Here is a 49,937-nt window from a genome sequence, read left to right on the forward strand (position 1 = left end):
TCGAAGAAAAAAACAGCAAATCAGGCTATTTTTTCACAACATCTGCGATACGATGTGCCAGTGTCGTAACCTGTTCCTCATCTTCACCTTCTACCATCACACGGATTAGTGGCTCCGTGCCCGATTTGCGTAACAGTACCCGACCACGACCATCTAACTCAGCTTCAACTTCTTTAACAACTTCGAGTACTCGTTCTGATTGCAAAGGATCGTTATCACCACTAAAACGAACATTGACCAGCACTTGGGGCAACAATTTCATGCCACTACATAGATCATGCAGACTCATATTGTTGCGCACCATAGCACTCAATACCTGCAAACCAGCAACGATACCATCACCTGTTGTGGTTTTATCCAGTAATATGACATGGCCTGAATTTTCTGCGCCTAAACGCCAGCCTTTTTCTTGCAACGTCTCCAGTACATAGCGGTCACCGACTTTGGCACGTTCAAATGGAATACCAAGCTGTTTCAACGCCAACTCCAATCCCATATTGCTCATCAACGTTCCCACTGCTCCACCGCGCAGTTGCCCTTGTCGCAATGCTTCACGTGCGATGATGTAAAGTATCTGGTCTCCATCCACTTTCTGACCTAAATGATCAACCATGATTATCCGATCACCATCGCCATCAAATGCCAAACCGACATTTGCCTGCTCTTCCAAAACCCGTTTCTGTAATAGCCGGACATCTGTCGCACCGCATTCTTCATTGATATTGATGCCATTGGGCTCACAACCAATGGTTATCACATCGGCGCCCAACTCTCTGAGAACATTCGGTGCGATATGGTAGGTAGCACCATTAGCACAATCCAATACAATTTTTAATCCATTTAGACTTTGTTCACTAGGGAATGTGCCTTTACAGAATTCGATATAACGGCCTGCCGCATCAACGATACGATTAGCACGCCCTAATTCAGCGGATTCTACGCAAGTCAGCGGCTTCTCCATTTCGGCTTCAATGGCTTCTTCCACATCATCAGGAAGTTTAGTGCCATCAATGGAAAAGAATTTAATACCGTTGTCGTAGTAAGGATTATGGGAAGCAGAAATAACGATTCCCGCTTCAGCGCGGAAAGTACGAGTCAGGTATGCTACGGCTGGCGTCGGCATCGGGCCAGTAAACGATGCTGATAGTCCCGCGGCTGCCAATCCCGCTTCCAAAGCAGATTCCAACATGTAGCCGGAAATGCGGGTATCTTTACCAATAATAATTTTGCGAGAACCATGACGCGCCAGTACCTTACCCGCGGCCCAACCAAGTTTTAAAACAAAATCAGGGGTAATCGGACTATTACCGACTTTGCCACGGATTCCATCAGTACCAAAATATTTACGGCTACTCATAAATTTCTTTCTTCCTTTGCTGAACGTATTCTTTGTTCACAATCTGTGTCTTGCTGATAATTTTTCCGGGAGGTCTCTACTGACGAACAATCGTCTTCTCTGACAAGGTTGCCTGAACAATCTGCATTGCCTGCACCGTTTCTTTTACATCATGCACGCGAATAATATGAGCTCCCTGCATAGCCGCAATGACAGCACAAGCAACACTTCCCGTTACTCTCTCCTGTGGTGGAACATGAAGTAACTGACCAATCATAGACTTACGTGACATACCAGCCAGAATCGGCAAGCCAAGATGGTGGAGCTCTTTCAAATGAGCCAATAGTTGATAATTATGTGATAAATTCTTACCAAAACCGAATCCCGGATCTATCATCAGCTTGTTTCTTTTAATGCCTGCCGCAACACAGCGTTCAATCTGCTCTTCTAGGTACGTTTTGACTTCTGCCACAACATCTTCGTAGTGGGGCTCTACCTGCATTGTTCGGGGTTGTCCCTGCATGTGCATTAAACAAACTGGTAACTCTGCTTTTACGGCCACCTCTAGTGCACCCGGCTCCTGCAATGAACGGATGTCATTAATGATATGAGCCCCTGCTTTGGCAGCTTCCTGCATTACGATAGCTTTTGACGTATCAACAGAGATCCACACCTTAAAACGCTGTGCCAAAGATTCTATTACAGGTACAACGCGATCTAGTTCTTCCTGTTCACTGACATCATCAGCACCGGGACGCGTCGATTCGCCACCAACATCAATAATAGTGGCTCCTTCTTCAATCATTCTGGCAGCATGTTGTAGTGCCGCATTAAGGGTACGGTGAGTACCACCATCTGAAAAGGAATCAGGGGTAACATTCAGAATTCCCATGACTTGCGGATGGGAAAAGTCAAGAATGCTGCCTCTGGAAGTCAGTTTCATCGCTAGGGGGCCTTAATGTTAAAAACCCCAGGATAAACCTAGGGTTTAGTAAGTACGGTCTGTCAAAACCAGAGGCAACCTTCTATCAATGATCGCCCTTGGTTTGAATAGATTATGCAGTTGGATTACCATCCGCAGGTTTCGTGGCTTGCTGCTGAGACGATGTATTCTGACGATTATTACTGCTATTACCGCCATTATCGTTATCGCCTTCCCAACCCGCCGGTGGACGGACTGTAGTACGGTTCATCAGGTCATCAATCTGAGGCGCATCAATGGTTTCGTACTTCATCAAAGCATCTTTCATTGAATGCAAGATATCCAGATTATCCATCAGAATCTGACGTGCACGCTGATAGTTACGATCAATGATAACTTTCACTTCTTGATCAATTAAACGTGCAGTATCTTCCGACATGTGTTTTGCCTTAGCCACAGAACGGCCAAGGAAAACTTCGCCTTCTTCTTCCGCATACAACAGTGGACCTAGTTTTTCCGAGAAGCCCCATTGTGTCACCATGTTACGGGCAATAGATGTCGCCACTTTAATGTCATTGGAAGCACCCGTAGAAACATTATCTGGACCGTAGATGATCTCTTCTGCAAGACGGCCGCCGTATAAAGTAGAAATCTGACTTTCTAATTTCTGACGGCTGGCACTGATTTGATCACCTTCTGGCAAGAAGAAAGTTACACCCAATGCGCGACCACGGGGAATGATTGTCACTTTATGGACAGGATCATGTTCAGGAACCAGACGGCCAATGATGGCATGTCCTGCTTCGTGGTAAGCGGTGGCTTCTTTCTGCTCTTCTGTCATGACCATTGAACGGCGCTCTGCACCCATCATGATCTTATCTTTTGCCTTCTCAAATTCCACCATAGAGACGACGCGTCTGTTGCCGCGAGCGGCAAACAAAGCTGCTTCGTTCACTAGGTTTGCCAAATCCGCACCAGAGAAACCAGGTGTACCACGGGCAATAATGGAAGCATCAATGTCAGTATTCAATGGAATACGGCGCATATGAACTTTTAGAATCTGTTCACGACCGCGAACATCTGGCAGACCAACGACAACCTGACGGTCGAAACGGCCCGGACGCAACAGAGCAGGGTCCAGAACATCAGGACGGTTAGTTGCAGCGATAACGATAATGCCTTCGTTACCTTCAAAGCCATCCATTTCAACCAGCATCTGGTTCAGCGTCTGTTCACGTTCATCGTGTCCACCACCTAAACCAGCGCCACGTTGGCGCCCTACGGCATCAATTTCGTCGATAAAGATAATACAAGGAGCGGCTTTCTTCGCTTGTTCAAACATGTCACGAACACGAGAAGCACCAACACCAACAAACATTTCAACAAAGTCAGAACCAGAAATGGTGAAGAATGGTACTTTAGCCTCACCTGCAATTGCTTTCGCCAGTAAAGTCTTACCTGTACCCGGAGGCCCTACCATCAGGATACCTCTCGGGATCTTACCACCTAGTTTCTGGAAACGGCCGGGTTCACGCAGGTATTCAACCAATTCACCTACTTCTTCTTTTGCTTCATCACAACCAGCAACATCAGCAAACGTGGTTTTGATCTGATCTTCCGTTAACATACGGGCTTTGCTTTTACCGAAAGACATCGCTCCTTTACCACCGCCACCTTGCATTTGGCGCATAAAGAAGATCCAAACGCCAATCAGCAGTAGCATTGGGAACCATGAAATAAAGAGAGTCGCTAACAGGCCCTGTTGCTCTGGTGGTTCACCAACAACTTTTACCTGTTTGTTGAGCAGCGTATCCAGCAGCTTCTCATCCTGAACTGGCATATACGTGCTATATTTTCCACCGTTGTCTTTCTTAGTGAAATCAATGTCACGACCCGAAATACGTACTTCACTGATTTGATTATGTGATAACTCACTGATGAAGTTCGAGTAATCCACCCTACGACCACTGGAATCGCCGGGACCAAAACTCTGGAACAATAACATCAAGACAACTGCGATGACTAACCAGAGAATCAGGTTTTTCGCCATGTCACTCAAGGGATTAACCTCATATTACAACTGTGTTAACAAATAGCAGCAGAGTACTACACTTTCCGCCCTGTCGCTACAATGTATACTTCACGTGATCGTGCCCGCGAAGCGTCTGGTTTACGAATTTTGACTTTCGTAAAAAGGGAGCGTATTTCCCTCAGGTACTCATCAAAGCCCTCTCCCTGAAACACTTTGACGATAAAACTACCCCCAGGGGCCAGCACATCACGACACATATCCAACGCTAACTCAACCAGATACATGGATCGAGGAATATCGACCGCGGGGGTTCCACTCATATTGGGAGCCATATCCGACATGACGACCTGGACTTTATTATCACCAACTCTCTCAAACAATGTTTTCAATACAACCTCATCACGGAAGTCCCCCTGTAGGAAATCAACTCCGACAATGGGATCCATCGGCAAAAGATCACAGGCAATTACCCGACCACGATCACCAATCTGACTGACTACGTACTGAGACCACCCACCTGGGGCAGCGCCTAAATCAACAACGGTCATGCCCAGTTTAAAGATTTTGTCGCTTTGCTGTATCTCATCAAGTTTAAACCAAGCGCGGGAGCGAAGCCCTTTTTTCTGCGCCTGAAGAACATATTTATCACTAAAATGTTCCTGTAACCAGCGACTTGAGCTTGCTGAGCGTTTTTTATTGGCCATTGTTCTTTCCAACTATACTAATAAAGAGCCCTATTTTTGCATTCTCTTATCAAACCACACCACACACTTATGGTGATAGATAGGAGATGGCGGTAGAATATGTCGTTTTCAATCCCAACTAAGCAAAAAAACGATGACTCTTAACAAGAAACAAGTGCAATACCTGAAAAGTCTCGCTCATTCATTAAAGCCTGTTGTTATGATCGGTAACAACGGACTGACTGAAGGCGTATTGGCCGAAATCGAACAAACCCTTTCGCATCACGAGCTTATCAAAGTCAAGGTTGCAGGCGAAGACCGTGAAATCAAAACTTTGATCGCGGAAGCTATTGTTCGTGAAACTGGCGCATATAATGTGCAAATTATTGGAAAAATGCTAGTTCTCTACCGCCCATCGAAAGAACGCAAGATTAGTTTACCGAAATAATCTCAACATATTTATACAAAAGTGCCATTCTACCATGATAAAAAAGGCCAAATCAGGCCTTTTTATTTCCATCATCAATATATAATCGCTGTTTTCTACGCCCCTCCCCGCTCTACAAGCGGGAAGGTTAATTCAACCTTTAAATTGAATATCAAATATACTCAACGTTCAGAACTTCATATTCCACTTTGCCGCCCGGAGTATCAATCACAGCAACATCATCCACTTCTTTTCCAATTAAACCACGGGCAATAGGCGAGTTAACCGACAGCAGGTTTTCTTTGATATTCGCTTCATCGTCCCCCACAATGCGGTAAGTCTGTTCTTCATCAGAATCAACGTTTAACACCGTTACCGTTGCACCAAAAATGACACGGCCATTGTTGGTCATCTTAGTGATATCGATCACTTGTGCATTAGAAAGTTTAGCTTCAATTTCTTGAATACGGCCTTCACAGAATCCCTGTTGCTCACGAGCAGCGTGATATTCAGCATTTTCTTTCAAGTCACCGTGCTCACGCGCCTCAGCGATTGCAGTAATAATTTGAGGGCGACGTACATTTTTCAAATATTCTAATTCTTCGCGCAATTTATCTGCGCCACGTACCGTCATCGGAATTTGTTTCATTTATCAAACCTCTAAATCAATCCTAAGCCCAGACAACATCTTCCTGATTTTTGCAATAGCATCACTTCTCTTGCAATAACAATATCTTGCAATAGATTACAACACAATGAGCACACCCTATCAGGCGGGCTTCCAGACAATAAAAAGAGTATAAACTACAGAATACTCTGATAGTTCACATACATATTTAAACTGCTAATCTATCATTTTAACGTAGAGTTGATGATGGATCATCGTTTACTTTTTCCTGAATTGCATCTTAGTATTATTGATACAAATATTATCGGAATACATCCACATTTATATGCGAGATCTATGGCTCTTTTAAAGATTATCAGCAGAATAGCTTGTGTGCTCAGTTTGAGCCTGAGTATTTTCAGTGCAAATGCATCTTCAATTGAAGAAAATATTCAATATTTGCCAGCGGGAACTAATTTTTCATTTATCGCCCAGAAAGTCGGCGAAAAAACACCTCTCATTGATTATCATGGACAGCAATTGGCATTACCTGCCAGTACTCAGAAAATTGTGACAGCATTAGCTGCCTTATTGCAGCTTGGCAAAGATTTCCGTTTTGTGACTACATTAGAAAGTGACGCTCATGTTGAAGATGGCAGATTAAAAGGCAATCTTATCGCCCGTTTCGTTGGTGATCCATCGCTAACACGCACACAACTGCGTAATATGGTAGAAAAGTTAAAACAATCTGGTGTACAGCAGATCGAGGGTGATCTCATCATGGATATTTCCATTTTTTCCAGCCACGATAAAGCCCCCGGTTGGGTATGGAATGATATGACACAATGTTTTAGTGCCCCTCCTGCTGCCGCTATTGTGGATAAAAACTGTTTTTCAGTCTTACTCTACAGCGCTGAACAAGCTGATGCATTAGCCACTGTCCATGTTCCTTCGTATTATCCTGTCAATATATTCAGTGAAGTAAAAACACTTGCGAAAGGTTCTCCAGAAGCAAAGTATTGTGAACTTGATGTGACAACAGGAGAATTAAACCGATATACGCTGACTGGCTGTCTGACACAACGTAGTGAACCCTTACCACTGGCATTTGCTATCCAGAATGGAGCAAGCTATGTGGGTGCTATTCTGAAAAATGAACTACATCTTGCTGGAATTGAGTTAAAAGGCCATCTACGACGCCAATCGCTTTCTGAACAACCGGAAAAGATCCTCGCATTGAATCAATCAATACCTTTACATGACCTGCTTAGAATCATGCTAAAAAAGTCAGATAATATGATAGCTGATACCGTTTTTCGCACCCTGGGACATTATTACTTTAACGTTCCCGGCACCTGGCGCTCCGGCTCTGACGCTGTTCGTCAGATCTTAAAACAAAAGGCAGGTATTGATCTTGGTAATAGCGTCTTAGTTGATGGTTCCGGCCTCTCACGTCATGATCTTATCACTCCTTCAACCATGATGGAGATTTTACAATTCATTGCCCAACACAATAACGAACTGGATTTTATCTCCATGCTGCCGCAAGCCGGTTATGATGGCACACTAGCCTATCGTCCCGGCCTGCATGAAGCTGGCGTTAATGGTAAAGTTTTTGCGAAAACAGGATCTTTGCAAGGTGTATATAATCTTGCTGGCTTTATGAAAGCTGCCAGCGGACAGCAGATCGCTTTTGTTCAATTTATTTCGTCTTACTCCGTCTCTCCTGAAGATCAGCGTCAGCGCCGTGTTCCTCTGACTCGTTTTGAAAGCCATTTATATAAATCACTATACAAAAACAATTGACGAAAATGCCTTCTGAGAGAATAAGAAAAAAAGGGCGCTTCAAATACGCCCTTTTCCGTCATTTAGATATCTGGTGTGAGAACTTAGCGTTTGTAAATAAATTCAACGCCTTCGTCATCTTCTTCATCCCAGTTGTCATCCCAATCATCAGTATCAGATGATTGCTGCAACTGTTCCTTATGGTAGTCATCCCACATGAACTCCACTTTCTTCGGTTGAGATCCTTCCTCGGCATCTACTTGGCGAGGCTGAGCCTTGATGAATTCCATGATATCCCAGCAGAGCTCTTTCACTCCCTGACGATTCACCGCTGAAATCATGTAGTAATCGCCTTCCCAACCCAGTTCATCAGCAATTGCCTTCGCTTTCAATTTAGCTTCTTCCGGATCGGTCAGATCAACCTTATTGAATACCAACCAGCGTGGTTTTTCAGCCAGTTTTTCACTGTATTTATGCAGTTCATTGATGATAATACGAGCATTCTCTACTGGATCAGATTCATCAATTGGACAGAGATCAATTAAATGCAACAGTACACGGCAACGCTCCAAGTGTTTCAGAAAACGGATACCCAAACCGGCACCTTCTGATGCACCTTCAATCAAACCTGGGATATCCGCTACGACGAAGCTTTGCTCGTTATCCATACGTACGACACCAAGACTTGGTACTAACGTCGTAAATGGATAATCAGCGACTTTAGGTTTTGCTGCTGAAACAGCGCGGATGAAGGTAGATTTACCCGCATTTGGCATTCCCAACATCCCTACGTCAGCCAACAACATCAGCTCCAACAGTAGCTCACGACTTTCTCCCGGCGTTCCCATGGTTCTTTGGCGAGGAGCGCGGTTAACAGAGGATTTAAAACGGGTGTTACCCAATCCATGAAAACCACCTTTCGCAACCATCAAGCGTTGCTCATGACGTACCATATCGCCCAGAATTTCCCCTGTCGCGATATCACGGATACGAGTCCCTACTGGTATTTTAATGGTAATATCCTGACCACGCTTGCCAGTACAATCGCGGCTTTGCCCATTTTGCCCACGTTCAGCACGGAAGGACTTCTCAAAACGGTAGTCAATTAGTGTATTGAGGTTTTCATCTGCCAGTAGATAAACATCACCGCCATCACCGCCATCACCGCCGTCCGGCCCACCTTTTGGAATATATTTTTCACGACGGAAGCTGACACAGCCATTGCCACCATCTCCCGCTACAACCAGTATCCTGGCTTCATCTACAAATTTCATCATTTTTCTCCGTAGGATAGCCACTATAAAGCTGGATGGCAGATCGTACCCAGAGATGGCATAATCCAAAATATAAAAAGCCCCGCAACACATATTGCAGGGCTTCCGATTCGATCGAAGTTCAAAAAATTTATTCAGCTACGATGCTGATAAATTTACGGTTTTTTGGACCTTTAACTTCGAATTTAACTTTTCCGTCAGCTAATGCAAACAGGGTGTGGTCACGGCCACAACCTACATTGTTGCCTGCGTGGAATTTAGTACCACGTTGACGAACGATGATGCTACCTGCCAAAACAGATTCACCACCAAAACGTTTTACACCCAGACGTTTGCTTTCAGAATCGCGACCGTTACGAGTCGAGCCGCCAGCCTTTTTGTGTGCCATTAATCTGCTCTCCTAATATCTTAAGCGATGCCAGTGATTTTAACATCAGTGAACCACTGACGGTGGCCCTGCTGCTTACGGCTGTGTTTACGACGACGAAACTTAACGATTTTAACTTTCTCGCCACGACCGTGCGCAACAACTTCAGCTTTAACTTTAACGCCTTCAACTACTGGAGCGCCGATTTTGATGTCTTCACCATTAGCGACCATCAGAACCTGGTCAAACTCAACAGTTTCACCTGTTGCGATGTCCAGCTTTTCCAAGCGAATAGTTTGACCTTCGCTTACTCGGTGTTGTTTACCACCACTTTGGAAAACCGCGTACATATAAACTCCGCTTTCCGCACACTCCCTAAAATTCTTTCCAGAGCGCGCTATAAAATATTCACAATAGGGCGCGAATTCTACGCAAAAACCACTTGGAAGACAAGAGCAGAATTAGAGCAGAGGAGAAAAAAGCCGAGTTTTTCGATTGTCATTTATTTGAACGGTTTTTCAAGTACAATCAACCTATCGCGATATCTATTGATACACTAATTAATGAGCACAGTTCTGAATCAGAGTCCGAAGCCAAAACATGAACTTAGAAACTATAATTAAACTTACAGCTGATGATATGGCAGCGGTTAATGAAACAATTCTTAACCAATTAAATTCTGATGTAGCGCTAATCAACCAGCTTGGTTATTACATTATCAGCGGCGGTGGTAAACGTATTCGCCCAATGATCGCAGTGTTGGCTGGTAAGGCACTGCATTATGAGGGAAATAAACATATCAAAATTGCTGCCCTGATCGAATTTATCCATACAGCAACCCTACTCCATGATGACGTCGTAGATGAGTCCGATATGCGCCGCGGTAAAGCAACTGCCAATGCTATGTATGGCAATGCAGCCAGCGTTCTGGTTGGCGATTTTATCTATACCCGCTCGTTTCAGATGATGACAGACCTCAATTCTATGCGAGTGCTGAAATTGATGTCTGACGCCACGAATGTTATCGCTGAAGGTGAAGTAATGCAGTTGATGAACTGTAACGATCCGAACATTTCAGAAGATGACTACATGTGCGTAATTTACAGTAAAACTGCACGCCTGTTTGAAGTAGCTGCGCATTCTGCTGCTATTTTGTCTGGTGCAACTCAGGAGCAAGAAGAAGCACTACGTGATTATGGTCGCTATCTTGGTACTGCATTTCAATTGATTGATGACCTGTTAGACTACGATTCCGATGATAATACACTTGGGAAAAACACCGGAGATGATTTAAACGAAGGTAAACCAACTCTCCCACTTTTACATGCAATGAATCACGGAACACCTGAACAGTCAGCATTGATCCGCGAAGCTATTGAGAAAGGCAATGGCCGCCATTTGCTGGATACTGTGCTTACAACGATGAAACAGTGTGGTTCACTTGATTACACCCGCCAACGGGCGGAGGAAGAAGCGGATAAAGCAATCTCAGCGTTACAAGTACTTGATGAGTCTCCATACAAAGCGGCCCTTGTGGGATTGGCCCACATCGCTGTACAGCGACTTTCCTGAGCCAGACCCAAGATAGTATGCCCTGGGTATAAGTATCCCAGACTATTCAGTCTGGGATACGCCTTTGTTTTCAACTTCTTGAATTCCTATATACTGCACAATGCTGGCAAGTCCTTTACGTAAAATGAACTTAACCATTCGCTCCCTTTCTGGCTTGGTCAATTGATAATAAGCTTCCACCCAAATCATAAACGGATCCTGTCGTTTGTTCCGATAATACTCAACCGAGCTCTCACTAACGGTCAGTACATTCAAAACATCTTCGGGCAAGCTATTGATATGATATTCGAGAGCTTTTCCCTGCACTCCACGCTTACGGCGTTGTTCCCAACCTTCACGTCTTGCCATCAGGTTTACTCCCTGGGGGGACGATGGCAGACCAGCGAGGCCAATGAGTTCCTTTGCAGAATACCATTCTTTTTTCATCTCTCTTTCTCCTCGCTTTGTACCGGAGCAGTAAAGAGGAAGCCAAATTTTAAACATTTAGCTTTTCAAAAGCTGCCTCAGGTAGCTACGATTTTTTCCAAAAAACTTCTTATTCCATCTCGTAGTATCACTTCTGTAATTATCTCCTTTTCTTCATCCGTGAGTAGATTAAACGCACTTACCCAAATGGATAGTGGGTCTTGTTTCTGAACCTGATATTCAGGTGATATTTCATTAAGTTCCAGAGCTGCCAATGTTGTTTCAGGAAAACATGAATAGTGATATTCAATCGCCCTTCCTTGAACACCTGTTCGTTTTTGTCTCAACCACTCTTCACGTTTGGCTCTGGCATTCACTCCTTGTGGTGATCTAGGTAACTCACCTACACCGGTCAACTCCATTGCCGTATACCACTCTTTTTTCATAATGTTTCTCTATTTTTGTAACCAAGTTCAAAAAAGAAGTTATTAAGAAAAAATTAAAAATATTTTTAGAAAAAATAATGTTATTTTATTTTCTTAATAACAGATCCATGTTCGTTATTAATTTCACTCTAACGCTTTAGTTATACCACTAATGTGGCTCTAAATTTAATAGGAAAGGATTAAAAAAATGATTTCTATGAAATCGGATTGGCATCCTGCTGATATTATTGCTGCTTTACGTAAACGTGGAACAACTCTGGCCGCTGTTTCTCGTGAATCAGGACTAAGCTCATCAACTTTGGCGAATACTCTTTCTCGCTCATGGCCCAAGGGAGAATGGATAATAGCAAACTACTTAGGTATTCATCCGTCTGAAATATGGCCAAGCCGTTATTTCAATCCTCATACTGGAGAGTTATTAGAAAGGAAAGTAAGAGAGAAAAAAGAATAATTAGCTACCAATATAATTATTGAAAGAAAAACCGCTAGCTTTTTTAAACTAGCGGTTTTCGTTATCTAATATATTTAAATTAATTCGTATATTAATAAATTAAGAATAAATTAACCATTAATAAATCTTTCGCCTAATTCAATATCTTTTTTCAGAACATCCAGCATATTATCCAATGCTTTCTGTTCAAACTCACTCAATTGACCAATATCTAAACGTTCTTCAACACCATTTTTGCCCAAACGAACAGGTTGTGCAAAGAAACGAGCATATTTGCCGTCACCTTCTACATAGCTGCATTCGATAACATTGCTTTCACCCTGCAAACCACGGATCAAAGAAAGACCCAGACGTGCTGCTGCTTGACCCATAGACAAGGTTGCAGATCCACCACCTGCTTTTGCTTCAACAACTTCAGTACCTGCGTTCTGAATACGTTTCGTCAACGCTTCTACTTCTTCGTCAGTGAAACTGACATCCGGGATCTGAGACAATAATGGCAGAATAGTTACGCCGGAGTGACCGCCGATAACAGGAACGTCCAGCTCTTCTGGTTTCTTATCTTTCAGTTCTGCCACAAACGTATTAGAGCGAATAATATCCAGAGTAGTTACGCCAAACAGACGATTCTTGTCGTAAACGCCCTCTTTTTTCAGAACTTCGGCAGCGATTGCCACAGTGGTATTCACAGGGTTAGTAATAATTCCGATTAATGCTTTTGGACATGTTTTGGCAATTTGTTGAACCAGATTACGGATAATGCCTGCATTAATATTGAACAGATCTGAGCGATCCATACCAGGTTTACGTGCTACACCTGCAGAAATCAATACAACATCCGCTCCTACCAATGCAGGAGTTGCATCTTCACCAGCAAAACCAGTGACCTTCACGGCTGTTGGGATATGGCTCAAATCGGCAGCCACACCTGGGGTCACCGGAGCAATGTCATACAAGGAAAGTTCTGAACCTGAAGGAAGCTGGGTCTTGAGTAGAAGGGCAAGTGCCTGACCAATACCACCGGCTGCACCGAGAACTGCAACTTTCATCCTGATACTCCTTTAAATAAGTGCTGTAAAAAACTTAAACCTGTCTGGTTAAGAGACTCATATTTCCCATACAAAGTATAAGTATGGGATACGCTCTCAGCCTTACTCATCACTACGTATTAAAAACAATCTGTTAACAGACAGATTATCTACCTAATAGCCTAATGATGGAATACTAAAGTTTTTTATTTTAGACAAAATGCTTATCTGTTAATGAGATAATGGACACTTTTTTAGGAATTATTCCTGTTATCTTATTAATTGCTCTGTTGATTAACTTGCCCTTTTCCTTTCCCCTGAATAATGCAATTTTATTAACAATAAATTTACTGGGTTCAATAATGTAATTATGCTCTCTATTGGGTTTTTCTTCTCTTTCTTGCATAAAAATTCACTTTTTGCATAATATTGGCTTCATAGTGGATTCAACGATGGTGAAATATGCGAATTCCTTCGAAACAGGAAGATTTGATCAAAGCTTTCAAAGCATTATTAAAGGAAGAAAAATTCAGTTCTCAAGGCGAAATAGTTGCAGCACTCCAAGAAGAAGGTTTTAAAAACATTAATCAATCTAAAGTTTCCAGAATGCTGACAAAATTTGGTGCTGTCAGAACCCGTAATGCAAAAATGGAAATGGCCTACTGTCTGCCAGCAGAATTAGGTGTTCCTACTGCCACCAGTCCATTGAAAAATTTGGTATTAGATATTGATTATAATCATTCCGTAGTTGTTATTCGTACCAGTCCTGGCGCAGCACAGTTGATCGCGCGTTTATTGGATTCATTAGGAAAAGCAGAAGGGATCCTTGGCAGTATTGCAGGAGATGACACTGTTTTTTCTACACCGACACAAGCCCTCACAACCAAACAGCTCTATGAGGCTATCCTCAACTTGTTTGAGCAAGAACTGTAAATCAATCGTCCATCAAGATCATGTAAAAACACGGTATCACTACATACCATTTTACCAGAGAAAATTTTGCCAGAGGTTCTGTGTGAGAGGATCGCTTGATTATTGCGATCCTCTTAATTTAACGCTTGTGATCAATTAAGCAGCGTGTGCTTTCTTATTCAACGCTGCCAATAATTTCTCATGAATACCACCAAAACCACCATTACTCATGATCAGTATGTGGTCACCCGGCTGTACTGCCTCCACAATCATACGTACCAACGTGTCAATATCTGCACTCCAGCGAGCAGGTTGAACACATTGTTCCACAATTTCAGCAACCTGCCACTGGATATTACCAGGCTGAAACAGAAAAACTTCATCCGCCCGGCCCAGGGAAGGTGCAATATCATTTTTGCTTATACCCAGTTTCATGGTATTTGAACGTGGTTCCAGTACTGCAAAAATGCGCGCCATACTGCCCGCTTTGCTTCTCAGAGCTTCCAGTGTTGCCAAAATTGCGGTTGGATGATGGGCAAAATCATCATAAATCGAAATATCATTCACTTTGCCGAGTAATTCCAGTCGGCGACGAGCATTGATAAAGTCACCTAATACCTGACAAGCATCCTCAGGCTGAATTCCTACATGGTGAGCGGCTGCAATAGCCATTAAGCCATTATGCATATTGTGTTCCCCCACCAATGACCAGTTAACTTCGCCAACCAATTCACCATGATGGTATACTCGATAGGTACTACTGTCCTGAGTGGTTTTTTGGACGTGCCAATCCCCTGTTTCTCCGAGGGATTCCAACTCACTCCAGCATCCCATTCCAAGCACTTGTTTCAGATTTATGTCATTATCGGGCACAAGGATTTTACCTATACCCGGTACGATTCTGACAAGATGGTGAAATTGCTTTTGGATGGCAGCCAGATTTTCGAAAATATCAGCATGATCGAATTCAAGATTATTTATGATCAGCGTACGAGGGCTATAATGAACAAATTTCGAACGTTTATCAAAGAAAGCACTATCGTATTCATCCGCTTCAATCACGAAAAATGGGCTTTCACCAATCTGCGCTGAAACATCAAAATTGCCCGGCACACCACCGACCAGAAATCCCGGTTTATAGCCACAGGCTTCCAGGATCCACGCCAGCATACCCGCAGTTGTTGTTTTACCGTGTGTTCCTGCAACAGCCAAAACCCAACGCTCAGGTAAAACATAATCATGTAACCACTGTGGGCCGGATGTATAAGGAATACCGCGATCCAGCACCGCCTCAACACAAGGATTACCACGTGTCATCGCGTTACCGATGATCACCATATCTGGCACAGGATCGAGTTGTGAAGGATCGTATCCTTGGATCAGTTCAATACCCTGATTTTTCAACAGAGTACTCATAGGAGGATACACATTGTCGTCAGAGCCGGTAACTTCGTGACCTAATGAACGAGCGAGTATCGCCAGCCCTCCCATGAAAGTACCGCAGATGCCAAGAATATGAATACGCATTTATTTCTATCCGATATCATGAAGTGTATCACTATTCTAACCATCAAATCACAGATTAGAAATGCAATAGCCTATCAATCATTTTATTCTTTAGCTAAACTGCCCGCACTTAAGTGCTACCAGAATATGTAGCACGATTTTAAAACCATAACCAAATCAAGGCCTTCGTCATGAAAACATTAGGCGAATTCATCGTCGAGAAACAGCACGACTTTCCTCATGCTACGGGTGAACTGACCGCACTACTTTCTGCCATTAAATTGGGTGCCAAAATCATTCATCGGGACATTAATAAAGCTGGCCTGGTCGATATTTTAGGCACCAGTGGTGTTTCTAATGTTCAGGGTGAAGTTCAGATGAAACTGGACTTGTATGCCAATGAAAAACTCAAAGCGGCATTAAAAGCACGCGGTGAAGTAGCTGGTATTGCTTCCGAAGAAGAAGACGAAATCGTCATCTTTGATGGTGACCGGGCAGAAAATGCGAAGTATGTTGTTTTGATGGATCCACTGGATGGTTCTTCAAATATTGATGTAAACGTTTCCGTTGGGACTATTTTCTCCATTTACCATCGAATTACGCCAGTTGGGCAACCCGTTACCGAAGAAGACTTCCTGCAACCGGGTCATCGTCAGGTTGCAGCGGGTTATGTGGTTTACGGTTCGTCCACTATGTTGGTTTACACCACTGGCTATGGTGTTCATACTTTCACTTACGATCCTTCCCTTGGTGTATTCTGTCTGACCCATGAGAAAGTCCAGTTCCCGGAAAAAGGTAATATGTACTCGATTAACGAAGGGAACTACATCAAATTCCCTCTGGGAGTGAAAAAGTACATTAAGTATTGCCAGGAACAAGACGAAGCAACTCAACGCCCTTATACTACCCGTTATATTGGCTCACTGGTTGCCGACTTCCACCGCAATCTGTTAAAAGGTGGTATCTATATCTACCCAAGTACAGCAAGTCACCCGACTGGCAAACTCCGTCTGCTGTATGAGTGCAACCCAATTGCTTTCCTGGCTGAACAAGCCGGCGGCAAAGCCAGTGATGGCATTAACCGGATTTTAGATATCGTACCAAGCAAGCTGCATCAGCGAGTGCCTTTTTTCGTCGGAACCAAATCTATGGTAGAAAAAGCCGAAAGCTTTATGGCTGAGTTTCCAGATGATCCGGATGAGTAATATAAGTCAACTGGTTGATTAATTGGTTCTAATATAAGAAGAGGTGAGGATTCGCCTCTTTCTATTATTACTCCAACACTATTACTCCAATACAAACAACTACCCAGTTATCTCTGTAATATTTATCAGTATTTTTTGACTTGTCCCAACCTAGTTTTGTTCACTCTTTTTTTCTTTGTTCATGAATGATTTTTGAACAGGGATCCTCTACCACCATTAATCTATAGGAGTACAGGCATAATACAGAAAAATGGAATTACTTTAAGTCTGTTTTGGCTATAATATCCCGCACTCCATTTTGGTTTGAAATTGAAGGAAACCTTTTATGAGCCTGAACAATGTACCGGCGGGTAAAGAACTGCCAGAAGACATCTACGTTATTATTGAGATCCCTGCAAACGCCGACCCAATCAAATATGAAGTAGACAAAGAATCCGGCGCTCTGTTTGTAGACCGTTTCATGGCGACCTCCATGTTCTATCCATGCAACTACGGTTATATCAACAATACCCTGTCTCTTGATGGCGACCCTGTTGACGTACTGGTTCCAACTCCATACCCATTGCAGCCGGGCTCCGTTATTCGCTGCCGTCCAGTTGGTGTTCTGAAAATGACCGACGAATCTGGTGAAGACGCTAAACTGGTTGCTGTTCCTCATTCTAAACTGACTAAAGAATACGACCACATCAAAGATGTAAACGATCTGCCAGAGCTGCTGCGTGCTCAAATTACACATTTCTTTGAACACTACAAAGACTTGGAAAAAGGTAAGTGGGTAAAAGTTGATGGTTGGGAGAATGCCGAAGCTGCTAAAGCAGAAATCCAATCTTCTTTCGAACGCGCTGCGAAAAAATAATCCTGACGGATAACAGCAAGTTTTGATTATAAAAAACCTCTGTACTTTTATTTATTGGTACAGAGATTTTTTTATTTGGTTGTATTGGTTAACCTGTTAAAAATGATATAAAAACAGTAACATCGCTGATTTTTATCTCTCTTCGTGCCGCTTCAGCCAGTCACCGCTTTCTATTCGAGGCACTCCCTCAACTGATAACATGTATAAATAGATCCATGCGCTGCCATAAGGGGTTTTGACCAATTCCCTTTGATATTCCTGAGTATTCTTTTTCAAATCATCCAATTCAGTCAAAATGGATGACGTAATGCGATAAACCTCACATTCAATTGTTCCTTCGCCACGGATCACCGCTGGATAATGTCCCAAATCATAAATTTCATAACCTTCCAACCTGTGCTCCCCCAAAAGTTGAGCATAGGTCATCCAGTGGTGATTACCTTGTTTGCGCCTCAGGCTGCCATAAACAATAACTCGCATCTTTAAAACTCAAACTCATAGAGCAGATCTAAAGCCTGATCAATACCAGATACCGCTTCCAGATACAATCTCGGCATCACACGGTAACGTAACGTCAGAGTTGCCAGAGAGTCAAAAATACCAACACCATATTTGACCTGTAAGTCGTTGGTAATCTTGCCGCTCACAACAACCTGCGATTTGTTACCAATTCCTTGTGTATCCAGAGCCAGATCAGAGACACCAAAGGTTTCACCAATTTTGCCCACTAATCTACCGCTCTGCGCGACACCCAAACCAATCAACACAGAAGTCATCTGGGAGTTATCAGCCCCCCCCTTCTCTAACCCTTCACCACGCAACAGGTAAGATAACGCTTCCTCTTGTGATTTGACTGGCTCAGAGAAAATTTCAATCTTAGGTTTATCTGCCAATCCCCTCACTTTCACACCAGCAATAACATCATTCGCTGTCGATTCGGGGTTGCGGATCGCTTCAATATTCAACATAGGTTGATCTGGTGGACCAGAGAACAAAATAATTCCCTTGCGTACCTGTAAATCCTGCCCATAAGCGCGAAAGCGACCATCCGGAATATCAATTTGACCGTTCAGCCCCAATCCCTGTTGATCCTGAATGACTTTCAGATCTCCTTTCAACTGAGCGTTCAAACCAAATGCACTCAAGCGGACATCATCACCTACGTGAATATTTAAATTACTTTGAATCAAAATGGAAGATTTTTTCTTTTCTATCGGCTGTAGATTTTTATCCAGCATCACTTCGTCAGGAGAAACATCTACCGCAGATTCCGGTAATTCCTGTACGGTAATGCGTGCCCACGGAATATCCACATTGCCATTGAGCTTCAATAATTGAGGCGTCGCTTCAAAAACCAAATCAGGACTCACATCAATTTTTACCATTGGTGGTACTGTCACACGCAGTTTCTCACCATACGCTGTCACTCTGGCATACCATGCGTCCAGATTGTGCCAGTCTGCATTACCATGAAGATTAAGTTGCCCTTGCGGAGTTTTGATCACACCATCCAGATCGGAACGGACACCATCAAAATGAACCGCTACCTGACTTTGGTTGATATCAAACGGCAACCAGTGGCTACTGACCTGAAAAACATCTGCTTTTAATATGCCAAATAACAACGGATTCTTAGCATTACCACCAAGGCGCAAGTTCGCATTTAAATTCCCTTCAGCTTTTTCCCCTTTATCCAGAATCGGTTTCATCAACCTCAGAGAAAGGGACTGGATATCTACATTACCCGCTAATTTACGACGGCCTTCTAAATCATCAATTTGAACATGACCATTCAGTTGTCCATTATCTGCCAGTTTAAATAACCACGTTAAATCCGCCTTACCATTTGTCAAACCAGCACTCAAAGTCAATGCTTCAAAATCAACAGGTAACGTAGTGCCTTCCACAACCTGCCGAATCTGGACGCCGTTTCCTTGCAGAGTCACGTTCGCTTGTGGTAATTGATGCCCTGCTGTCCATTTGACATTGGCACTCCCACTAAAGACGCCTTTAAGTTGGGTTGTTTTATCCAGGAATGGCTGGATCATGGCAAGATCAAAACGCTCAAACACAATATCAGCCCGCCCACTGGGGCCAGCTTCAATCGGTTTCGGAATACAAAGTTGAGCATTCGGGTTCAACCAACAATGAGTACCAACGATCACTTTTTGCTGTAATTTCTGATAATCAATAGCGATCGCCTTACTTAAGCGCCACTCACCAATCGGAGTCTCAAAATAGGTATTGTTGATATTGCCTTTCCAGCGTTCTTGTTTACGGTCAAAACTCCCATTGAGCTCCAGCTTACCTGATACGGGATTCCCATCCACCTGCAATTGTAAGTCATGCTGTTTTTCTGTTCCTTTGGCATTGAGCATCAAGTTACTGATGATCAGATCTGACTGCTTCAATTGACGAATAACAATCGATAACTGCCCTTCAATCTGATCGACAGAACGCACATTTCCTTTAATAACAGCGCTATCCACCCTCAGCATATTCTGCCAGCCCACACGATGTGCATTTAAATCTGCCACAACTTGCGGTGCTTTCAGGTTGCCACGTAGCTTCACATCACCGACAACCACTCCGGACAATCCCGGCAGCAAGCCATTTAATTGTGGGGCATTGATATCGCCATCCAAATTCCATTTTTCATCGGTAAGATATCCTTTAATATCCAGCGTGTTACGACCAAAAATAAAGTTAAATTGGGGAATATCCCATTGTCCGGCCGCATTGCCGGAAACTTTGCCATGTGCTTTGACAGTATTCTGTTTTATATAACCATCAAGGGATATTTCAGGAAGTTGGAGCTGCCAACTGCCTCCATATAAACTGCCACGTACTGCCACCTTGCCATCTATTTTGGCAGGCCATTCCGGCCACTGTTTAGCAGTATCAACGCTATTAAGCGTCAACAACGCATTCCAGCTAATGGCTTTGCTCCAGTCAACTACACCTGTGAGATCCGCATGCCCCTGCAACGCAGATAGACGCAATCGAGTTAATCTGAGTCGTTCTTCATTTCCCTTTGCATCCAGTACCAATAATGCCGATGGAAGTTCTTCACCCTTAATATCAGAACGCAGGAAAAGATCATAACCACTGGCCTTACCATTCAGACGTAATTTGACATCATTTAACTGATATTCAGATTTACCTGCCAATGGCCACTGTAACCGTTTACCTGCCAATGTCAGGCGTACAGGCAGGCCCGCTTTAGCTAATTCGACCTGAGCATCCAAATTAGCATTCACTGGCCCTGAAAGATTCAATGCCAGATTAAGCTGCTGTAATAAAGATCCGTTCAGTTTTGCCTCAACCTGTTGCCCGTTCAGTTCATCCAGCTGAGTATCGCCCTTAACTGACAAATTGACTGGCCACTGTTCGGACAGTTTTGCCGTTCCCTGTATCGTGAAGGAGCCTTCCGGTGCACTTACGCTGAAGGTTTTGATATCTACCTGCTGCCCCTGATTACTGGCTTGCAGTTTCAGATCATTGAGAATGATAGCGGTATCTCCCGTCAGACGAAGTTGACGGCCGTGAATATTTTCTACCGTAATATCAAGGGGAATAGGAACATTAGGCAATTCAGTCAATAGTGGCTTAGAAAACAGTGTCTTTAAAACTTCTCCCAATGATTCCTCTGGTTCAGCTTTCTGCTGAGTTTTCTGTGCAGTATGTCCAGGAGGGGTTCTCGGCAATGCAACCAATAACTTATTGACTCGTATGGGTTTTAAAGTCAGATGTTTTGCCTGCCACTGAGCACCCGCTTTGAACTCGTCTAAATCAATGACTGTATCATCTACTTTGACATAGGTATTCTTTAAAGAAAGCAGATCCAATGAAATAGGATATGGTGTTTTCAGTTCAGTTAATGGCTCTGATTCTGACGGGTTTTCTGATGGCGGAAGTTCTGCCGTATTGACTAAAACAGATACCCCTTCCGTCGTCAGAGCACTGACACAAACATGGCTGTGTTTCAAACAAGAGAGGCGCAACGAAAGGTGTATTTTGTCAGCATTAACATCAACACCCGGTATCTTATATTTTATACCTTGTAATGTTAAATCGCGCCAACCGCCACTGATATCTGCTATCTCCAGTCCCGGAACTAAGCGTGTCGCACTGTTAATCATAAAATGTAGACCAGTTCGTGTACCCACTAATCCCGCAATCGCTATCAACAACAGGCTAACAACCAATAGGAAAGCAATGCTCAGCCTTTTTGCCCACCTCATAGTTCAGCCCCTAAACCGATATAAAATTGAATGCCATGATTATCTTTATCTCTCACGGGGGTTGCCAGGTCGAATTTAATCGGCCCAACGGGGGAAGCCCAACGTATGCCTAAGCCTGCACCTGTTTTAAAATTGCTCTTCTTGATATCATTCACTGCTTCGCCAGTATCCACAAACAATGCACTCCACCAATTACCATAAATATTATATTGATATTCCAGCGAACCAATAACCAACTTTGACGCCCCTGTTAACTTACCATTACTATCTTTAGGGGAAATCTTCTGGTACTTATAACCACGGATACTACGATCTCCTCCGGCGAAGAAACGCAAATCAGGCGGCACTTTCTCGAATTGATTGGTTTCTATCCAACCAAGATCTCCCCGTAAAACAAAACGGTGTTTATCACGAAACGTTCTAATCCAAACGTGGTGAGCCTGTAAGACTAGAAAATCTACATTTGATCGCCAGGTCGTATCGGAAACATCAATTGAATAACGCTGACTGTCTCCCCAATAAGGCATAGTACCGCCACGCTGGCGAATTCGGCTGATATTCGCGCCCGGATAAAGCAACGTTGTTGTATTCGTTACATTAGCTTGAGTAAAGTGGCTGAGGCTCCAGCGCAAATTGATACTGTATCGCCACCCTGTGGAGAGATCCCAGTTACGAGAAAGGTTTAAAGTTGCGGTATCCGAGATGGTATCGTTGATATCTTTACGCTTATAACCTGTTTGCAACTCATAATATTGTTCAAGTGGATTAGCCTTAAGTGGCATTTTATAAGATGCATCAATCAATTGATCACGTCTGGAAATATTGATGCTAGTACTCAAACTGTGCCCACGGGAATTGAGCCACGGCTTTTTCCATTTTGCCTGAATACGAGGACCAACATCTGTTGCATATCCTCCTCCCAACTCAACATAATTGGCAGAACGGGGAACCAAAGAAGCATCCAGTGGCAATATCTTGTCTTTACTATCACGCCCCGCAGTAAAATCAGGCACGACAACCGCTGAGTTGAACCATCCAGTATCTGCCAGACGTCGGTTAAATTCTGCCAGTTCTTCCGAAGAGTAATAATCTCCTTCTTTAAACGGCACAAGATTATTCAGGTAACTTTCTCGGATTTGTGAGCCTTGAAACTTAACAGGACCAAAGCGATAACGCTCTCCGCTATCAAAATCAAAATCCCAGAAGGATTCATACCGTTCCTGGGATACTTCCAATTCACTTTTTTTTAACTCGGCATCAAAATATCCCTTCCTGAGCGCCAGATTATTTAACCCACTCTTAAAGTTTTCATACTCGCCATGATTTAGAATTGTCCCTTTCTTCGGCGTATTTTTTTTGATAAGTGCAGCATAATCCTGGTCGGTTTTAGCTCCCCCCTCTAAATCAACCTTAACTTCAGCAACCCGCACTGGTTCACCTGGTGTGACTTTTGCTGTCAAAACAGGACGGAAAGGTGGAGTATTTTCCTGATAAGTGAATTCAATGGTGGGATCATAATACCCCAATGGCCTTAACCCTTTTCGTATGGCTTTTTCGACACGGGCCCGAAAACGTCCATCGGGAGAAACTTCATCAGTACTGATGTTTGAGAGCTGCACTCTGGCATTTTTATCCAGCTCGCCAGAAAGTCCTTCCACTTTCAATCGTAAATTTGCACTATAAGCCGATGGAGCTGCGATAGACACACAAAAAATAAACATGAAAGGGTATCGTGACACGCGAACTCCTAATATTTATTTAGGGGTAAGATTCAGCAGCATAAAAGAATACTGCCATGGATTAATTCTGGTAAAGTTTGAAAGATATACAAGCAACTCATAACCATAAAATAGATGACAAACGGGAGAGAATCTTGCCAAATTCAGCCAACGAAAGCCAACATGTTTCTGAACAGAATGCATTACCAGGCCGAGAAATACCATTAACTGTATCACCCTATCACTACGTTACACAGCATGCGATAAATAACATACCTGATAATATGGAAATTGCTTATGTAGGCATGGGTTGCTTCTGGGGTGTCGAACGTCTTTTCTGGCAGCAGGAAGGCGTGTATACCACATCTGTTGGTTACAGTGGAGGCACCACGCCAAATCCGACCTATGAGGAAGTCTGTTCAGGGTTAACCGGGCATACCGAAATCGTCAAAATTGTATTTGACCCGAACAAAATCACCTATGGGCAGTTATTGAAGTTGTTCTGGGAAAACCATGATCCTGCACAAGGTATGCGTCAACAAGGTGATATCGGTACACAATATCGCTCAGCCCTTTACACGATTTCTCCTGAACAATATGCGCAGGCACTCTCAAGTCGCGAGCAATACCAGCAAGCAATGGATGATAATGACGATAAGCGCACAATTACCACAGAGATCCGGCAAGCCGGGCCATTCTATTTTGCAGAAGATTATCACCAGCAATATCTGATGAAAAATCCAGAAGGGTATTGTGGATTAGGAGGCACAGGCATCTGTTTTCCACCTCCGTCCAGAAACTAGCTGATTTAATAAACTCAAGTTATAATTATCGGACTAAATTCATTTGTCTTACGGCAATGTGCCGTAAGATATTATTTGTGTAATTTTTCATATCTTCCTCCAGTGTTATTCAAATAAAAAACCTACCCTGCCACTGGAGATAAGACACGGATACTTTATGTTAAACAGTTTATTAGTCATACTTTTGCTTTGTGCGATTAGCGCATTTTTTTCGTTATCTGAAATTTCTCTCGCCGCTTCAAGAAGAATAAAATTAAAACTGATGGCTAACGAGGGAAATATCAATGCAGCTCATGTTCTCAAATTACAAGAAACGCCGGGCATGTTTTTTACTGTCGTACAGATTGGCCTGAATGCAGTAGCCATCCTCGCAGGTGTTGTCGGAGAATCTGCCTTTTCTCCTGCCATTAAATCATTACTACTCAAATTTATGCCTTATGAATGGGCAGAACAACTTGGCTTTATTTGTTCTTTCACTATCGTAACCAGCTTCTTTATTTTACTTGCTGACTTGACCCCTAAACGCCTTGGAATGATTAAACCCGAAGCTGTTGCAATCAGAATTGTAAATCCAATGCGTTTTTGTTTGGCAGTATGTCGTCCATTAGTCTGGTTGTTCAATGGGCTCGCTGACTGCATATTCAAAGTCTTCAAAATCCCGATGGCACGCAATGAAGATATCACCTCTGATGATATTTATGCTGTGGTTGAAGCAGGGGCCGTCGCTGGAGTATTACGTAAACAAGAACATGAGTTGATCGAAAATGTTTTCGAACTGGAGTCCCGTACTGTTCCTTCTGCCATGACGTCCCGTGAAAGCGTGGTTTATTTTGATAAAAATGAAGACGAAAACAGTATCAAAGAAAAGATCTCTACCCATCCACACTCAAAGTTCCTCGTCTGCGATGGTGATATTGATCATGTCCTTGGTTATGTAGACTCCAAAGATTTACTGAACCGTGTTCTGAATGGGCAGAACCTCAGCTTAAAAAATGGCGTTCAAATCCGCAATGCTCTGATGATCCCTGATACTCTCTCGTTGTCTGACACCCTGGAAAGTTTCAAAGCTGCCGGAGAGGATTTTGCCATCATTCTCAATGAATACGCACTGGTGATGGGTGTGATAACTTTGAATGATGTCATGACAACTTTAATGGGAGATCTGATTGGTCAGGGTCAGGAAGAACAGATTGTTGTCCGCGATGAAAATTCATGGTTAGTAGAAGGTGGCACACCTATTGAGGATGTGCTGCGAGTTCTGGATATCGATGATTTCCCGGATTCCAACAATTATGAAACGATTGCCGGGTTTATGATGTTCCGTTTGCGGAAGATCCCAAAACGCACAGATTATGTGAAATTTGAAGGTTACAAATTTGAAGTAGTCGATATTGATAACTACAAAATTGATCAATTACTGGTAACCAAAATTGTGGATACACCATCTCCTTCCAGTTCAGGCCCTACTGAGCAGGCAGTATCTGAGTAATAAACTCAAAGAAAAACTGTCATTAGAAAAACTCTCCTTACAAAAAAACGGCCGAAAGGAAAGGCCGTTTATTATACCAATTTATGTTGCGTCAATCATGATATATAAGCATATAAAGCCATTAAGTTAGCTGTCAAAAAGCTATCCCATTTCAGCCTGTAGGAGCAACACGTGCTGGTTAACTTCACTCATTACATGGAAATGACGTTTATCTTTTATCCTTGGAGGTAAAATTTTCCCATAATTAAATTCAAAAGCACCCATATCCTTAATATACAACCGCCCACGGAATAGGGTTTTTACGTAGAGAGCAATTTTTAGTGGATTATAGTGGCGAAAGATTTTCATCTTTTTTTATTCCTCCGTGCTTCTTACGATACTATTTTTTTACTGCATTTTTTTGTTGCATTGTTGTTTACTGCATTGCGTGATCAAACACATCACTGCTGTGTACGATGTATAGACTCTATATCCGACAATTTGTTCCCCAACATTGAAGATTCAATCACTACTTTTACGTAACATGATGAAAAAAGAGAGCATTATGTTATATTGTCTGAAGATTACCTTATATTTTATTTTGAATGTTAACAAATTGTTGTATTTTGTAAGGACAGACCCGCCAACACGCGCTATGCTGAATATGATGCACCTTGATAACATGCCATATCATGCCAAATAAGGAATAAACATGCTAAAAAACATAATATTACCTTTAATATTGGGCTTAGCTTCAATATCTGCGTTTGCCCACAATATTACTGTCGAAAAACCCGTTCCTGTTGTCATCGTAACAGATAAAGGTGAACTACTTCTCAATGACAATAAGTTTAGCTATCAGAAATGGAACAGTGCAGAACTTCCAGGGAAAGTAAGAACTATCCAGCATATTGCCGGGCGCAGCTCAGCCAAAGAGATGAATGATCCCCTCATTCAGGCCTTGAAAGCGGCTGATCTCCCGAAAGATCAATATCAAACCACCAGTATTGTAAATACCGATGATGCTATTTTTGGCACCAGTGCTTTCGTCCGCAGCAGTCTTGAAGACAGTAAAAAAGAGTTTCCGTGGTCACAATTTATTGTTGATAGTCATGGTGTTGCCAAAAAAGCATGGGAGCTGGAACCCAAAAGTTCAGCAATCATTGTGTTGGATAAGAATGGTAATGTGAAATTTGTCAAAGATGGCAAATTAAGTCATGAAGAGATCACACACGTTCTTGCTTTGATCAAAGAAGAACTGAAAAATTAATTATCTTTTTATTTTTCTATCATATTGAACTAGTGATAATGGTTTCGTGGCAGGAACCATTATCACTTTTAGCTATTATGATAAAGACAATTGGTGTTAAAACGGTGGTGTTAAAACGGTAATATTAAAATTGAGCTACGATTCGTATTACTCATTAAAAAATCGTCACTCTGAACCCCGGATTCAAAAAAGATTCACGCGGTACATAACTTAGTGTTTTACCGGCCCAATCTGTTACATGTGCACCCGCAGCGATTGCAACAGCATGACCCGCGGCAGTATCCCAAATATTTGTTGGCCCGAAACGGGGATAAAGCTGTGCTTTCCCTTCAGCAACCATACAAAATTTAAGTGAAGATCCGACTGATAGCGTCTGATGCGTACCTAATTGAGTAAGATAATCTTTCAGTTCATCATCCATATGCGAACGACTAACTACAACAGTGGGCGGTATTGCAGCAACAATTTTAATGGGAAATTTCTGCCCATTCGTTTCTTTCCACGCCTGACGTTCCTGCCCTGAATAAAGAACATCATGTGCGGGCACATAAACCACCCCCATTACGGGTACACCATCCTCAATCAGTGCAATATTAACGGTGAATTCACCATTTCGGTTAATAAACTCTTTTGTTCCATCCAGCGGATCCACCAGCCAATAACGCTGCCAGTTTTTTCGTTCATCCCATGTTGGCGGATCTTCTTCTGACAGCAACGGAATATCAGGCGAAATACGCGTCAAACCCGCTTTAATGATCTTATGGGCGGCAAAATCCGCCGCGGTAACAGGTGAATCATCCGTTTTATGTTTTACTTGTAACGGTTGCTCATCATGATAAACCGCCATGATTGCTGTTCCTGCTTCCCGTGCCAATTGGCAGATCTGTTGTAACATCTTACACCTCTGCATTTTCTAAAATAAAATAGCCGGCTAGCCAGTAGCCAGCTATTTTATTGATCAGAATTACAGAATCTCAAGTAATTCGACTTCAAAGATCAATGTACTGTAAGGAGGAATAGAAGCACCGGCACCACGCTCACCATAAGCCAGATTATGCGGAATATAGAGTTCCCACTTGGAACCAACAGGCATCAGAGTCAGCGCTTCAATCCAACCTGGGATCACACCACTGACAGGGAATTCTGCTGGTGTTCCACGTTGTACAGAGCTATCAAACACAGTGCCATCAATCAGACGGCCAGTATAGTGAACACGGACACGATCATTGCGGGCAGGGATTGTGCCATTACCCTGAGTCAGAACAGAGAATTGCAAACCAGATTCTGTGCTGTTTATACCTTCACGCTGTGCGTTTTCTGCCAGGAACTTTTTGCCTTCTTCTGCCATCGCCTGCTGGCGTTCACGACGAACGCTATCAGCACGTTCATGTACTTCACGCAGAGCACGATGCAGTTCTTCCACAGGAAGTGCCGGAGCACGGTCTTCCAATGCATCACACAAACCTGCCAACAGCGCTTCTGGCTCCAATCCCTGCAAACCAGATTCCTGCAATTGTTGCCCAACCTGCAATCCAATACCGTAGCTTGCCCGCGCCTCAATAGATTCAAAAGAAGGTTTTGTCATGAAATTACCTGTTATTAAATGGATAAAGGTTCAAGCATAACAGCCCTGTCTGGATGGGTAAACGCGTGAAGGGATTTAAAAGGAAGTTTTGCTCTTGTAAAATATTTTTTGAATTATAATCAACAAAAAACGCCAGCATTGCCAGCGTTTTTTGTGTTCACATGTTCTGTCGCTAATCAGAGATTAAGCTTCTGGAACGATGTTAACGTTCAACTGTGCGAATACATCGCTGTGTACCTGAAAGTGAACTTCGTGTTCACCAACAGTACGCAGAACGCCGTTAGGCAGGCGAACTTCGCTCTTAGATACAGCAACACCAGCCGCAGTAATTGCGTCAGCGATGTCACGAGTACCGATAGAACCGAACAATTTACCTTCGTCACCCGCTTTAGAAGCGATAGTGACAGAACCCAGTGCGTTGATTTGCTCTGCACGAGCTTGCGCTGCTGCCAGAATGTCAGCCAGTTTAGCTTCCAGTTCAGCACGGCGAGCTTCGAAGAATTCGATGTTTTTCTTAGTTGCAGGAACAGCTTTGCCCTGTGGAACTAAGAAGTTACGGGCATAACCCGCTTTAACGCTAACTTGGTCACCCAGGCTACCCAGGTTTGCTACTTTATCAAGCAGAATAACTTGCATTACCTTATCCTCTCAAAGTCGTGAATGGACTGTGCCTATTACTGATGACGATCAGTGTAAGGCAACAAAGACAGGTAGCGCGCACGCTTGATAGCACGAGCGAGCTGGCGCTGATATTTTGCACGAGTGCCGGTGATGCGGCTAGGTACAATTTTACCACTTTCGGTAATGTAGTTTTTCAGCGTAGCAATGTCTTTATAATCAATCTCTTGTACGCCTTCCGCTGTGAAACGGCAGAACTTGCGACGACGGAAATAACGTGCCATTTGGCTAGTCTCCAGAATCTATCAATTCAATCTGCTCGGCATGAAGAACCAGTTTGTTAAGACCATTGCGCCCTTGGTGGGAGTTAATGAATCCTGAAACGGTTATTCGACTACCGACCGTTATACTGTGAGTATATTCCTGTAACAACTGTCCACTGGCAATAACGGGCATTCTGCACCATGATTGCCTGTTTAATCCGGCTTCCTGTTGCTGTGAACGGTGTTCAAGCACAAACTGACAATGCGGAATACCGGATGGACTAACTCTTCGTATCGGTGCTTTGCACACTGTGCCAGAAAGCACCAAACGATTGGTTGTCACGATGATTACTCTTCAGAATCCCCAGCTTCATCAACATCATCAACCAGGTCTTCTTCCAAGACCAGGTCACGGCTGCGACGTTCGTCTTTAGCCTTAACCATTGGTGATGGTTCAGTTATTGCGTGCTTAACGCGCATAACCATGCTGCGGATAACGGCATCGTTGAAGCGGAAGTTAGTTTCCAGCTCATCAATCGCTTCTTGTGGCGCTTCAACGTTCATCAGAACGTAGTGAGCCTTGTGCAGTTTGTTGATTGGATAAGCCAGTTGACGACGGCCCCAGTCTTCCAGACGGTGAATCTGACCTTGCGCGTTAGTGATAGTCGCACTGTAACGCTCGATCATGCCCGGAACCTGTTCGCTTTGATCAGGATGGACCATAAAAACGATTTCGTAATGACGCATTATCATTGCTCCTTACGGATTATTCAGCCTCCTGTCAGGGTCAGCCGTGGCCCATGGAGGCAAGGAACGTGTTGAGTACGGCTGAAAAATTGACGCGTCACTATACCCGCACAATAAAAAAAACTCAAGCAACTATTGGGCGCCTCTTTGGCGCACAATCTCAAACAGGCAGATTCCTGTTGCTACCGATACATTCAGAGAAGAGACTGAACCCACCATTGGAATGCTAATCAGTTCATCGCAATGTTCACGGGTCAATCGACGCATACCTTCACCTTCAGCCCCCATAATCAGAGCCATCGGGCCTGTCAGTTTGCTCTGATATAAAGCATGCGTGGCTTCCCCCGCAGTTCCCACAATCCAAACATTATTTTCTTGTAGTAAACGCAGAGTACGGGCAAGGTTCGTGACACGGATCAGCGGAACACTTTCTGCCGCACCACAGGCAACTTTTTTTGCGGTTGCGTTCAACTGAGCAGAACGATCACGAGGGACAATAACTGCATTAACTCCTGCCGCATCGGCAGTCCGCAGACAAGCTCCCAAATTATGCGGATCGGTGACACCATCCAGCACCAACAAGAAAGGATGTTCCCATTGAGCTAACAGATCAGGTAAGTCATTCTCCTGATATTGTCGTCCAGGCTTAACCTTAGCAATAATACCCTGGTGTACCGCGTTCTCTGTCTGCACATCCAACCATTGACGGTTAGCCAGTTGAACTGAAACACCGATATTTTCCAATTCCTGTAACAGCGGAGTTAAACGACGATCTTCGCGCCCTTTCAATACATAAACTTCCATAAAACGCTGTGGATCACGTTCCAATAAGGCTTTAACGGCATGAATACCGTAGATAATTTCACTCATGACTGGATGATACCTAAAAAAATAGAAGGCGGCAGAAACCGCCCCTGATTATCTGTAGTTGTTAGCTTTTTGGCTGTCAGCTATTTTCTCGCGTTTTTTTCGCGCGTTTTGCTTTCAATTTTGCCGTGATCTTTTTGGTTTTGTCTGAAACTTTTTTCTTCTTACCTGATTTATTGTTTGGTTTGTCTTGTTCCGTTTTTTTCTTCTTACGGAACTCACTGTCTTGACGGAAAACACGATCTGACTCGAAATTGGCTGATTTTTTATAATCTCGCCCTTTTTTGGCACTTTTACGTTCAGAAACGCCTTTTTTCTCTTTATCTCTTGCAGTCTTACCTTTATTACGAGCCTTGCGGGTGCTAGAAAGCAGAATAAAATCAATCTTGCGCTCATCCATGTGCACCGCTTCTACACGAATTTCCACTTCATCACCGAGTCGGTAAGTCTGCCCGGAAGATTCACCTATCAGACGCTGGCCGACATTATCATATCGGTAATAGTCATTATCTAATGTTGAAACATGCACCAAACCATCAATGAAAAGATCATGCAGTCTGACGAAGAAACCAAAACCAGTTACACTGGTAATCAGACCAGTGAAAATATTACCTACCTGATCTTGCATGAAATCACATTTTAGCCAATCTGCCACATCTCTTGTCGCTTCATCAGCCCGACGTTCAGTCATCGAACAGTGGTCACCCAATTGTAGCATCTGCTCCATATCATTGTGCCAGCCACCCGTTGGTGTCCAATGCTGCTCAACAGTGCCATCCTCTTGTGCCAGCAGGTATTTAATCGCACGATGCAATGCCAAATCAGGATAACGGCGGATTGGCGATGTAAAATGTGCATAAGAACGCAGAGCAAGACCAAAATGCCCACGGTTTTCCGGATCGTAAATGGCCTGTTTCATAGAGCGCAATAACATCGTCTGCAATAGTTCATGATCAGGTCGTTCAGCAACTATTTTCATCAATTGAGCATAGTCTTTTGGCTCTGGTGTCATACCTCCCAATAGACTCAGCCCCAATTCATTAAAGACTGAGCGTAAATTCAGAATACTTTCTTCTTTCGGTCGGTCATGAATACGATACAAAACAGGTTCACGCTGCTTTTCAACAAAACGGGCTGCCGCAATATTTGCCAGGATCATGCACTCTTCAATGAGTTTGTGAGCATCGTTACGTACTACCGGCTCAATCCGTTCAATACGACGTTCTGCATTGAAGATAAACTTTGCTTCTTCAGATTCAAACGAAATAGCACCACGCTCATCACGCGACTTATCCAATGCCTGATAAAGTTCATGTAAATGCTCAATATGCTTTACTAATGGTTTATAATGCTCACGCAGCTCTTGATCGCCCTGCAAGATTTTCCATACTTTGGTGTAAGTTAAACGAGCATGAGAATTCATTACAGCTTCGTAAAACTTGTATGAAGAGAGTCTCCCTTGGGCGGAAACTGTCATTTCGCATACCATACACAGGCGATCAACTTCCGGGTTAAGTGAACACAATCCATTCGACAGAACTTCCGGCAACATCGGCACAACTTGCGATGGAAAATAAACTGAGTTACCACGGCTGCGTGCTTCGGTATCCAAAGGAGTTTGTGGGCGCACATAATAACTGACGTCTGCAATCGCTACCCATAACCGCCAGCCACCGCCCCGTTTTCTTTCGCAATAAACCGCGTCATCGAAATCACGAGCATCTTCACCATCAATAGTAACCAATGGTAATTCTCGTAAATCAACTCGCCCTTGTTTAGCCAATTCGGGTACATTCTCATCCAGATCAGCGACCTGTTTTTCCACCATTGGCGGCCAATTATAGGGAATTTCATGGGTTCGAAGAGCAATATCAACCGCCATGCTTGTTCCCATCGTTTCACCGAGTACCTCAACAATTTTGCCAATCGCTTTAGTACGGCGAGTCGGGCGATTCGTCAATTCCACAACGACGACATTACCCATTCTTGCTCCACAGATCTCCTCTTTAGGGATCAAGATATCGAAGCACAAACGGCTATCATCAGGTACAACAAACCCCATACCAGCATCAATAAAATACCGCCCAACAATTTGGCTGTTCTTTGGCTCCAACACTCTTACAACTCGAACTTCAACCCGACCTTTACGATCCGGACGCAAAGGTTGTGCCAGTACAACATCGCCATGGATCGCCATTTTCATCTGCTCTGCCGACAAATAAAAATCTTCTTTGTGGCCTTCCACTCGCAGAAAACCGTAGCCATCACGATGACCAATCACTATACCCTTCAATAAGTCCAATCTTTCTGGTAACGCATAACATTGGCGGCGAGTGAAAACTAATTGTCCATCACGTTCCATTGCCCGCAAACGACGGCGCAATGCTTCCTGTGCATCTGCGCTGGTTAACTGAAGTTCCTGTGCTAGTTCCTGACGACTTACCGGAGTGGTGTGTTTAGAAAGGATATCCAAGATATATTCCCGACTTGGGATAGGAGATTCGTATTTTTCAGCCTCTCGTTCCTGAAAAGGATCTTTTGACATCGCAATTCCTCTGTTGTCATCAGTAAGCTGTTTATCCCCATATTTCATTTCTTGTTTCATTTTGTCAGCAACAATTTATAAAGGGGACGATTGTCTTCGACCATATCGGCCAAAGTATATTGATTCAATTCTGCCAAAAAATTTTCTACTGCTCGATTCAATACTGATTTTAAACGACAAGCAGGTGTAATATGGCAACTACTACAATTAACTAATCCAAGTGGTTCTAATGCACGAACCACATCACCGATTTTAATCTCGCTGGCAGCCTTACCCAGACTAATGCCGCCATTTTTCCCCCTAACAGCATTAACTAGCCCCAAGTTACTCAGTTGATTAATTATTTTTACCATATGATTACGTGAGACACCGTAAACTTCCGTTACTTCAGTAATGTTTGTCATCTGGCCTTCTGGTAAAGAAGCCATATAAATCAGGGCACGTAAGCCATAATCGGTAAAACTGGTTAACTGCACACTTACCTCTGGGTGGCTGAATATAACGGGGGGTTATTGATAACCAAACAAACAGATATTATTGGTTTATCATTAGCTGGTCACATTATGTGGGTATTTTAAAAATTAAGCAAAACGAGTGGCTCTCTTTTCCTTCTATCTCCTCAAAACACAAAATCAGATAGTAAACATAACTTTTTGTGGCGAGTGATAAAATTCGAAGCTATACGATTTTGCAAGAGAAAAAATCAAGGGCAATCATTACAAGAAGCTGATGAGCGTCTTAGCTCACCAGCAGATTATCTAAATATCAATTTATTTCACTTTATCAAACACTTCGGCTTGTCTGCCGAAAAATCAATCCAGGGATTGGTCCCAAGCAATTCTGAATGAGATACGCCAGGATCAACAATCTATTTTTTCTCGCAGCTACTGCTAAACACAAAATGGCTGCTGGAAAAGGGATCATTAACTTGAAGAAGAACAAGGCAACAGGAATAAGTAGGTAGGCATTGTGGACTTGCCAGTGACTTAAACCGGGCATAAAGCCCGGTTGTAAATACTTTAAAGATTTAAAATCATCAATTAAGCATCAAATGGATCACGCAGGATCATGGTTTCAGAACGATCTGGGCCTGTAGAAATAATATCAACAGGAACACCGGTTAGCTCTTCAACACGTTTGATATAATTCAATGCTGCTGCTGGTAACTGGCTGTGTTCTTTAACACCGAAAGTGCTTTCATCCCAACCTGGCAGAGTTTCATATACCGCTTCCAAACCTTCCCAGTTTTCTGCGGCCAAAGGAGTCGTCTCAATAACAGTACCATCAGACTTACGATAGCCAACGCAGATTTTCACTTCTTTCAGGCCATCCAGTACGTCCAGTTTAGTCATACAGAAACCAGACAGAGAATTAATTTGGATCGCGCGACGAATAGCAACAATATCCAACCAGCCAGTACGGCGGCTACGCCCTGTGGTTGCACCGAATTCTTGACCTTTCTGGCGCAGATATTCACCGGTCTCATCAAACAGTTCAGTTGGGAATGGGCCAGCGCCAACACGGGTAGAGTAAGCTTTAATGATACCCAGTACGTAATCAACGTAACGTGGTCCCAGACCTGAACCAGTTGCAACACCACCCGCGGTAGTATTGGAAGAAGTTACATAAGGATAAGTACCGTGGTCGATATCCAGCAATGTACCCTGCGCACCTTCGAACATTACCAATTCACCTTTCTGAGTTGCTTTGTAAAGCAGGTCAGAAACGTCAACTACCATGCCAGTCAGAATATCCGCAACTGCCAGAATATCATCCAGCGTTTTCTGATAATCAACAGCAGGTTCGTTGTAATAGTTAACCAATTGGAAATTATGGTAATCAATGATTTCTTTCAGCTTAACTGCGAAAGTTTCTTTATCGAACAGATCGCCCACACGCAGGCCACGACGAGCCACTTTATCTTCGTATGCAGGCCCGATACCACGGCCAGTTGTACCGATAGCCTTAGCACCGCGTGCCTTTTCGCGAGCATTATCCAATGCAACATGATAAGGCAGGATCAACGGACAAGCTTCGGAAATAAGCAAGCGCTCACGTACAGGAACCCCACGTGATTCAAGCTCCTTCATCTCTTTCATTAAAGCATCTGGTGCTAAAACGACCCCATTTGCGATAATGCTAATGACATTTTCACGTAAGATCCCAGATGGGATTAAGTGGAGAACGGTTTTTTCACCGTTGATGACTAGTGTATGGCCTGCATTATGGCCGCCCTGATAACGAACCACATATTTAGCCCGTTCAGTCAGCAAGTCGACGATTTTACCCTTGCCCTCGTCACCCCATTGGGTGCCCAATACGACAACGTTCTTACCCATTTCAAAAGTTCACTCGGTTGCTTAAAAATGGATTCTAACATCTCATTTAGCACCTTTCAGTATTTTTTCTCACTTCTGTTATTTCGTTTCGTCATATTAATGGGCTGCTAAGTAAATATTGGTGATGATGGCAAACAAAAAACTAGCATGAAAAAGCCACTGTAAGTTTTCTTACAGTGGCTCAGATGAGATTTCTTTTTTCAATTCAGGCGAATATAAAACAATTCACCTATCAGAACTCATTAGTGATCAACACGGTTAACATGATCACGCTGTTTAGTCGGCTCTTTCATATAACGGAAGAAATCAGTATCCGGACTGAGAACCATGATATTCCCCTCATTCTTGAAACTTTTCTCATAAGCACGCAAGCTACGGATAAAAGCGTAGAAATCAGGATCTTTATTGAAAGCATCAGCAAACAGTTTAGTGGCTTCTGCATCGCCTTCACCACGTAAAACCAGTGCCTGACTATATGCCGCTGCTTTAATCTCAGTAGCAGATTTGTCAGCCGCTGCACGGACCTTCTCAGCTTCTTCCATACCCTGCGAACGATGGCGACGAGCTACCGCTTCACGTTCTGCACGCATACGCTGGTAGATTGCACCAGAAACTTCATCAGGCAAGTTGATTTGCTTGATACGGACATCCACAACTTCAATTCCTAACGCAGCCATACTGTTCGGGTTGAAAGCGGGTTGTTCACCTTTAGTTTCTTTCTTCACACGGGCAGCAGCAGAGACGATTGCACTGTCTGCGGAAGAATCATCGTCACTTGTACCCAGGTTCAGAGCATTACGCACATCCGTCGTCAAACGACCACGGGAGTCTGTCACAATACCACGAACATCCAGACGACCAATTTCAGAACGCAGGCGGTCACTGAATTTACGTTTTAACAGCACTTCAGCTTGAGAAATCGAACCATTCCCCGTTGCCAGATAATAGCTACTGAAATCTTTAATCCGCCATTTCAGATAAGAGTCAACAATCAGGTCCTTATTTTCACTTGTCAGAAAGCGATCAGCCTTGATATCCATCGTCTGGATACGAGCATCAAGTGTTTTGACAGTTTCAATAAATGGAATTTTAAAATGCAGGCCGGGCTGATAAACCATTGGCTTATTTTCAGCATCACGCACCACTTTACCAAAGCGCAGCATAATACCACGCTGACCTTCATATACGATAAATATCGATGAATACAGCACAACCAATACGGCGGCAATAGCAAAGACGAACGACTTACGCATGATTATGGTCTCCCTTGTCTTGTCGTATCACCACGCAGGTTGTTTGAATCATCATAGCCAGAACTGCCATAACCAGAGTTGCTATAACTAGATGGCCCGTGTGTTGGTGTAGAATGTGTCGAGCTGCGTTGCTCCGATGTTACCTTTACTTCTGATGGCTTAACCTTTGCGGCTTCAGTTTGACTACGCAGAACCTGATCCAGTGGCAATACCAGCATGTTGTTGCTCTTTTCATTTGCAATCACTTTACGGGTATTACTTAGAATACGCTCCATTGTCTCAATATAAAGGCGCTCACGGGTAATTTCCGGTGCAGCTTTATATTCTGGCAGGATTTTAGCGAAACTTGCCACTTCACCCTGTGCATTCAATACGACACTGACTTTATAGGCTTTAGCTTCTTCGATAATACGTTGAGCGTCACCCTTGGCAATCGGTAAGACAGAGTTTTTATAGGCTTCTGCTTCACGAATCGTTTTCTGCTCTTCTTCGCGGGCTGCGATAACGTCATCAAACGCCGCTTTCACCTCTTCAGGTGGACGCGCAGTCTGGAAGTTAACATCCAACAAAGTGATCCCCATATTGTACGGACGAATGGTTTCTTCCAGTACCTTTTGGGTATCGTTACGCACAATAGTACGATCCGCAGTCAGGATTTTTTCCATTGTGTATTTGCCGACAACCCCGCGCACAGCACTGTCGGTCGCTTGACGCAGACTGTTATCAGGATTAGTGACATTGAAAAGATAAGCGGCAGGGTCAGTAACACGATACTGAACGTTCATTTCAGCACGTACTACGTTTTCATCCGATGTCAACATGACACCCGATGTTGCCAATTCACGAACAGATTCAACGTTAACAGCACGAACCCTGTCGATAAATGTCATCTTCCAGTTCAAGCCGGGCTGCACGATATGGCTAAATTTACCCAATCGGGTAACAACGCCACGTTCTGTTTCTTTAATGGTATAGAAACCACTTACAACCCAAACAGCAACTGCAGCAGCAACAGCGAGACCAATAAGACGCCCACCAAATTTAAAGTTCTGTCCAGAACCATTTCCACCTTTGTTTCCACCGAGACCACCGAGTTTTTCACTCAGTTTACGGAACAGATCGTCGAGATCAGTTGCCCCACGGTTTCGACCACCTTTATTGTTGCCGCCGGAGTTGCCGCCATTATTATTGCTGCTTCCCCACGGGTCGCGGTCCTGTCCGTTATTACCGGGCTGATTCCACGCCATGTTTTAGCTCCACTTTTAATTTTTCACTGGTTTTTCAGAGGTGACTGCTCTCCACCCTGACGGGTGAGGCTTCCCACTTCACAGGCCATTGCCTGTCCCTGACAGGTCTGACAGCGGCCTCCATGGGCAGAAACGATAACTTTCATCGTTTCGTAAGCAACCAATATTTTTGGGTGATACTTTTGACAGTGCTGATTTCGTCACTGCAATTCTGGCACAGTCATTTCATCACCACCATTCCATCACCGCTACTCCATGACTTTAAGCACCTTGAAATGGCAGACAAAATGATACCTTGTTTGTCGTCCTGCGCCAATCAATCAGACAACATAGTCTGGTAAATTTGGCTCATGTTTGCACAGACGACGCCAATCAACCATTGGCATCCTGACTTCAAGCCCCAACTGGCCATCTTCTTCCATCCACTCACGTTCAATCGCCTGAAGCTGGTAAAAACGACTACGTAAACGCCCTGCTTCTGGTGGAAGATGCAATTCATAATGCGCAATTTCCCCTGAAAGACGCTCAGTCAGCGCCTGTAATAACAGAGGGATACCTTCTCCAGTCTGAGCAGAAAGCCAGACTCTCACCGGACGATTTTCCTCATCACGGTCAATACGGGGAACAAAATCAGCCAACATATCGATTTTGTTCATCACCAGTAGGGAAGGGATCTCATGCGCCTCAATCTCTTCCAGGACACTATCAACAGCAAGGATATTTTCATCCAAACGATTATCTGACGCATCAACAACATGAAGCAGCAATCTTGCCTGCCGGGTTTCTTGCAAAGTAGCCTTAAACGCTGCAACCAAATCATGAGGCAAATGACGAATGAAACCAACGGTATCAGCCAAGACAACCGGACCGACATCATTCACATTGATCCGACGCAATGTAGGGTCGAGAGTAGCAAAAAGCTGATCAGCAGCATATACCTCAGCTGAGGTTATTCTATTGAATAAACTTGATTTCCCTGCGTTGGTATAACCGACGAGGGAAACAGTAGGAATATCCGCTTTATTACGTGCCTGACGCCCCTGTTCGCGTTGCTTTTCTACTTTATTGAGACGCCCCAGAATCTGCTTGATCTTGTCACGCAGCATACGGCGGTCTGATTCCAGCTGAGTTTCTCCCGGACCACGTAAACCAATCCCCCCTTTCTGGCGTTCAAGGTGAGTCCAACCCCGAACTAAACGGGTGGATAAATGACGCAATTGTGCAAGTTCTACCTGTAACTTACCTTCATGCGTTCTTGCCCGCTGGGCAAAAATATCCAGAATCACACCCGTGCGATCAACAACACGGCATTGACACAGGCGTTCAAGATTACGTTCCTGAGCAGGACTGAGTGTATGATTAAACAACACCACATCTGCGCCACTGTTTTTGACTGCTTCAGCAATTTCTTCTGCTTTGCCTTCCCCGACAAAATATTTCGGATGCGGAGCCTTACGGCTACCTGTCACTATCTGCACAGGAGAAACACCTGCGGAAGTCACCAATGATTCGAATTCACCGAGATTTTCCGTATCTTTTTCCTGTGAGAAAAAAACATGCACCAGAACAGCTAGTTCTCCGCCTTCATAACGATCAAACAACGGTGCAACCCCTCAGGCTGAGTAAAATCCATAGGAAAAACATAGGTAAAGTCTCCCTACCTATGTTTTTATTTACATCAGGCACTATCACTGATTTATTCAGCGATATCATTTTCCTGCTGTGCCGCCGAGCTAGTATTAGCCTGATAATTTCCTACACTGGCTCCCACATTTGCATTGCTACCATGGTGAGACACTGGGCGAGAAGGCACAACAGTAGAGATGGCGTGTTTATAAACCATCTGACTGACTGTGTTTTTCAGCAAAATGACAAATTGGTCAAAAGATTCAATTTGACCCTGCAATTTGATGCCGTTGACTAAATAAATAGAAACCGGGACCCTTTCACGTCGTAATGCGTTCAGGAATGGATCTTGCAAAGATTGCCCCTTAGCCATTCTATATTTTCCTTATTTTGTTGTTTTTAACTAAGAACCCATTGGTTCGAAAAATTAACTACTCAAAAATGACACTTTGTACTGATCAATTGTACACAATCAATAAATTTATGTACTAATAACCTGCATGACTGTATTTAGTGCTTGTTCAGGTTGATCACTGTCCAACCAAGTCACATTGTCCCAACTCCTGAGCCATGTGATCTGACGCTTCGCTAGCTGGCGAGTCGCACAGATACCACGATAAACCATCTCATCATGAGAGATTTCGCCTGCGAGATAAGACCACATCTGACGATAACCAACACAACGAATGGAAGGTAAATCTGTATGCAAATCGTTACGAGCATAAAGCGCTTTAACTTCATCTTCAAACCCTGATTTGATCATTTGTTCAAAACGGGCAGCAATGCGCTGATGCAGAACTTCACGGCTTGCAGGCGCAATCGCAAACTGATGAACACGATAAGGCAATACTTCTCCAGACGTTTCAGTCAATGTAGTTAGAGTTTTACCCGAAATCCGAAAAACTTCCAGTGCACGAGTAAGACGTTGTGGATCATTTGGGTGAATTCTTGCGGCAGCGACCGGATCAATCTCCTGCAACTGCCGATGCAATGCGTCCCACCCCTCTTCCGCTGCTTGCTGCTCAATCTGTGCCCGCACGTTAGGATTTGCAGAAGGCAATGGCGATAATCCTTCTAGTAATGCTTTGAAATATAGCATGGTTCCGCCAACCAAGAGTGGAATTCTCCCGGCGGCCGTAATTTCTGCCATGTGTTTCACCGCATCACGACGAAAATCAGCAGCAGAATAAACTTCGGCAGGATCCAAAACATCAATCAAACGATGAGGTGCCTGTACCTGTTCTTCTGTGGAAGGTTTCGCTGTACCAATATCCATGCCACGATAAATCAATGCAGAATCAACGCTAATCAGTTCAACCGGAAGATGATGACGTAAAGCGATTGATAATGCCGTTTTTCCTGAGGCAGTTGGCCCCATGATAAAAATGGCTGTAGGCAATTGTTGAGTTTTTAAATCACTCATGATTAAAAAGTGCCACCACTGCTTGTAAGTCAATAAATTGTAATAATCCCTCAGGCGGAGATTCCACCAACTGAGGGCAAAGACGTTCGACATCAGCTAAAAGCTGAACAGCCTGCGCAACATTCCACGTTTCGTGTTCGCTCCCCAAATGACGGGAAAGCCAGATCGCCACCTGTTCTACAGAGGCCGATGGCTGCTCTATCAGATAACCCAACAAGGTCGGAAAAAGTTTTGGCAGGTTCTGTTGGCGCAGAGGCAACGATACCGCATGAATGGTTACTTTTCCATGCGCGACAGTAGATTCAATACCAAAAGTCTTTAATAGTTCACTATTCTGCTTTAAGACGCGCATTTCTGCCGGATCGAGAGACAGTTTCAATGGGATAAGCAGTGGTTGTGATTTTAGCCCTTGTTCTCCCGGAGTTAACTGTGCCTGCCTCAGCCAACGCTCCGCAACAGGTAAAGACAACAATCCAATGCCTGACACCGACTCAAACAAAGCATAGTGAGAATCATAGATACTTAATACCTTGCCGAAACTATAACTACTACTTTTCCCCTGTACGGCAGTTAAATGAGTTGGTGTTAATGTTGTTTTTTCCGTGTCAGGCGTTGGGTTTCCAGAACCCCGTTTCTCAGGCGTTGCCTTTTCAGGAAATAATGGTTGTTTTTCCTCCGACGCAAACTGCATCAGTTTCTGATACAACTCCCCCTGTTTTTTCTGATAATTTTCCCCATGATAAGGCTGCCGGTTAGAGCCATGTTCTGAACACTGGCCTGAAGATGAATTTTTGAGTGGTTCTTGCCTTTGCTTATCATGCTGCCCGGACGAAGATGAAGATAGAGAACGGGAAGATGATGGTGTATTTGAAGGCGACTCTGCCGATAATGTCTTTGGTTGTCGGTGAAAATGGTTTTCTCCCGCAGAAGGCCGATTTTCCGGTATCCAATTAGCGGTATTCTCCTGACAATCAAGTCCTGGTTCAGTGCCATTGCTCCGCTGTTTCAATACTGCTGCTACGCCCTGATAAATAAAATCGTGCACCAAACGCGCCTGATGAAAACGTACTTCATGTTTAGCCGGATGCACATTGACATCGACCTGATGCGGGTCGATCTCCAAGTACAGAACATAAGCAGGTTGCTGCTCTCCTTGTAGCAGATCTTGGTAAGCCTGACGAATAGCGTGATTAATCAGCCGATCCCGCATCATACGTCCATTAACATAGCAATACTGAGTATCACCAGCCACAGCGGTATTCATAGGATCAACCACCCAACCTTTGATAGATAAAGAATCGTGCTGCCATGATAGTGCAAGAGCCTGCTGCACAAATGCCGCGCCACAAATTGTTGCCAATCGACGTTCATGCTGAGATGCTTCTTTGGCCGGGCGATACTGACGAACCAATTTTCCATTGTGATTCAAATTGATCGCCACATCCAGCCGGGCAAGTGCGATTCTACGCATGACTTCATCAATATGACTGAACTCCGTTTTTTCCGTTCTCAGAAATTTTCGACGGGCAGGCGTGTTATAAAACAGGTCTAAAACCTCAACCGTCGTTCCAACAGGGTGAGAAGCTGGTTTTACCGTTACTTCCATATCACGGCCTTCAGCATAAGACTGCCATGCTTCGGCCTGATTTTCAGGACGAGATGTTAGCGTCAGCCGTGAAACGGAACTGATACTGGCTAGCGCCTCCCCTCGGAATCCCATACTGACAATGGCTTCCAGATCATCAAGAGATGCTATTTTACTGGTAGCATGCCGAGCCAATGCCAACGTGAGGTCTTGCCTGCTAATACCACAGCCGTTATCACGAATACGGATCAATTTTATGCCACCGCGCTCAATATCAATGTCAATGCGGGTAGCGCCAGCATCAAGGCTATTTTCCACTAACTCCTTCACCACCGATGCAGGGCGTTCAACCACTTCACCAGCAGCAATCTGATTTGCCAATTGTGGGGGTAATATCCTGATAGCCATCATTCGACCTTATTCACTGTTTCTTACGTGTTAATTCTTACATGTTAATTCTACGTATAGTTTCTTGCTCACGGTTTAAAATTACTTTGGTGCTGTTTGCAACGGATTAGTCTGAAAATAGTGACGTAACCCCAGATGGATGGCTTGCGCCAATTTTTCTTGATACTGATCAGAACTCAGCAACCCTTCTTCTGACGAGTTACTGATAAAACCCGTTTCTACCAAGATGGAAGGAATATCCGGTGAACGCAGAACCCCCAAACTGGCATGCTCTGGTGTGCGTTTATGCAAAGAACCAACCTGAGTTAACTGATGCAAAACCTGAACAGCAACGTCATAACCTACCCGTTGTGAATGCCCGAATTGCAGATCCAGCACAGCCTGACTCAAAAAAGGATCAGTACCATTGGCAAGAGCATCTCCCGCACCACCTAACAATTCAGATTGTTTCTCATGCTGCTCCAGCCAATTCCCCAATTCACTGTTCGCACGACGATTGGACAATACCCAAACAGAAGCTCCTTTGGCACTACGATTGGGTGCAGCATCCGCATGAATGGAAACCAGCATATTGGCTTTGTGTTTACGGGCGACCTCCGATCGTCCTGCTACCGAAATAAAATAATCACCATTCCGTGTCAGGACAGGTTTGAACATGGGATCATTGCGCAGGAGTACTTCCAGTTTACGCGCTACACTGATGGTAACATTCTTTTCCCGCAATCCTCGCTGCCCGATTGCCCCCGGATCTTGCCCTCCATGCCCGGCATCAATGGCAATAACAATTGGATATTTTCCTTTAGTTGCCTTAGTTAGCTGTTTTTTCACTACTTGTTCACCATGAGCAAATTGTTCACCATGAGCAGACGCAGTTTTAGCAGCTTGTTTTGTCAGCATTGTACCAGAAGTTGGCTTATTTGTTAGTAATTGCTTACCTTCATTTGATACTGGATTTTTCCTGAATGCAGGTTTTTCTTTCAATGTTGATGAAGGACTCGCAGTACCCTCTACTTTCAGAGTAAAGATAATCTGGTACTGATGGCCTGATTGCTTCACAACGGAAGTTGCTGTTGCCTTCTGTGCCAACTCCAGCACAATTCGCTTATGAAGTAAATCAGGTGGCTGACTGGTTCGGACTACTTTTACTAAATTTTGTTTTGCCTGACCCTGGCCTGATAAATGCATTGGCAACCCTGTGAAATTAGCAGATTGAAGAATATCCACCACCAGTCTTTCAGGGCTATGCAGAGGGAAAAAACGATACTCAGGATGCCCGCCTGTGAACCCCAACGTCACAGTCGCTTCAGATGGACTATTGCTCACATGCACATTTGACAGCGTAGACGCCATTGCTGTTGTCATAACCAGTTGGCTTAATATCACAAACAACATACACACCATCAGCCAATGGGGTTGCCATTTTTGTATCGTCTTCACGGAGAAGAAGGCATTCATCATGGTCAGGGATTCCTTCATAAGGATTTCAGATTATCCAGTAAATTTTCACCATATTCAGATAACGCCACAAAACGCGCTTGTCGACCTTCCTTGTTATAGGTCAAATGCAACTCAATATCAGCTTCAGGCAAAAAACCTGCCCCCTGCTGCGGCCATTCCACTAAACAAATGGCATCCTGATGAAAATAATCCCGAATCCCCATAAATTCCAATTCTTCTGGATCAGCCAGACGGTACAAATCAAAATGATAAACAGAACGTGGTTGCAAGGTATAAGGTTCCACCAACGTATAAGTAGGGCTTTTTACATGTCCCTGATGACCGAGAGCTTGCAGGAAACCACGACTGAATGTCGTTTTTCCTGCACCAAGATCACCATATAAATAAATAACATAACCGCGTTCGCAAGCTGCCGCCACTGCATTGCCCAGTGCAACCGTAGCATTTTCATTTGGAAGTGATAAAACGAGTTCTTTCATCGAAAATTATCTATTGTATTTATTAAATTGAAGGATATTGAAATATACACATCCTCTTTCAAGTCGAGACCTGAAATCCATAAGGTATATAAAAAGGCATATCAGCCAAATAATATTAGTTTAATCAATAACCATAACATAACTTAGCTATTATCATTTAGCATCTTCTGTGCTGACACCAAGCCGGATACCACATTTTTTATCTTCAATCTATCCTGTGTTACTCTACGCTCCTTTTATAGCAGTAAATTAATATGTAATGGCAACCCCTCTCGATCTGAGTCTTCTGGCAACAAACATCAAGCAATGGGGGCTTTCCCTCGGTTTCCAGCAAGTTGGCATCTGTGACACTGATTTATCCACAGAAGAGCCGAGATTACAGGAATGGCTCGATAAGCAATACCACGGTGAAATGGACTGGATGGCACGTCACGGTATGATGCGAGCACGCACCCATGAATTACTGCCCGGCACTTTGCGGGTTATTAGTGTACGCATGAATTACCTGCCCACCAAAGCGGCTTTTGCCAGTACATTGAATGACCCTGAACTGGGCTATGTTAGCCGTTATTCACTGGGTAGAGATTACCATAAGCTGCTACGCCAACGGCTTAAAAAGCTAGGTGAACAAATACAGGACTATTGCAGCTTCCATGAATACCAAGGGACTCTGAATTTTCGTCCCTTCGTCGATTCAGCTCCCATTATGGAACGCCCATTGGCAGCAAAAGCCGGACTTGGTTGGGTTGGCAAACACTCACTTATATTAAACAGGGAATCGGGTTCTTGGTTCTTTCTGGGAGAATTACTGATTAACCTTCCCTTACCTATCGATACTCCTCAAGAAGAACAATGCGGGCGTTGTGTCGCCTGTATGACTACCTGCCCGACAGGAGCAATTGTAGAACCTTATACGATTGATGCACGCCGCTGTATTTCGTACCTGACGATTGAACTCGACGGATCTATCCCAGAAGAATTTCGTCCATTGATGGGAAACCGGATTTATGGTTGTGACGATTGCCAACTTATTTGTCCCTGGAATCGTTTCTCACAATTAACGGATGAAGATGATTTCAGCCCTCGTGCCGTACTGCATACGCCTAAGTTACTCGATTTATTCAGTTGGAGCGAAGAAAAGTTCCTGCGCATAACGGAAGGCTCGGCCATACGACGTATCGGTTATCTACGTTGGCTGCGCAATATTTCAGTTGCGTTAGGTAACGCACCTTATCGGGATGAAATTGTACTAATTCTAGAAAAAAGAATCGGCTTGAGTGATGTATTAGATGAACATATTCACTGGGCCATTGCTCAACAGATATCTCGTCGGAGCGCTAATGCAATTGAAGTCCAAACGTCGCAACAGAAACGATTAATACGGGCAATTACTAAAGGGTTACCCAGAGATGCTTAATATACAATCAGCTTAATTTCTTATTAAAAAAACCGTCTGTTTCCTTGTGAATAAAATAAAAACGCTTTGTTGATCAAGGCGCAAAGAAAGGATAAATATTAATTCAATATTTTTGAATAATAGCTAATTATTCTAATTTATCAATTAGTTAATTAATGGATATTATTTTAAATAATGGGTTACAAAGCTTAAATGTCATCGTATTGCCTGTGGATAACTCTGTGTAACAATCAAAGCAATGCCGGACAACTCAATAGGGTAGTTACGTTAAATACTGTGGATAAAAAATAGAGATTGCACTTCGTTGGAAAAGTATTAGGTATTGGCAATAAAAACGGAATCCACTTCCCCATTCTAGACACTACTGGAGAAATTTTCCTCTGCCTACCCAAAAATGAGGCGGCATTATGGACTTGTTGAGGCAGGATGGCAAGCGCTTTATCAATAAATTATTTTTGGCCAAATTCTGACAAGTTATACTGATACGGAATAAGAAGTGCCAACACTCAATGCTGGCACTTTTTTCTACCGAATATTTCATTATCAACTATTACCATTCATTATTATTATCCGGTAAATTTAACGTAACAATAGGATGAACAAACATAGCAACAGGATAAAAATGACTTTAAAGCGTTTTTATCCTTTCAACCAGTTCCCTTGATGACTCCCAGTCGTATTGACTGTAAAGACGCCCCAACGTTTGATAAGGAGCTCCGGCATAAAACAGTTCATACTGATGGTGTCTTGAAGCACACTCTGAACCTACCGCATCCCACACCAACTTCATCAACCTGACCCTTTCGACAGGTGAAGCAATGGATGAATACTGTGTTTTTTCAATAACACTTAAAATTTCATCATCCTCTAAATCAGCCGCACTTGATGGCAACATCAAAACGCCTCCCCCCGCCAGTTTTCTGATTGTCTCCAATACATTTGGATACATTGACTGCGAGATCACCCGATACGTATAAAGCATGGTCTTATCAGGCAAATAAAATCCATTATGAACTTTTGGGCAATGAAGCACACTCTTAAACAACCCTTCAATATTCATGGCATAGCAGGCGAGCTGTGCGAGTGATTCCTTCACAGCAGGATACTCGCAGACACCATTGGTTTCAGCCATCGCCTGCGCTAATCCCGCTAAAAAGTGCAGTTTTACTGCATAACGGGCCAGGCTTTGGATATCCATCAAAATTTCCGTAGCCGTTGACTCCATCTGCTTAGTGCACATATCGATATCTTCAAAGATAAATACTCTTTCCCAAGGCACCAGAACATCATCGAAATAGAGCATTGAATCATTTTCATCAAACCGGGATGACAAGGGATAATCTGTGGGATTAGCACCAAACTCATAGGAGCGTCTGGATATAATTTTTATGCCTTTCGTATTGAGTGGCATAGCAAAAGAGAGCGCATAGCGTTCATCAACAACTTTTTTCAGCGGCTTAGTAGTACCGACCAATACTTCATCAGCCAATACAGCGCCCGTAGCAAGCATTTTAGCACCTCGGACAATAATGCCCTCGGCATTCTTTTCCACTACACCAAGAGCATGATAGATATTCTTATCATGTCCACCAGGTGTCTTTGAACGATCACCTTGCGGATTAATCAGGGCATAAGCCAGATAAAGATCATTCTTACTCGCATAGGCAAAATATTTTCGCAAAGCATCAGCGCGTTCTTGAGAGTAAGATTCGAATAACTCAATATGTGTCAGCATTCCGGCTAACGCCGATGACGTGTAATCGGGGCTTCTGCCAAGCCAGCCCACCGTCTGCTTAGCCCATTCATATGCTGCATAACCGCGCGCAATTAGCTGTTCAGGGGTAGAAGGCAACTGCCAGTATAAACTCAACTGCTCGCCAGCTTCTGTTGTGAAAGTCATCTTATCCGCATACTGAATTTTATAATCATACAAATTCGCTACAGATCTAATCGCATTCCTGAATGCCGGGTGATCTACATGATCTGTGATCTTTTCGCCATTGATAAAAATAGTGCGTCCATCACGTAAATCCTCCATATATTGCTTTCCGGTTCTTACCATCTTTTCTATGCTCCTATCGATAACGACGATTTTTAAAGGTCAAGAAAAGAAATCTTTTTATTCAGCACTGGAGATCCAATATACAAGGATAATTGTCCTCAATTGGGAATAATATGACTACGATACATCTCATCAAAATATCGCAGAAAACAACAGCCTATTAGCCGTACCGACACTGGTCGTGATTACCCTTTCCAGCACAAAAAAAGAATATACTTTTCAAGGCAATGAGATATATTCATGTGGATTAACCAGAAAAGCGATATCAAATTACGATGTCATCATAATAATGAATAACAAGCGAATTAGCTTAATTAGTGGGTATTATAGTTTTATGACACTGTTTTATCTATTATATGAATTTACCCTCCATTATATTTATTATTCAAGAATATAAAACATTACTCTAACTCTTCACGAATTTCTTATTGTGAGATAACTCATTACTTTTCATTTGTCTTTACTGTATATTTATATCGTTTAGCTATAAGCTAATACACAAATGACATATTGGATAATCAAGGTCACGTATTCAATCCGTTGATTTGTGTTAAACATAGTATTCACGTTCAATGAAAGTCCCGATGACTTTATCATGCATTTTCGGTGACTTAGAATAACTCAACGTTTTACGATTGAGTCGCTTAAGTCGGTTGCGCAACGTCAAATTCTCCCGCTCAATACGTTGAGTGAAGGTT

At 43.4% G+C, this 49,937-nt stretch carries 49 protein-coding genes; 11 read left to right on the forward strand and 38 right to left on the reverse strand.

The features are described from left to right. Positions 1–25 precede the first annotated feature (25 nt). The 4 genes from glmM to rlmE all read right to left on the reverse strand — a co-directional run bounded on the left by glmM (position 26) and on the right by rlmE (position 4,994). Positions 26–1,357 (reverse strand): phosphoglucosamine mutase, encoded by a 1,332-nt coding sequence (gene glmM / locus Xind_RS06150; RefSeq protein ID WP_047684410.1) that lies wholly within the window; start codon positions 1,355–1,357, stop codon positions 26–28. A gap of 76 nt (positions 1,358–1,433) precedes the next feature. Next, on the reverse strand, positions 1,434–2,279 hold the full coding sequence (gene folP, locus Xind_RS06155; protein ID WP_187649672.1) for a dihydropteroate synthase: 846 nt from the start codon (positions 2,277–2,279) through the stop codon (positions 1,434–1,436). 112 nt (positions 2,280–2,391) lie between these two features. Then, positions 2,392–4,317, reverse strand: coding sequence for an ATP-dependent zinc metalloprotease FtsH (gene ftsH / locus Xind_RS06160; RefSeq protein ID WP_187649673.1), 1,926 nt, complete (start codon positions 4,315–4,317; stop codon positions 2,392–2,394). 47 nt (positions 4,318–4,364) lie between these two features. Beyond that, complete coding sequence (rlmE, locus tag Xind_RS06165) at positions 4,365–4,994, reverse strand: 23S rRNA (uridine(2552)-2'-O)-methyltransferase RlmE (protein ID WP_047684401.1); 630 nt, start codon at positions 4,992–4,994, stop codon at positions 4,365–4,367. 133 nt (positions 4,995–5,127) lie between these two features. Here rlmE and yhbY point away from each other — a divergent pair, with 133 nt between their 5' ends. Next, entirely contained in the window at positions 5,128–5,421 is a 294-nt protein-coding gene (gene yhbY, locus Xind_RS06170; protein WP_047684398.1) for a ribosome assembly RNA-binding protein YhbY, read from the forward strand. Between the two features lie 151 nt (positions 5,422–5,572). On the opposite strand, the gene greA is transcribed toward yhbY, so the two are convergent. Then, complete coding sequence (greA, locus tag Xind_RS06175; protein WP_038261474.1) at positions 5,573–6,049, reverse strand: transcription elongation factor GreA; 477 nt, start codon at positions 6,047–6,049, stop codon at positions 5,573–5,575. A 315-nt stretch (positions 6,050–6,364) separates the two neighbouring features. On the opposite strand from greA, the gene dacB reads away from it, so the two are divergent. After that, a complete protein-coding gene (gene dacB / locus Xind_RS06180; protein ID WP_187649674.1) occupies positions 6,365–7,813 on the forward strand; it encodes a serine-type D-Ala-D-Ala carboxypeptidase in 1,449 nt (482 codons plus the stop codon). Positions 7,814–7,896: 83 nt separating this feature from the next. Here the strand turns inward: dacB and cgtA are convergent, their stop codons facing one another. From cgtA to rplU, 3 genes are all read right to left on the reverse strand, one after another. Beyond that, a complete protein-coding gene (gene cgtA / locus Xind_RS06185) occupies positions 7,897–9,066 on the reverse strand; it encodes an Obg family GTPase CgtA (RefSeq protein ID WP_187649683.1) in 1,170 nt (389 codons plus the stop codon). A gap of 130 nt (positions 9,067–9,196) precedes the next feature. After that, entirely contained in the window at positions 9,197–9,454 is a 258-nt protein-coding gene (rpmA, locus tag Xind_RS06190; protein ID WP_038261469.1) for a 50S ribosomal protein L27, read from the reverse strand. Positions 9,455–9,474: 20 nt separating this feature from the next. Continuing rightward, the gene (gene rplU / locus Xind_RS06195; protein ID WP_045968299.1) at positions 9,475–9,783 is read right to left on the reverse strand and encodes a 50S ribosomal protein L21; all 309 of its coding nucleotides are present in this window, start codon (positions 9,781–9,783) and stop codon (positions 9,475–9,477) included. A gap of 250 nt (positions 9,784–10,033) precedes the next feature. Between rplU and ispB the strand changes: the two genes are divergently transcribed. Further along, positions 10,034–11,005, forward strand: a complete 972-nt coding sequence (gene ispB, locus Xind_RS06200) for an octaprenyl diphosphate synthase (RefSeq protein ID WP_047684391.1) — start codon at positions 10,034–10,036, stop codon at positions 11,003–11,005. A gap of 42 nt (positions 11,006–11,047) precedes the next feature. Here ispB and Xind_RS06205 read toward each other — a convergent pair whose 3' ends face one another. Further along, positions 11,048–11,431 (reverse strand): DNA-binding protein, encoded by a 384-nt coding sequence (locus Xind_RS06205; protein WP_047684388.1) that lies wholly within the window; start codon positions 11,429–11,431, stop codon positions 11,048–11,050. A 77-nt stretch (positions 11,432–11,508) separates the two neighbouring features. Beyond that, positions 11,509–11,856, reverse strand: a complete 348-nt coding sequence (locus Xind_RS06210; RefSeq protein ID WP_047684385.1) for a DNA-binding protein — start codon at positions 11,854–11,856, stop codon at positions 11,509–11,511. A 187-nt stretch (positions 11,857–12,043) separates the two neighbouring features. Here Xind_RS06210 and Xind_RS06215 point away from each other — a divergent pair, with 187 nt between their 5' ends. Beyond that, a complete protein-coding gene (locus Xind_RS06215; protein ID WP_047684383.1) occupies positions 12,044–12,307 on the forward strand; it encodes a helix-turn-helix domain-containing protein in 264 nt (87 codons plus the stop codon). 110 nt (positions 12,308–12,417) lie between these two features. Here Xind_RS06215 and mdh read toward each other — a convergent pair whose 3' ends face one another. Next, positions 12,418–13,356 (reverse strand): malate dehydrogenase, encoded by a 939-nt coding sequence (gene mdh, locus Xind_RS06220; protein ID WP_047684380.1) that lies wholly within the window; start codon positions 13,354–13,356, stop codon positions 12,418–12,420. 190 nt (positions 13,357–13,546) lie between these two features. After that, positions 13,547–13,741, reverse strand: coding sequence for a hypothetical protein (locus Xind_RS06225; protein WP_047684377.1), 195 nt, complete (start codon positions 13,739–13,741; stop codon positions 13,547–13,549). 56 nt (positions 13,742–13,797) lie between these two features. Between Xind_RS06225 and argR the strand changes: the two genes are divergently transcribed. Beyond that, positions 13,798–14,268 (forward strand): transcriptional regulator ArgR, encoded by a 471-nt coding sequence (gene argR, locus Xind_RS06230; protein WP_047684374.1) that lies wholly within the window; start codon positions 13,798–13,800, stop codon positions 14,266–14,268. A 135-nt stretch (positions 14,269–14,403) separates the two neighbouring features. Here argR and mpl read toward each other — a convergent pair whose 3' ends face one another. After that, complete coding sequence (gene mpl, locus Xind_RS06235) at positions 14,404–15,774, reverse strand: UDP-N-acetylmuramate:L-alanyl-gamma-D-glutamyl-meso-diaminopimelate ligase (RefSeq protein WP_187649675.1); 1,371 nt, start codon at positions 15,772–15,774, stop codon at positions 14,404–14,406. 170 nt (positions 15,775–15,944) lie between these two features. On the opposite strand from mpl, the gene fbp reads away from it, so the two are divergent. Beyond that, positions 15,945–16,958, forward strand: a complete 1,014-nt coding sequence (gene fbp / locus Xind_RS06240) for a class 1 fructose-bisphosphatase (RefSeq protein ID WP_047684370.1) — start codon at positions 15,945–15,947, stop codon at positions 16,956–16,958. Positions 16,959–17,283: 325 nt separating this feature from the next. Further along, entirely contained in the window at positions 17,284–17,814 is a 531-nt protein-coding gene (gene ppa / locus Xind_RS06245) for an inorganic diphosphatase (RefSeq protein ID WP_047684367.1), read from the forward strand. Between the two features lie 132 nt (positions 17,815–17,946). On the opposite strand, the gene Xind_RS06250 is transcribed toward ppa, so the two are convergent. The 3 genes from Xind_RS06250 to tamA are packed head-to-tail and all read right to left on the reverse strand — an operon-like array spanning position 17,947 to position 23,797. Then, entirely contained in the window at positions 17,947–18,294 is a 348-nt protein-coding gene (locus tag Xind_RS06250; protein ID WP_038261434.1) for a gamma-glutamylcyclotransferase family protein, read from the reverse strand. A gap of 2 nt (positions 18,295–18,296) precedes the next feature. Next, the gene (tamB, locus tag Xind_RS06255; protein WP_187649676.1) at positions 18,297–22,058 is read right to left on the reverse strand and encodes an autotransporter assembly complex protein TamB; all 3,762 of its coding nucleotides are present in this window, start codon (positions 22,056–22,058) and stop codon (positions 18,297–18,299) included. Next, entirely contained in the window at positions 22,055–23,797 is a 1,743-nt protein-coding gene (tamA, locus tag Xind_RS06260) for an autotransporter assembly complex protein TamA (protein WP_047684361.1), read from the reverse strand. The genes tamB and tamA overlap by 4 nt, the downstream gene beginning before the upstream one ends. A 134-nt stretch (positions 23,798–23,931) precedes the next feature. Between tamA and msrA the strand changes: the two genes are divergently transcribed. Then, entirely contained in the window at positions 23,932–24,579 is a 648-nt protein-coding gene (msrA, locus tag Xind_RS06265) for a peptide-methionine (S)-S-oxide reductase MsrA (RefSeq protein WP_047684547.1), read from the forward strand. Between the two features lie 157 nt (positions 24,580–24,736). Further along, a complete protein-coding gene (gene paeA / locus Xind_RS06270; protein WP_047684358.1) occupies positions 24,737–26,068 on the forward strand; it encodes a polyamine export protein PaeA in 1,332 nt (443 codons plus the stop codon). A 141-nt stretch (positions 26,069–26,209) separates the two neighbouring features. On the opposite strand, the gene Xind_RS06275 is transcribed toward paeA, so the two are convergent. After that, complete coding sequence (locus Xind_RS06275) at positions 26,210–26,416, reverse strand: DUF1107 domain-containing protein (protein ID WP_038261417.1); 207 nt, start codon at positions 26,414–26,416, stop codon at positions 26,210–26,212. 343 nt (positions 26,417–26,759) lie between these two features. Between Xind_RS06275 and Xind_RS06280 the strand changes: the two genes are divergently transcribed. Beyond that, positions 26,760–27,317 (forward strand): YtfJ family protein, encoded by a 558-nt coding sequence (locus tag Xind_RS06280; protein WP_187649677.1) that lies wholly within the window; start codon positions 26,760–26,762, stop codon positions 27,315–27,317. Between the two features lie 154 nt (positions 27,318–27,471). On the opposite strand, the gene cysQ is transcribed toward Xind_RS06280, so the two are convergent. The 19 genes from cysQ to tsaE form a co-directional block, all read right to left on the reverse strand. Continuing rightward, positions 27,472–28,212 carry a 3'(2'),5'-bisphosphate nucleotidase CysQ gene (gene cysQ / locus Xind_RS06285; RefSeq protein ID WP_047684353.1) on the reverse strand — a complete coding sequence of 247 codons (741 nt, stop codon included), beginning with the start codon at positions 28,210–28,212 and terminating at the stop codon, positions 27,472–27,474. 69 nt (positions 28,213–28,281) lie between these two features. Then, on the reverse strand, positions 28,282–28,902 hold the full coding sequence (locus Xind_RS06290) for a BamJ family beta-barrel-assembly machinery protein (RefSeq protein WP_047684351.1): 621 nt from the start codon (positions 28,900–28,902) through the stop codon (positions 28,282–28,284). A 183-nt stretch (positions 28,903–29,085) separates the two neighbouring features. Then, entirely contained in the window at positions 29,086–29,538 is a 453-nt protein-coding gene (rplI, locus tag Xind_RS06295) for a 50S ribosomal protein L9 (protein ID WP_047684348.1), read from the reverse strand. Between the two features lie 38 nt (positions 29,539–29,576). After that, entirely contained in the window at positions 29,577–29,804 is a 228-nt protein-coding gene (gene rpsR / locus Xind_RS06300) for a 30S ribosomal protein S18 (RefSeq protein WP_000135199.1), read from the reverse strand. Between the two features lie 4 nt (positions 29,805–29,808). Then, positions 29,809–30,126 carry a primosomal replication protein N gene (gene priB, locus Xind_RS06305; RefSeq protein WP_072032548.1) on the reverse strand — a complete coding sequence of 106 codons (318 nt, stop codon included), beginning with the start codon at positions 30,124–30,126 and terminating at the stop codon, positions 29,809–29,811. Between the two features lie 5 nt (positions 30,127–30,131). Next, complete coding sequence (gene rpsF, locus Xind_RS06310) at positions 30,132–30,530, reverse strand: 30S ribosomal protein S6 (protein WP_038261402.1); 399 nt, start codon at positions 30,528–30,530, stop codon at positions 30,132–30,134. Positions 30,531–30,662: 132 nt separating this feature from the next. After that, positions 30,663–31,400, reverse strand: a complete 738-nt coding sequence (rlmB, locus tag Xind_RS06315; RefSeq protein WP_047684341.1) for a 23S rRNA (guanosine(2251)-2'-O)-methyltransferase RlmB — start codon at positions 31,398–31,400, stop codon at positions 30,663–30,665. Positions 31,401–31,476: 76 nt separating this feature from the next. Continuing rightward, positions 31,477–33,942, reverse strand: coding sequence for a ribonuclease R (rnr, locus tag Xind_RS06320; RefSeq protein ID WP_047684545.1), 2,466 nt, complete (start codon positions 33,940–33,942; stop codon positions 31,477–31,479). Positions 33,943–33,998: 56 nt separating this feature from the next. Beyond that, a complete protein-coding gene (nsrR, locus tag Xind_RS06325) occupies positions 33,999–34,418 on the reverse strand; it encodes a nitric oxide-sensing transcriptional repressor NsrR (RefSeq protein ID WP_047684338.1) in 420 nt (139 codons plus the stop codon). 564 nt (positions 34,419–34,982) lie between these two features. Next, positions 34,983–36,281: an adenylosuccinate synthase gene (locus Xind_RS06330; protein WP_047684335.1), complete on the reverse strand. Its 1,299-nt coding sequence runs from the start codon at positions 36,279–36,281 to the stop codon at positions 34,983–34,985. Positions 36,282–36,523: 242 nt separating this feature from the next. After that, positions 36,524–37,534 (reverse strand): protease modulator HflC, encoded by a 1,011-nt coding sequence (hflC, locus tag Xind_RS06335; RefSeq protein ID WP_047684333.1) that lies wholly within the window; start codon positions 37,532–37,534, stop codon positions 36,524–36,526. A 2-nt stretch (positions 37,535–37,536) separates the two neighbouring features. Then, entirely contained in the window at positions 37,537–38,781 is a 1,245-nt protein-coding gene (hflK, locus tag Xind_RS06340) for an FtsH protease activity modulator HflK (protein WP_047684330.1), read from the reverse strand. Between the two features lie 23 nt (positions 38,782–38,804). Further along, entirely contained in the window at positions 38,805–38,927 is a 123-nt protein-coding gene (locus Xind_RS22230) for a hypothetical protein (protein ID WP_255347682.1), read from the reverse strand. A 174-nt stretch (positions 38,928–39,101) separates the two neighbouring features. Then, positions 39,102–40,382, reverse strand: a complete 1,281-nt coding sequence (gene hflX, locus Xind_RS06345; protein WP_047684327.1) for a ribosome rescue GTPase HflX — start codon at positions 40,380–40,382, stop codon at positions 39,102–39,104. Positions 40,383–40,477: 95 nt separating this feature from the next. Further along, positions 40,478–40,780 (reverse strand): RNA chaperone Hfq, encoded by a 303-nt coding sequence (gene hfq / locus Xind_RS06350; protein ID WP_047684324.1) that lies wholly within the window; start codon positions 40,778–40,780, stop codon positions 40,478–40,480. 108 nt (positions 40,781–40,888) lie between these two features. Beyond that, positions 40,889–41,830: a tRNA (adenosine(37)-N6)-dimethylallyltransferase MiaA gene (gene miaA / locus Xind_RS06355; RefSeq protein ID WP_187649678.1), complete on the reverse strand. Its 942-nt coding sequence runs from the start codon at positions 41,828–41,830 to the stop codon at positions 40,889–40,891. Then, entirely contained in the window at positions 41,823–43,823 is a 2,001-nt protein-coding gene (gene mutL / locus Xind_RS06360; RefSeq protein ID WP_187649685.1) for a DNA mismatch repair endonuclease MutL, read from the reverse strand. Before mutL ends, miaA begins: the two co-directional genes overlap by 8 nt. Before the next feature lie 81 nt (positions 43,824–43,904). After that, positions 43,905–45,299 (reverse strand): N-acetylmuramoyl-L-alanine amidase AmiB, encoded by a 1,395-nt coding sequence (gene amiB / locus Xind_RS06365; RefSeq protein ID WP_246432466.1) that lies wholly within the window; start codon positions 45,297–45,299, stop codon positions 43,905–43,907. After that, the gene (gene tsaE, locus Xind_RS06370) at positions 45,296–45,760 is read right to left on the reverse strand and encodes a tRNA (adenosine(37)-N6)-threonylcarbamoyltransferase complex ATPase subunit type 1 TsaE (protein WP_187649679.1); all 465 of its coding nucleotides are present in this window, start codon (positions 45,758–45,760) and stop codon (positions 45,296–45,298) included. Before tsaE ends, amiB begins: the two co-directional genes overlap by 4 nt. Before the next feature lie 259 nt (positions 45,761–46,019). Between tsaE and queG the strand changes: the two genes are divergently transcribed. Beyond that, on the forward strand, positions 46,020–47,177 hold the full coding sequence (queG, locus tag Xind_RS06375) for a tRNA epoxyqueuosine(34) reductase QueG (RefSeq protein ID WP_047684310.1): 1,158 nt from the start codon (positions 46,020–46,022) through the stop codon (positions 47,175–47,177). A gap of 628 nt (positions 47,178–47,805) precedes the next feature. Here queG and Xind_RS06380 read toward each other — a convergent pair. Together Xind_RS06380 and Xind_RS06385 are read right to left on the reverse strand one after the other, a co-directional pair. Continuing rightward, positions 47,806–49,239: a 4-hydroxyphenylacetate 3-hydroxylase family protein gene (locus tag Xind_RS06380; protein WP_047684306.1), complete on the reverse strand. Its 1,434-nt coding sequence runs from the start codon at positions 49,237–49,239 to the stop codon at positions 47,806–47,808. Between the two features lie 550 nt (positions 49,240–49,789). Beyond that, positions 49,790–49,937, reverse strand: a 148-nt coding sequence (locus Xind_RS06385; protein WP_222941746.1) for an IS1 family transposase, incomplete at its 5' end; no start/stop codon positions are given.

Source organism: Xenorhabdus indica (assembly GCF_014467235.1).
GTDB classification, from domain to species: Bacteria; Pseudomonadota; Gammaproteobacteria; order Enterobacterales; family Enterobacteriaceae; genus Xenorhabdus; species Xenorhabdus indica.

Coding starts and splice junctions, on each gene's coding strand:
- cysQ (WP_047684353.1), bottom strand. CDS start 28,212: ATGTTACAACAGATCTGCCAATTGGCACGGGAAGCAGGAACAGCAATC.
- Xind_RS22230 (WP_255347682.1), bottom strand. CDS start 38,927: ATGAAAGTTATCGTTTCTGCCCATGGAGGCCGCTGTCAGACCTGTCAG.
- rpsR (WP_000135199.1), bottom strand. CDS start 29,804: ATGGCACGTTATTTCCGTCGTCGCAAGTTCTGCCGTTTCACAGCGGAA.
- Xind_RS06225 (WP_047684377.1), bottom strand. CDS start 13,741: ATGCAAGAAAGAGAAGAAAAACCCAATAGAGAGCATAATTACATTATT.
- Xind_RS06275 (WP_038261417.1), bottom strand. CDS start 26,416: ATGAAAATCTTTCGCCACTATAATCCACTAAAAATTGCTCTCTACGTA.
- Xind_RS06290 (WP_047684351.1), bottom strand. CDS start 28,902: ATGACAAAACCTTCTTTTGAATCTATTGAGGCGCGGGCAAGCTACGGT.
- Xind_RS06210 (WP_047684385.1), bottom strand. CDS start 11,856: ATGAAAAAAGAGTGGTATACGGCAATGGAGTTGACCGGTGTAGGTGAG.
- folP (WP_187649672.1), bottom strand. CDS start 2,279: ATGAAACTGACTTCCAGAGGCAGCATTCTTGACTTTTCCCATCCGCAA.
- ispB (WP_047684391.1), top strand. CDS start 10,034: ATGAACTTAGAAACTATAATTAAACTTACAGCTGATGATATGGCAGCG.
- miaA (WP_187649678.1), bottom strand. CDS start 41,830: ATGAGTGATTTAAAAACTCAACAATTGCCTACAGCCATTTTTATCATG.
- rlmB (WP_047684341.1), bottom strand. CDS start 31,400: ATGAGTGAAATTATCTACGGTATTCATGCCGTTAAAGCCTTATTGGAA.
- rpsF (WP_038261402.1), bottom strand. CDS start 30,530: ATGCGTCATTACGAAATCGTTTTTATGGTCCATCCTGATCAAAGCGAA.
- rpmA (WP_038261469.1), bottom strand. CDS start 9,454: ATGGCACACAAAAAGGCTGGCGGCTCGACTCGTAACGGTCGCGATTCT.
- Xind_RS06330 (WP_047684335.1), bottom strand. CDS start 36,281: ATGGGTAAGAACGTTGTCGTATTGGGCACCCAATGGGGTGACGAGGGC.
- glmM (WP_047684410.1), bottom strand. CDS start 1,357: ATGAGTAGCCGTAAATATTTTGGTACTGATGGAATCCGTGGCAAAGTC.
- fbp (WP_047684370.1), top strand. CDS start 15,945: ATGAAAACATTAGGCGAATTCATCGTCGAGAAACAGCACGACTTTCCT.
- cgtA (WP_187649683.1), bottom strand. CDS start 9,066: ATGAAATTTGTAGATGAAGCCAGGATACTGGTTGTAGCGGGAGATGGT.
- ppa (WP_047684367.1), top strand. CDS start 17,284: ATGAGCCTGAACAATGTACCGGCGGGTAAAGAACTGCCAGAAGACATC.
- yhbY (WP_047684398.1), top strand. CDS start 5,128: ATGACTCTTAACAAGAAACAAGTGCAATACCTGAAAAGTCTCGCTCAT.
- Xind_RS06215 (WP_047684383.1), top strand. CDS start 12,044: ATGATTTCTATGAAATCGGATTGGCATCCTGCTGATATTATTGCTGCT.
- hfq (WP_047684324.1), bottom strand. CDS start 40,780: ATGGCTAAGGGGCAATCTTTGCAAGATCCATTCCTGAACGCATTACGA.
- rplI (WP_047684348.1), bottom strand. CDS start 29,538: ATGCAAGTTATTCTGCTTGATAAAGTAGCAAACCTGGGTAGCCTGGGT.
- mpl (WP_187649675.1), bottom strand. CDS start 15,774: ATGCGTATTCATATTCTTGGCATCTGCGGTACTTTCATGGGAGGGCTG.
- Xind_RS06280 (WP_187649677.1), top strand. CDS start 26,760: ATGCTAAAAAACATAATATTACCTTTAATATTGGGCTTAGCTTCAATA.
- amiB (WP_246432466.1), bottom strand. CDS start 45,299: ATGAAGGAATCCCTGACCATGATGAATGCCTTCTTCTCCGTGAAGACG.
- tsaE (WP_187649679.1), bottom strand. CDS start 45,760: ATGAAAGAACTCGTTTTATCACTTCCAAATGAAAATGCTACGGTTGCA.
- Xind_RS06380 (WP_047684306.1), bottom strand. CDS start 49,239: ATGGTAAGAACCGGAAAGCAATATATGGAGGATTTACGTGATGGACGC.
- rnr (WP_047684545.1), bottom strand. CDS start 33,942: ATGTCAAAAGATCCTTTTCAGGAACGAGAGGCTGAAAAATACGAATCT.
- dacB (WP_187649674.1), top strand. CDS start 6,365: ATGGCTCTTTTAAAGATTATCAGCAGAATAGCTTGTGTGCTCAGTTTG.
- Xind_RS06250 (WP_038261434.1), bottom strand. CDS start 18,294: ATGCGAGTTATTGTTTATGGCAGCCTGAGGCGCAAACAAGGTAATCAC.
- paeA (WP_047684358.1), top strand. CDS start 24,737: ATGTTAAACAGTTTATTAGTCATACTTTTGCTTTGTGCGATTAGCGCA.
- tamB (WP_187649676.1), bottom strand. CDS start 22,058: ATGAGGTGGGCAAAAAGGCTGAGCATTGCTTTCCTATTGGTTGTTAGC.
- rplU (WP_045968299.1), bottom strand. CDS start 9,783: ATGTACGCGGTTTTCCAAAGTGGTGGTAAACAACACCGAGTAAGCGAA.
- Xind_RS06205 (WP_047684388.1), bottom strand. CDS start 11,431: ATGAAAAAAGAATGGTATTCTGCAAAGGAACTCATTGGCCTCGCTGGT.
- mutL (WP_187649685.1), bottom strand. CDS start 43,823: ATGGCTATCAGGATATTACCCCCACAATTGGCAAATCAGATTGCTGCT.
- hflC (WP_047684333.1), bottom strand. CDS start 37,534: ATGCGTAAGTCGTTCGTCTTTGCTATTGCCGCCGTATTGGTTGTGCTG.
- hflK (WP_047684330.1), bottom strand. CDS start 38,781: ATGGCGTGGAATCAGCCCGGTAATAACGGACAGGACCGCGACCCGTGG.
- argR (WP_047684374.1), top strand. CDS start 13,798: ATGCGAATTCCTTCGAAACAGGAAGATTTGATCAAAGCTTTCAAAGCA.
- queG (WP_047684310.1), top strand. CDS start 46,020: ATGGCAACCCCTCTCGATCTGAGTCTTCTGGCAACAAACATCAAGCAA.
- greA (WP_038261474.1), bottom strand. CDS start 6,049: ATGAAACAAATTCCGATGACGGTACGTGGCGCAGATAAATTGCGCGAA.
- mdh (WP_047684380.1), bottom strand. CDS start 13,356: ATGAAAGTTGCAGTTCTCGGTGCAGCCGGTGGTATTGGTCAGGCACTT.
- rlmE (WP_047684401.1), bottom strand. CDS start 4,994: ATGGCCAATAAAAAACGCTCAGCAAGCTCAAGTCGCTGGTTACAGGAA.